56 protein-coding genes and 11 pseudogenes (1 of these 67 cut by a window edge) are annotated in these 55,155 nt (G+C 69.0%); 34 read left to right on the forward strand and 33 right to left on the reverse strand.

Annotation, left to right across the window (positions count from 1 at the left end):
* Positions 1-558, reverse strand: the 5' end (the start) of a protein-coding gene (locus OG542_RS00715) for an MFS transporter (RefSeq protein WP_328407231.1). It extends 735 nt beyond the left edge of the window; 558 of the gene's 1,293 nt are visible here — the first part of the coding sequence; the start codon lies at positions 556-558; its stop codon lies off the left edge, out of view.
* A gap of 71 nt (positions 559-629) precedes the next feature.
* Between OG542_RS00715 and OG542_RS00720 the strand changes: the two genes are divergently transcribed.
* The 4 genes from OG542_RS00720 to OG542_RS00735 all read left to right on the forward strand — a co-directional run bounded on the left by OG542_RS00720 (position 630) and on the right by OG542_RS00735 (position 3,282).
* Complete coding sequence (locus OG542_RS00720; RefSeq protein ID WP_328407233.1) at positions 630-1,679, forward strand: GlxA family transcriptional regulator; 1,050 nt, start codon at positions 630-632, stop codon at positions 1,677-1,679.
* A 384-nt stretch (positions 1,680-2,063) separates the two neighbouring features.
* The gene (locus tag OG542_RS00725) at positions 2,064-2,663 is read left to right on the forward strand and encodes a CPBP family intramembrane glutamic endopeptidase (protein WP_328407235.1); all 600 of its coding nucleotides are present in this window, start codon (positions 2,064-2,066) and stop codon (positions 2,661-2,663) included.
* A 133-nt stretch (positions 2,664-2,796) separates the two neighbouring features.
* Positions 2,797-2,934, forward strand: a complete 138-nt coding sequence (locus OG542_RS00730; protein WP_328407237.1) for a hypothetical protein — start codon at positions 2,797-2,799, stop codon at positions 2,932-2,934.
* Between the two features lie 189 nt (positions 2,935-3,123).
* A complete protein-coding gene (locus tag OG542_RS00735; RefSeq protein WP_328407239.1) occupies positions 3,124-3,282 on the forward strand; it encodes a hypothetical protein in 159 nt (52 codons plus the stop codon).
* 7 nt (positions 3,283-3,289) lie between these two features.
* On the opposite strand, the gene OG542_RS40605 is transcribed toward OG542_RS00735, so the two are convergent.
* The gene (locus OG542_RS40605; protein ID WP_408057842.1) at positions 3,290-3,520 is read right to left on the reverse strand and encodes a DUF6300 family protein; all 231 of its coding nucleotides are present in this window, start codon (positions 3,518-3,520) and stop codon (positions 3,290-3,292) included.
* Positions 3,521-3,821: 301 nt separating this feature from the next.
* Between OG542_RS40605 and OG542_RS00740 the strand changes: the two genes are divergently transcribed.
* A complete protein-coding gene (locus OG542_RS00740) occupies positions 3,822-4,460 on the forward strand; it encodes a DUF4253 domain-containing protein (protein WP_328407241.1) in 639 nt (212 codons plus the stop codon).
* Positions 4,461-5,276: 816 nt separating this feature from the next.
* On the opposite strand, the gene OG542_RS00745 is transcribed toward OG542_RS00740, so the two are convergent.
* Positions 5,277-6,620 (reverse strand): MFS transporter, encoded by a 1,344-nt coding sequence (locus OG542_RS00745; protein WP_328407243.1) that lies wholly within the window; start codon positions 6,618-6,620, stop codon positions 5,277-5,279.
* Positions 6,621-7,354: 734 nt separating this feature from the next.
* On the opposite strand from OG542_RS00745, the gene OG542_RS00750 reads away from it, so the two are divergent.
* Entirely contained in the window at positions 7,355-9,781 is a 2,427-nt protein-coding gene (locus OG542_RS00750; protein ID WP_328407245.1) for a molybdopterin oxidoreductase family protein, read from the forward strand.
* 118 nt (positions 9,782-9,899) lie between these two features.
* Here the strand turns inward: OG542_RS00750 and OG542_RS00755 are convergent, their stop codons facing one another.
* Entirely contained in the window at positions 9,900-10,259 is a 360-nt protein-coding gene (locus OG542_RS00755) for a hypothetical protein (RefSeq protein WP_328407247.1), read from the reverse strand.
* A 265-nt stretch (positions 10,260-10,524) separates the two neighbouring features.
* On the opposite strand from OG542_RS00755, the pseudogene OG542_RS00760 reads away from it, so the two are divergent.
* A pseudogene (locus OG542_RS00760) lies at positions 10,525-10,668 on the forward strand (ATP-binding protein); the annotation flags it as partial.
* On the opposite strand, the gene OG542_RS00765 reads toward OG542_RS00760, so the two are convergent.
* Positions 10,634-11,605 (reverse strand): cysteine peptidase family C39 domain-containing protein, encoded by a 972-nt coding sequence (locus OG542_RS00765; RefSeq protein WP_328407249.1) that lies wholly within the window; start codon positions 11,603-11,605, stop codon positions 10,634-10,636. The pseudogene OG542_RS00760 and the gene OG542_RS00765 sit on opposite strands and share 35 nt — an antisense overlap.
* Positions 11,606-12,002: 397 nt before the next feature.
* On the opposite strand from OG542_RS00765, the gene OG542_RS00770 reads away from it, so the two are divergent.
* From OG542_RS00770 to OG542_RS00780, 4 genes are all read left to right on the forward strand, one after another.
* On the forward strand, positions 12,003-12,410 hold the full coding sequence (locus tag OG542_RS00770) for an SDR family NAD(P)-dependent oxidoreductase (protein WP_408057703.1): 408 nt from the start codon (positions 12,003-12,005) through the stop codon (positions 12,408-12,410).
* Positions 12,355-12,675 carry an SDR family NAD(P)-dependent oxidoreductase gene (locus OG542_RS40610; protein ID WP_408057704.1) on the forward strand — a complete coding sequence of 107 codons (321 nt, stop codon included), beginning with the start codon at positions 12,355-12,357 and terminating at the stop codon, positions 12,673-12,675. The genes OG542_RS00770 and OG542_RS40610 overlap by 56 nt, the downstream gene beginning before the upstream one ends.
* A 69-nt stretch (positions 12,676-12,744) precedes the next feature.
* Complete coding sequence (locus OG542_RS00775) at positions 12,745-13,662, forward strand: alpha/beta hydrolase (RefSeq protein ID WP_328407251.1); 918 nt, start codon at positions 12,745-12,747, stop codon at positions 13,660-13,662.
* Between the two features lie 454 nt (positions 13,663-14,116).
* Positions 14,117-15,037 (forward strand): alpha/beta hydrolase, encoded by a 921-nt coding sequence (locus OG542_RS00780; protein ID WP_328407253.1) that lies wholly within the window; start codon positions 14,117-14,119, stop codon positions 15,035-15,037.
* A gap of 207 nt (positions 15,038-15,244) precedes the next feature.
* On the opposite strand, the gene OG542_RS00785 is transcribed toward OG542_RS00780, so the two are convergent.
* Positions 15,245-15,613: a hypothetical protein gene (locus OG542_RS00785; protein WP_328407255.1), complete on the reverse strand. Its 369-nt coding sequence runs from the start codon at positions 15,611-15,613 to the stop codon at positions 15,245-15,247.
* A gap of 243 nt (positions 15,614-15,856) precedes the next feature.
* On the opposite strand from OG542_RS00785, the pseudogene OG542_RS00790 reads away from it, so the two are divergent.
* Positions 15,857-16,651 (forward strand): annotated as a pseudogene (locus tag OG542_RS00790) (phytanoyl-CoA dioxygenase family protein).
* 46 nt (positions 16,652-16,697) lie between these two features.
* On the opposite strand, the pseudogene OG542_RS00795 reads toward OG542_RS00790, so the two are convergent.
* A pseudogene (locus tag OG542_RS00795) lies at positions 16,698-16,820 on the reverse strand (class I SAM-dependent methyltransferase); the annotation flags it as partial.
* Positions 16,793-16,918, reverse strand: a complete 126-nt coding sequence (locus OG542_RS00800; RefSeq protein WP_328418332.1) for a hypothetical protein — start codon at positions 16,916-16,918, stop codon at positions 16,793-16,795. The pseudogene OG542_RS00795 and the gene OG542_RS00800, both read right to left, overlap by 28 nt.
* Positions 16,919-17,628: 710 nt before the next feature.
* Between OG542_RS00800 and OG542_RS00805 the strand changes: the two genes are divergently transcribed.
* The 4 genes and pseudogenes from OG542_RS00805 to OG542_RS00820 all read left to right on the forward strand — a co-directional run.
* Positions 17,629-18,138, forward strand: a complete 510-nt coding sequence (locus OG542_RS00805) for an SRPBCC family protein (protein WP_328407257.1) — start codon at positions 17,629-17,631, stop codon at positions 18,136-18,138.
* Entirely contained in the window at positions 18,131-19,771 is a 1,641-nt protein-coding gene (locus OG542_RS00810) for a phytoene desaturase family protein (RefSeq protein WP_328407259.1), read from the forward strand. Before OG542_RS00805 ends, OG542_RS00810 begins: the two co-directional genes overlap by 8 nt.
* A gap of 12 nt (positions 19,772-19,783) precedes the next feature.
* Entirely contained in the window at positions 19,784-20,239 is a 456-nt protein-coding gene (locus OG542_RS00815; protein WP_328407261.1) for a hypothetical protein, read from the forward strand.
* Positions 20,240-20,265: 26 nt separating this feature from the next.
* Positions 20,266-20,709: pseudogene (locus OG542_RS00820) on the forward strand (SDR family NAD(P)-dependent oxidoreductase); the annotation flags it as partial.
* A gap of 126 nt (positions 20,710-20,835) precedes the next feature.
* On the opposite strand, the gene OG542_RS00825 reads toward OG542_RS00820, so the two are convergent.
* Complete coding sequence (locus OG542_RS00825; protein ID WP_328407263.1) at positions 20,836-21,639, reverse strand: maleylpyruvate isomerase N-terminal domain-containing protein; 804 nt, start codon at positions 21,637-21,639, stop codon at positions 20,836-20,838.
* Positions 21,640-21,680: 41 nt separating this feature from the next.
* On the reverse strand, positions 21,681-22,481 hold the full coding sequence (locus OG542_RS00830) for an SDR family NAD(P)-dependent oxidoreductase (protein ID WP_328407265.1): 801 nt from the start codon (positions 22,479-22,481) through the stop codon (positions 21,681-21,683).
* Between the two features lie 72 nt (positions 22,482-22,553).
* Between OG542_RS00830 and OG542_RS00835 the strand changes: the two genes are divergently transcribed.
* On the forward strand, positions 22,554-23,144 hold the full coding sequence (locus OG542_RS00835; RefSeq protein ID WP_328407267.1) for a TetR/AcrR family transcriptional regulator: 591 nt from the start codon (positions 22,554-22,556) through the stop codon (positions 23,142-23,144).
* Between the two features lie 28 nt (positions 23,145-23,172).
* On the opposite strand, the pseudogene OG542_RS40615 reads toward OG542_RS00835, so the two are convergent.
* The 9 genes and pseudogenes from OG542_RS40615 to OG542_RS00890 form a co-directional block, all read right to left on the reverse strand.
* A pseudogene (locus OG542_RS40615) lies at positions 23,173-23,942 on the reverse strand (MmyB family transcriptional regulator).
* A gap of 62 nt (positions 23,943-24,004) precedes the next feature.
* Positions 24,005-25,611, reverse strand: a pseudogene (locus OG542_RS40620) (ricin-type beta-trefoil lectin domain protein).
* Positions 25,612-25,837: 226 nt separating this feature from the next.
* On the reverse strand, positions 25,838-26,224 hold the full coding sequence (locus OG542_RS00860; RefSeq protein WP_328407275.1) for a protein kinase domain-containing protein: 387 nt from the start codon (positions 26,222-26,224) through the stop codon (positions 25,838-25,840).
* Positions 26,225-26,488: a hypothetical protein gene (locus OG542_RS00865; RefSeq protein WP_328407277.1), complete on the reverse strand. Its 264-nt coding sequence runs from the start codon at positions 26,486-26,488 to the stop codon at positions 26,225-26,227.
* 4 nt (positions 26,489-26,492) lie between these two features.
* On the reverse strand, positions 26,493-26,795 hold the full coding sequence (locus tag OG542_RS00870) for a hypothetical protein (RefSeq protein WP_328407278.1): 303 nt from the start codon (positions 26,793-26,795) through the stop codon (positions 26,493-26,495).
* A gap of 68 nt (positions 26,796-26,863) precedes the next feature.
* Positions 26,864-27,100, reverse strand: coding sequence for a hypothetical protein (locus OG542_RS00875; protein ID WP_328407280.1), 237 nt, complete (start codon positions 27,098-27,100; stop codon positions 26,864-26,866).
* 196 nt (positions 27,101-27,296) lie between these two features.
* Positions 27,297-27,476 carry a DUF6247 family protein gene (locus OG542_RS00880; RefSeq protein ID WP_408057843.1) on the reverse strand — a complete coding sequence of 60 codons (180 nt, stop codon included), beginning with the start codon at positions 27,474-27,476 and terminating at the stop codon, positions 27,297-27,299.
* A gap of 210 nt (positions 27,477-27,686) precedes the next feature.
* Positions 27,687-28,511: a cytochrome c oxidase assembly protein gene (locus OG542_RS00885; RefSeq protein ID WP_328407284.1), complete on the reverse strand. Its 825-nt coding sequence runs from the start codon at positions 28,509-28,511 to the stop codon at positions 27,687-27,689.
* A gap of 11 nt (positions 28,512-28,522) precedes the next feature.
* Positions 28,523-29,086, reverse strand: a complete 564-nt coding sequence (locus OG542_RS00890) for a DUF2243 domain-containing protein (RefSeq protein WP_328407286.1) — start codon at positions 29,084-29,086, stop codon at positions 28,523-28,525.
* A gap of 336 nt (positions 29,087-29,422) precedes the next feature.
* On the opposite strand from OG542_RS00890, the gene OG542_RS00895 reads away from it, so the two are divergent.
* A complete protein-coding gene (locus tag OG542_RS00895) occupies positions 29,423-29,860 on the forward strand; it encodes a DUF2690 domain-containing protein (protein WP_328407288.1) in 438 nt (145 codons plus the stop codon).
* Between the two features lie 201 nt (positions 29,861-30,061).
* Here OG542_RS00895 and OG542_RS00900 read toward each other — a convergent pair whose 3' ends face one another.
* The gene (locus OG542_RS00900) at positions 30,062-30,226 is read right to left on the reverse strand and encodes a hypothetical protein (RefSeq protein WP_328407291.1); all 165 of its coding nucleotides are present in this window, start codon (positions 30,224-30,226) and stop codon (positions 30,062-30,064) included.
* Between the two features lie 1,344 nt (positions 30,227-31,570).
* Positions 31,571-32,035, reverse strand: a complete 465-nt coding sequence (locus OG542_RS00905; RefSeq protein ID WP_328407293.1) for a substrate-binding domain-containing protein — start codon at positions 32,033-32,035, stop codon at positions 31,571-31,573.
* 163 nt (positions 32,036-32,198) lie between these two features.
* Here OG542_RS00905 and OG542_RS00910 point away from each other — a divergent pair, with 163 nt between their 5' ends.
* On the forward strand, positions 32,199-32,387 hold the full coding sequence (locus OG542_RS00910; RefSeq protein ID WP_328407295.1) for a hypothetical protein: 189 nt from the start codon (positions 32,199-32,201) through the stop codon (positions 32,385-32,387).
* A gap of 256 nt (positions 32,388-32,643) precedes the next feature.
* Positions 32,644-33,480 (forward strand): alpha/beta hydrolase, encoded by an 837-nt coding sequence (locus tag OG542_RS00915; protein ID WP_328417695.1) that lies wholly within the window; start codon positions 32,644-32,646, stop codon positions 33,478-33,480.
* Positions 33,481-33,612: 132 nt separating this feature from the next.
* Here OG542_RS00915 and OG542_RS00920 read toward each other — a convergent pair whose 3' ends face one another.
* Positions 33,613-34,389, reverse strand: a complete 777-nt coding sequence (locus OG542_RS00920; protein ID WP_328407297.1) for a class I SAM-dependent methyltransferase — start codon at positions 34,387-34,389, stop codon at positions 33,613-33,615.
* Here OG542_RS00920 and OG542_RS00925 point away from each other — a divergent pair.
* Positions 34,307-34,831 (forward strand): LysR family transcriptional regulator, encoded by a 525-nt coding sequence (locus OG542_RS00925; RefSeq protein ID WP_328407299.1) that lies wholly within the window; start codon positions 34,307-34,309, stop codon positions 34,829-34,831. The two genes, OG542_RS00920 and OG542_RS00925, sit on opposite strands and share 83 nt — an antisense overlap.
* A gap of 30 nt (positions 34,832-34,861) precedes the next feature.
* Here the strand turns inward: OG542_RS00925 and OG542_RS00930 are convergent, their stop codons facing one another.
* Complete coding sequence (locus tag OG542_RS00930) at positions 34,862-35,341, reverse strand: MmcQ/YjbR family DNA-binding protein (protein WP_328407301.1); 480 nt, start codon at positions 35,339-35,341, stop codon at positions 34,862-34,864.
* On the reverse strand, positions 35,338-35,733 hold the full coding sequence (locus tag OG542_RS00935; protein ID WP_328407303.1) for an MmcQ/YjbR family DNA-binding protein: 396 nt from the start codon (positions 35,731-35,733) through the stop codon (positions 35,338-35,340). Before OG542_RS00935 ends, OG542_RS00930 begins: the two co-directional genes overlap by 4 nt.
* A 111-nt stretch (positions 35,734-35,844) precedes the next feature.
* Here OG542_RS00935 and OG542_RS00940 point away from each other — a divergent pair.
* Positions 35,845-36,789: pseudogene (locus OG542_RS00940) on the forward strand (helix-turn-helix domain-containing protein).
* 135 nt (positions 36,790-36,924) lie between these two features.
* On the opposite strand, the gene OG542_RS00945 reads toward OG542_RS00940, so the two are convergent.
* On the reverse strand, positions 36,925-37,050 hold the full coding sequence (locus OG542_RS00945) for a hypothetical protein (RefSeq protein ID WP_328407305.1): 126 nt from the start codon (positions 37,048-37,050) through the stop codon (positions 36,925-36,927).
* 180 nt (positions 37,051-37,230) lie between these two features.
* Positions 37,231-37,392: pseudogene (locus OG542_RS40845) on the reverse strand (cupin domain-containing protein); the annotation flags it as partial.
* Positions 37,393-37,413: 21 nt separating this feature from the next.
* On the opposite strand from OG542_RS40845, the pseudogene OG542_RS00950 reads away from it, so the two are divergent.
* A pseudogene (locus OG542_RS00950) lies at positions 37,414-37,548 on the forward strand (aldo/keto reductase); the annotation flags it as partial.
* A 4-nt stretch (positions 37,549-37,552) separates the two neighbouring features.
* On the opposite strand, the gene OG542_RS00955 reads toward OG542_RS00950, so the two are convergent.
* Entirely contained in the window at positions 37,553-38,905 is a 1,353-nt protein-coding gene (locus OG542_RS00955; RefSeq protein ID WP_328407307.1) for a C40 family peptidase, read from the reverse strand.
* Positions 38,906-39,447: 542 nt separating this feature from the next.
* Between OG542_RS00955 and OG542_RS00960 the strand changes: the two genes are divergently transcribed.
* The 10 genes and pseudogenes from OG542_RS00960 (at position 39,448) to OG542_RS01005 (ending at position 45,929) form a co-directional block, all read left to right on the forward strand.
* The gene (locus OG542_RS00960; protein ID WP_328407309.1) at positions 39,448-39,834 is read left to right on the forward strand and encodes a hypothetical protein; all 387 of its coding nucleotides are present in this window, start codon (positions 39,448-39,450) and stop codon (positions 39,832-39,834) included.
* A gap of 174 nt (positions 39,835-40,008) precedes the next feature.
* Positions 40,009-40,137, forward strand: a pseudogene (locus OG542_RS00965) (TetR/AcrR family transcriptional regulator); the annotation flags it as partial.
* A 152-nt stretch (positions 40,138-40,289) separates the two neighbouring features.
* Entirely contained in the window at positions 40,290-40,604 is a 315-nt protein-coding gene (locus OG542_RS00970; RefSeq protein ID WP_328407311.1) for an SbtR family transcriptional regulator, read from the forward strand.
* Positions 40,605-40,739: 135 nt separating this feature from the next.
* The gene (locus OG542_RS00975) at positions 40,740-41,477 is read left to right on the forward strand and encodes an NADPH-dependent F420 reductase (RefSeq protein WP_328407313.1); all 738 of its coding nucleotides are present in this window, start codon (positions 40,740-40,742) and stop codon (positions 41,475-41,477) included.
* An 83-nt stretch (positions 41,478-41,560) separates the two neighbouring features.
* On the forward strand, positions 41,561-42,268 hold the full coding sequence (locus OG542_RS00980; RefSeq protein ID WP_261678296.1) for a nitroreductase: 708 nt from the start codon (positions 41,561-41,563) through the stop codon (positions 42,266-42,268).
* 227 nt (positions 42,269-42,495) lie between these two features.
* Entirely contained in the window at positions 42,496-42,687 is a 192-nt protein-coding gene (locus OG542_RS00985; RefSeq protein ID WP_261678297.1) for a hypothetical protein, read from the forward strand.
* Positions 42,684-43,493, forward strand: coding sequence for a hypothetical protein (locus OG542_RS00990; protein ID WP_328407316.1), 810 nt, complete (start codon positions 42,684-42,686; stop codon positions 43,491-43,493). The genes OG542_RS00985 and OG542_RS00990 overlap by 4 nt, the downstream gene beginning before the upstream one ends.
* A complete protein-coding gene (locus OG542_RS00995) occupies positions 43,490-44,422 on the forward strand; it encodes a DUF6895 family protein (protein WP_328407318.1) in 933 nt (310 codons plus the stop codon). The genes OG542_RS00990 and OG542_RS00995 overlap by 4 nt, the downstream gene beginning before the upstream one ends.
* Entirely contained in the window at positions 44,419-45,504 is a 1,086-nt protein-coding gene (locus tag OG542_RS01000) for a serine hydrolase domain-containing protein (protein WP_328407320.1), read from the forward strand. The genes OG542_RS00995 and OG542_RS01000 overlap by 4 nt, the downstream gene beginning before the upstream one ends.
* Positions 45,505-45,578: 74 nt before the next feature.
* Positions 45,579-45,929, forward strand: a complete 351-nt coding sequence (locus tag OG542_RS01005; RefSeq protein WP_328407322.1) for a hypothetical protein — start codon at positions 45,579-45,581, stop codon at positions 45,927-45,929.
* 97 nt (positions 45,930-46,026) lie between these two features.
* On the opposite strand, the gene OG542_RS01010 is transcribed toward OG542_RS01005, so the two are convergent.
* The 6 genes and pseudogenes from OG542_RS01010 to OG542_RS01035 all read right to left on the reverse strand — a co-directional run.
* Positions 46,027-46,362, reverse strand: coding sequence for an ANTAR domain-containing protein (locus tag OG542_RS01010; protein WP_193483735.1), 336 nt, complete (start codon positions 46,360-46,362; stop codon positions 46,027-46,029).
* Positions 46,363-46,587: 225 nt separating this feature from the next.
* Entirely contained in the window at positions 46,588-46,911 is a 324-nt protein-coding gene (locus OG542_RS01015) for a hypothetical protein (protein WP_328407326.1), read from the reverse strand.
* Between the two features lie 268 nt (positions 46,912-47,179).
* Positions 47,180-48,106 (reverse strand): helix-turn-helix domain-containing protein, encoded by a 927-nt coding sequence (locus OG542_RS01020; RefSeq protein ID WP_328407328.1) that lies wholly within the window; start codon positions 48,104-48,106, stop codon positions 47,180-47,182.
* Positions 48,107-48,229: 123 nt separating this feature from the next.
* Complete coding sequence (locus OG542_RS01025; RefSeq protein WP_328407330.1) at positions 48,230-49,390, reverse strand: hypothetical protein; 1,161 nt, start codon at positions 49,388-49,390, stop codon at positions 48,230-48,232.
* Between the two features lie 30 nt (positions 49,391-49,420).
* A complete protein-coding gene (locus OG542_RS01030) occupies positions 49,421-50,605 on the reverse strand; it encodes a CHAT domain-containing protein (RefSeq protein WP_328417697.1) in 1,185 nt (394 codons plus the stop codon).
* A gap of 363 nt (positions 50,606-50,968) precedes the next feature.
* A pseudogene (locus tag OG542_RS01035) lies at positions 50,969-52,297 on the reverse strand (VWA domain-containing protein); the annotation flags it as partial.
* 670 nt (positions 52,298-52,967) lie between these two features.
* On the opposite strand from OG542_RS01035, the gene OG542_RS01040 reads away from it, so the two are divergent.
* A complete protein-coding gene (locus OG542_RS01040) occupies positions 52,968-53,876 on the forward strand; it encodes a hypothetical protein (RefSeq protein WP_328407332.1) in 909 nt (302 codons plus the stop codon).
* Positions 53,877-55,155: the final 1,279 nt, after the last annotated feature.

Here is a 55,155-nt window from a genome sequence, read left to right on the forward strand (position 1 = left end):
GCTGACGACCGGTTCCGGTGCCGCCTGCGCCAGGAGACCCGCGACCAGCGGGCCCACCGCGAAGCCCATGGTCATGCCGATCGTCGCGCGGCGAGCGCCGGTGTGCTCGTCCTGGCCGGAACCGCTGACGGTGAGTTCCTTGATCCACGCGGTGCCCGAGCTGAACGCCGCTCCGCTCGCGGCACCGGCGACCAGCCGGCCGACGAACAGCCATCCGATCCCGGACCCGGCCAGCATGAGCAACCCGCTGGCGAGCGCGGAGATGACCAGCGCGGGCACCAGCACCCGACGGCGGCCGTACCGGTCGGAGAACGGGCCTCCGAGCAGCAGCCCGGGAATCAGCCCCACCGCGTACAGGGCGTAGGTCGCCCCCACCGTCGTCGTCGGGACGCCCAGCTCCGAGCGGTACATCAGCAACAGCGGCGCGAACTGGTTCGCGCCCCAGCCGACGGCAGCAACCCCCAGAGCGATCGCCAGCCAGGCCCGGCCGCCCACACCGGAGAACCGGGCCTCGCCCCGGAGGGCCTCTTGGGACGTATGCGATGTCGGGTAGCTCATGCATACGACACTGACGGCGGCCCGGGAGGTCCTCAAGCGGCCGAAACGACATTGAGCGTACAATTTGCGCCATGACGCGAGTCGCGCTGGCCGTCACGGACGGGATGCCGCTGTTCGAGCTCTCCATCCCCTGCACGATCTTCGGCCCCGGTAACCCCGGGGCCGCCGGGGCCGGCTACGAGCTGGTCGTCTGCGGGACCCCCGGAGCCAATGTCGGAGGCTGGCTGCGCTCGGAGACCCGGCACACGCTGGACGACCTGGTGAAGGCCGACACGGTGATCGTCCCCGCCTGCGACGAGGCCATGGAGCGGGCGCCTGCCGACCTGGTGGAGGCGGTGCGTGCGGCACACGAGCGGGGCGCGCGGGTCGCCTCCATCTGCACCGGAGCGTTCGTGCTGGCCGCCGCCGGGCTGCTCGACGGACGCCGCGCGACCACCCACTGGATGTACACCCGGCGACTGGCCGACGACTATCCGCGGGTCGACGTGGACCCCGGAGTGCTCTACATCGACGAGGGGGACGTACTCACCTCTGCAGGGCAGGCGGCGGGGATCGACCTCTGCCTGCACATGGTCCGCAGCGATCTCGGCGCCACCATGGCCAACACGCTGGCCCGGCGGCTCGTGGTCGCTCCGCACCGCGCGGGCGGACAGGCACAGTTCATCGCCAGCCCGCTGCCGGACGGTCACGGCTCGGGAACCGGAGGCGACCAGTACGGTCTGCCCGCCCTCCTGGACCAGACGAGGGAACGCCTCCACGAGCCTCTCACGGTCGCCGAGCTCGCCCGCCGGGCGAACATGAGCCTCCGCCACTTCAGCCGCCGCTTCATCGCGGTCACCGGCACCAGCCCACTGCAGTGGCTCCTCACCCAGCGCATCCGCCGCGCACAGGAACTACTGGAGACGACCGACAGCAGCATCGAGCAGATCGCCGAACAGGTCGGCATGGGGACGGCCACCACCCTGCGCCGGAACTTCCATCGCATCGTCGGCGTCTCTCCCAGCGCCTACCGGCGCACGTTCTCCGAGTCCCGTGGCGCGGCCGGAAGTGAGGGAAAACCTGACTGCGCGCCCGCGCCGAGTCAGCCTCGACTTCCCACTGCGACGAACTGGCACACGTAAAATGAGCTTCGGGGTGCCGCGCCGTCAGCTGGGCGCGCTAGGCCCCCACATGGAGTTCACCGCCCGCAGCTTGGACGAGACGTTGCCATGAAGTGGCGTTCAGGGCGTGGCCATGTTCTTTGACCAACTCGAAGGCCCGGCAGTGCGCCTTGATGTCTGCTTTGCCGGGGGGTGCGGGAGCGAAGTGGCCGGACGAGATCAGGTCGCCGGAGGAAATGCCGCCGCCAGTCGAGCTCAGCGACGAGGAGATCGACGGCGCGCTCGCGCTCATGGACAGCCTGACCCTCGAGGACCTCGAGGCAGCCGGTTAAGAAGACGTCCGGGCGCCGGCCGCGCAGCACTGGCTCTGTCGATGACTGCCTGCTGACTGCACAGGCGTGCCTGGTGGCCTTCGCCGTCCCCGCCGGCCTCACAGCGGCTGCTCTTGTCATCGGCACCATTTCCGGCCACTACCCCTTCGACGGGGTGCACTGGAACGGGCTCGGTGCGTGGGCGGCCGGAGCCGTGCTGAGCATGCTGGTGTCGCTTCCGCTGTTCTTCGGCGAGGAACTGGGCTGGCAGGGTTACCTATTCCCGCGCCTCGCACGGGAATCCGACCACCGGAGTCTGATACGGGCGTACGTCGTGACCGGCGTGGCGTTCGCCCTTTGGCACCTGCCCACGCTGCTGATGGGCGGCCAGTACCCGGGGCGGCCCTGGTATGTGTCGGTGCCTGCCATGTTGGTGAATTGCGTCCTCATCCTGCCGGTCTTCACGCGGCTGCGCCTGCGCTGCGGCTCGGTGGTACCCGCCGTCATCGGCCATGCGTTCGTGAGCTCGATGAGTGTCGATATGGTCAAGCAGTTCGCTGCCCCCAAGGCAGCACTTGATCCCCTCCATATGGGAATGGCCGGATGGCCCGGCTGGATCGTCACAGGCGCGTTCGTCGCCTTCCTGACCCTGACCGGCCGACTCCAGCCATCTTTCTACACGGGCTCGAAGTAACTCCCGCTTCCCACATGCGGCTCCCAGTCGATCGCCGCGTTGCGCAGGTGAAGTCATCGAAGGCAAGCGGGAGCACCGCGAACCGCCGAAGCCTCAGGAGCCGGAGTCGAAGCCGGGGCAGATCGTCGATCTGATGGCCGCCCTGAACGAGTCCGTCCAGCAGGCCAGGGCCTCGTGCGGCGAGGACGCCGACGTGCACGAGACCGAAGAAGAAGACCACGAAGAAGGCCGCGCCAAGAAGACGTCCGGGCGCCGGCCGCGCAGCGCCTAGACCTCAAAGCCGAGCGCCGTGTCCGACCTGCACTTCGTACGCACCGGCGTCTGATGGTGTAGCGCGTCGATGGCCTGCGCCCTGGTCGCGGGATTCACCCGCTTGCCCAACCCGTTGTCACCCGGCCAGGCAGTCCCAGGGCATCGGCTCCCGCCTACACGCCGAGTTGCTCAAGGCCATCGCCCCCGAGTGGTCCTCGCTCCTGGTCCGCCCGGACAACGCACCGCAAGGCGCGGCCTGCTCGAGCACCTCTGCTACAAGTACGCGGGCCTGTACCGCAACGAACCGGGCGGCCCGGTCTACGACCTGCTGCTCCTCCAAGTCGACAGCGAGCATTTCCCCCAGTGATTGGTAGTCAGCCTCGCCCGTGCGGTGTAAGCCCAGGCGCCGCCGGAGGGCAGGCTGGGGCTTTCTGTTGATCGGCGCGAGCCCAGCCGTGTGTAGGTGCATGGTCTCGGTCTCTCAGATGCCCTAGCAGAAGTTGTTGACCAAGTGACCGTGGGCTTGTCTGCTCATGGTCGGGGTCGCGGTGCCAGGCGATGACGGCACTGGCAGCGGGCCGGTCGGCGTCGCAGGCCGCGCAGATGCAGGAGTGGCAGGATCAGTGGCCGTGGCCGATGGAATGCGTCGTACCGCGCGAGATCCAGGGGCGGGTGGGGCCGGCGACGCTGCCCCCCACCGCATGTGAGCGCAAGGGGCGCGTGGGAAAGGGAAGAACGATGCGGGGCGACTCCATGGGCACGCTCGCAGCCGAGCTGGGCGTGCGTGCGGAACAGGTACGAAAAGCTCGAACCCCGAGAGGGGGTGTACTCCTCGGTTTCCGATGCGAGCCCGGGGCGTGTCTCGACGTGTGGAGGCGCGCTCGTGAGCGATACGGAACCACAGGGTTGTGGCCCTTCATCACCCACACGTCGCCGGCCGAATGGGAATGGGCGGACGTACCCAGCGACAGCCACGACGAGAAGCGCCGCCAGTCGATCATCGACAGGCTGATGGAGCTGCAGGCGAACGAACTCCTCACAGAGGCCGAATGGTTCAAACCGCCCCAAGGACACCCGAGCCCCGCCCTCGACCTCGAAGACCTGGCCCGGCGACTCACAGATGCCTCTCCGGAGGCCGAGACGCGGGCACCGAGGTCTGCGGAATCACTGCTCTCCACCTTTTTCGCAGAGCCCCCCGAGTGGATCTGCCTCGTCCCCACCGAGGGCCCGCCCGGCCTCCCGGAGCTCCTGGACGCACCGGACACGCCGAACCACATGCCGTTTCCCGGCAGGGAAGCCCTGTCCTACCGGGACCACGCGAACGTCCTGCGGGAGTGGCACGATCGGTACGGCGCGGAGATCTGCTACCTCGACACCCACGAGGTGCTGCTGTCGGTCGAGCACCCCCCGTCGGCCCCGTCCGAGACAGCACGGGTCACGATCGAGCACTACGCCTACTGCCCCGACCTCGACCAGGTCATCGGCGGACTGCCCGAGGTCGTCTTGCAGGTCCCGACACGGACCTGGTTCTTCTGGTGGGACTGAGCAGCCATCCGTCTACCGTTCAACAGGCGTGATCAGTCGAACGGGGTTCCTGTTCGAGTGATCCCTCGGTAGTCGGGGAGGGGCTCCTGCAGTCGTTCGCGCCCGCGCCCGCGCCCGCGCAGTCCAACGCACCGTCCTCTGGTGTGGCTGTCTCGCGCACAGGCTCGGAACGCGGCGGACGCGTAGCCGACTTGCCGTGCCCGCTTCCTGCCGCTGGGGCGGTGGATGCGGCCCGGGCTTCGTCGACGCCGTGCTGGAGCACATCGCAGGTGTGCTGGAACTCAGCTGTCAGCCGGGTGGCCTCGGCCATCAGGATGCCGTACGGCTGGGCGGGGTCGCTGAGCGGGAGGGAACCGGCGCGTGCTTCCTCCTCCAGCCGGTCGCGGCACTGCTGAGCCTGCGCGGCGGCTTCACACAACTGGCGGGACTGGTCTTGCAGACGGTGAGAGGCGCGCCGGCGTCAGTGCCGCGGGCCCGTGTTCTCCCCGCCGCCGGAAGCTTTCACAATGCATCCAAAGGTCCAGGCCGATGGCCTGGTCATAGGCATCCAGTGCGGCCTGGTACAGGGCTTCGAAGACTCCGGCGGCGATCCGCTCATCTCGCCGGGACCGCATCGTAGTCGCGGAGACCCGGTGGTCAGCGTGCTGTTGGTAGGTGCCACCCAGCACACGCCGGGCCAAGAGCCCATAAAGCGTCGGTGATGGAGGAAGGCAGGACGGGCACGTGGCCTTCTGCTTGGCCGATGATGATCGTGGACCTGTTGTTTCAAGGGCTGCGCCCGGCCGTACCGCCGGACGGGCGCAGCCCTGCCCAAGATCACCCGAGCGTTTCCTCCATTTCCGCGGCGGGTAGGGAGATCCGCCAGGCGACGAACCCGGCCGCGGCGAGCCCGGCGATTGCCAGGAAGCTACTGGCGAGGAACGGGTCGGTACCGTCCTTGGTGGGAGCGAACCCGATGCCGACGTAGAGCGTGACACCGGTGGAACCGCCCAGTTGATCAGCGGCTCGCTGAACGCCTGAGGCGATACCGGCGTCGACTTCGGTCACGCCCGTCACCGCGACATACTGCAGCCCGACGATCCCGAACCCCATCCCGGCAGCGATGAGCATCATGGCCGGAGCCATCGCCAGACCGGTGGCCCCGAGGTGGGAGACCAGAGCGATGGCTGCCATCGCCAGCATGGTGAAGCCGATGCCGGCCAGGACACAGGCCCGGGCGTTCCACCGTCCGAGCAGCCGGGGAACCAGCACCGAGGCCACGATCAGGGACACCGCCAGGGGCAGCATCGTCAGACCGGCCTGGAGTGGGCCGGCGCCCAACCGGTCCTGCAGGTAGTAGGTGAACAGCAGGAATGAGGTGGACAGCGCCGCACTCAGCAATGCGGTGGCAAGGTTGGCCAGCACGCGCGGCCGGTTACGGAAGAACCGCAGCGGCACGAGCGGCTTCAGCGAGCGGCGCTCGACCGCGACGAACAGGGCCCCGGCTGCCACCGCGCCGACCAGCGCCACTGGCGGCAGCCAGGGCAGCGTGCCGTCCGCCTCTCCTGCCTCGACGACGCCGAGGGTGAACAGCAGCGGGGCCGCGATCAGCAGGAGCGCACCGGGAAGATCCAGTGGTGTGGGCTCGGCAGGCCGTTCGCTCGGCACGAGGAAGATCACTGCAGCAAGCACGACCAGGATGAACGGCACGGACACCAGGAAGATCCACCGCCAGCCGAGCAGCTCGGTGATGATCCCGGAGACCACGAACCCCAGGACGAGGCCACAGCTCGCGACGGCCGCCCACACGCTCAGCGCCCGCGACCTGCGCGGCCCTTCGGGAAACATGAGCACGATCACCGCCATTGCTGCCGGAAGCGCGATCGCCTCCCCGGCACCCTGCATCAGCCGGGCTGTCACCAGCACGGAGAAGGACGGCGCGAGCCCGGCCAGCAAAGACGCGGCACCGAAGAGCGTTGTGCCGAGCAGGAGGATGCGACGCCTGCCGAGCACGTCGCCCAGCCTGCCGCCGAGCATCAGCAGCCCGCCGCCGGTGATCGTGTACCCGACCACGACCCAGGTCAGGGCGTGACCGTCGACGCCGAAATCGGCACCGATCGAGGGCAGGGCGACATTGACCACGGTCACATCAACCGCGATGAAGAACTGCAGCATGGCCATGCAGCACAGCACCAGCCACGCACGCACCGGGGACGATCCGTCCCGGAGCGAAAAGAGAATGCCTGAGAACACCGAGTACTCCGTTGCCCAGAAGAAGTTCCGAGCAGCACGAACGTGCCGCTCCGGTCCAACCACGGAGCGACAGAACGTTCAACAGAAGTGAGACGAACGCCCCGCCGCTAGCGGAGCGTCCTTGTCACCGCGGCACAAGCCGCGCACGAAGCACCAGACATGGCACCGATGTTATCGGAGCCGACGGCAGGTGATCGATAGATCACTCCGCCACCCAGCCAGCGGGATGTGGACGACAGCGACGCCGTTCGTATGGACGGCTTCAAACAGGCGCTTCACCGAGGCGTGCCCGGACGGGCTGCGCCGGCTGCGCGACGACCAAGGGCATCGGACCCGTCAGCTCGTGCAACGCCGAGGCCTGGGCCACGGTGAGGCCGACCCGGCGAGTGGCCCGGCACAGGGGTCACCGTCAGCCCCATCCTTGGACAGGGGCGCCGCGTGGGTCCCGCTGAGGACGCCCGGAGTTCCTGGGCATGACGCCACAGTCAGGACGCACGCCTGTGCGAGGCCCCGGCCGGAAGCGGACGGCCGACGTGGGTTTTCTCGGCCAGCTGGGCGGGGGCCCCTTTCTACGCGAGGCGTCTCGTCATGAAGTGTTACGGGCCCGGAGAAGGGGGTACCGCGGACAGACGTCGGGGGCTGGTGTGGGCTGGGAGATGGGCATGGACGCTTCTGCTGACCGGATCGCGCACCCGTGGGGCAGCCGCACCCCTTACAGCTCGCCTGAGATGTGGCCGGTGCGGGTGGACACCTATCTGGAGAACGATCTCGAACCCGGCCGGGTGGAGCGATGGGTGCAGACCGCGTCAATCCTCCATTCCGACGGGGACGCCATGGACGTCGCTGTCGTGGACGGGCGCATGGTGGGTGTGCGTGGGCGGGCCGTTGACCGCGTCAACCGTGGCCGGCTGGGGCCAAAGGACCTGTACGGGTGGCAGGCGAACGCCTCGCCGGACCGGTTGAGGCGGCCTCTGATCCGCGAGAACGGGCACCTCGTGGAGTGCGACTGGTCGACCGCGATGGGCCGGACCGTCGCCCGGTCGCAGGAACTGCTGGAGGAGTCCGGCCCGGAAGCCATCGGCTTCTACACCAGCGGGCAGCTGTTCCTGGAGGAGTACTACACGCTCGCGGTCCTGGCGCGGGCCGGCATCGGGACCAACCACCTGGACGGCAACACTCGTCTGTGCACCGCCACCGCCGCCGAGGCGCTGAAGGAGTCCTTCGGCTGCGACGGACAGCCGGGCAGCTACGACGACATCGACCACGCCGACGTGATCGCACTGTTCGGGCACAACATCGCCGAAACCCAGCCAGTGCAGTGGATGCGCATCCTGGACCGGCTGGAAAGCACCGGACCGCCGAACCTGGTGTGCGTGGACCCGCGCCCCACCCGGGTGGCCCGCAGGGCAGCCGTCCACCTGGCTCCGCGGATCGGCACCAATCTTGCCCTGCTCAACGCGCTGCTCCACGAGATCATCCGCACCGGCCGCGTCGACCATGACTACCTCGCGGCGCACACGGTCGGCTTCGACGCTCTGGCGTCGCAGGTTGCCAAGTGCACTCCCCAGTGGGCGGCCCGGATCTGCGACGTGCCGCCCGCGCGGATCGGCGAGGCGGCGGAGCTGCTGGGAACGGCCGACCGGCTGCTGTCCACCGTGCTCCAGGGGATCTACCAGTCCCACCAGGCCACTGCCGCAGCCGTACAGATCAACAACCTGCACCTGGTTCGCGGCATGCTCGGGCGGCCGGGCGCCGGTGTCCTTCAGATGAACGGTCAGCCCTCTGCTCAGAACACCCGCGAATGCGGGGCCAACGGCGACCTGCCAGGCTTTCGTAACTGGCAGAACGACAGCCATGTCGCCGACCTGGCGAAAGTGTGGAACGTCGAGCCGTCAGCCCTCTCCCACGACGGCCCGCCCACCCACGCGATGCAGATGTTCCGCTACGCCGAGCAGGGCTCGATCCGGATGCTGTGGATCAGCGGCACCAACCCGGCGGTGTCGCTGCCCGAACTATCCCGTATCCGCTCGATCCTGACGCAGGACCGCCTCTTCGTGATCGCTCAGGATCTGTTCCTCACCGAAACAGCCCAGCTGGCCGACGTGGTGCTGCCCGCCGCGACCTGGGGCGAGAAAACGGGAACACTGACCAACGCCGACCGCACCGTGCACCTGTCCGACAAGGCGGTCGAACCGCCCGGTGAGGCCAGGCCTGACCTGGACATCTTCCTGGACTACGCGGCCCGGATGGACTTCCGCGACAAGGACGACCGCCCTCTGATCACATGGCACGACCCGGAGTCCGCCTTCGAGGCGTGGAAGGCATGCAGCGCCGGCCGGCCGTGCGACTACACCGGCCTCACCTACGACCGGCTGCGCGGGGTGAGCGGCATCCAGTGGCCGTGCCACGCCGACGCCCCCCACGGCACGCCCCGCCTCTACACCGACGGCATCGCCTGGGCGGATCCCCAGGTCTGCGAGAGCTACGGCAAGGACCTGCTCACCGGAGAGCCCGACGATGAGGCCGCCTACCGCGCCCTCAATCCGGAAGGCAAAGCTGTCATCAGAGCCGCTGCCTACACCCCGCCGCCGGAGGAACCCGATGAGACATACCCGTACCAGCTGACCACGGGCCGCACCCTGTACCACTTCCACACCCGCACGAAGACCGCACGCGCACCTCAGCTCAACGCTGCCGCGCCGGACGTCTGGGTGGAGGCCTCCGCCGCCGACACAGCCGCGCTCGGCCTCGGCGAGGGCGACCTGGTGGAGGTCACCACACGCCGCGGCGCCCTGCGCGGCCGCCTACGGGTGACCGACATCCGTCCGGGGCTTCTGTTCATTCCCTTCCACTACGGATACTGGGACACCGCGGGCGGGACCGGCCCGGACAGCGACACCCCCGGGCGCGCAGCGAACGAGACGACGATCACCGCCTGGGACCCGGCCTCCAAGCAGCCCGTGTTCAAGACCGCCACAGCCGCGCTGCGCCTCGTGCAACGCGGAGACGGCCGCCCCGCACCCGCCCCGAACACCACCGCATCGGCGGCGTCAACCCGGACGATGCCGGGCCGAGGCCGCGGTCGGTGAGGGACCGGTCGACGGCTTGGACGTAGGGCCAGTGCGCAGCCCGCCTTGCCAGGACCGGTGCCAGCCGGGCGGATCGAGCAGCAGGAGCCCCACCTGCGTACGGCTCGTACGGAGCGGGTCACGACGCGCGCCGGAGGACGGCGGCGTGGCCGATGACGTCCGGTCCGTACTTGTCGCGGACGCTGTCGAGGGCGGCTTCGGCGACCAGCCGGGCTTCGCGGGCGGTATCGAGGCTGATCTGCTGGGCGACCTGGCCTGCGTCGACGAGGGCCTGCCCTTTGAATGCCGGCCCGGTCAGGCGGCCGTGCTGCAGGCCTGCGGCGTCCATCAGTTGACAGGCCAGGGTTCGCAGGTCGTCGTCGTGGTGGGACGGCTCGGCCAGGCGGCGGAGCTTGGCCCAGGTGCTGCCTCCGGCGAACTTCAGCGTCAGTGTCAGTGCGCGTACCGCGGCGTCTCGCCCAGGCGCCTGGTCGGCCACGGCGATGACCAGGCGCCGGCGCGCCTCGCGGTGGTGCCCGCCACCGTCGAGGGCCTGTGCGAGTTCCGCCCCGGCGCCGCCAAGGGTCTCGGTGCGGGGTGCCGATCGCGTCGAGGACGTCCCCGGCGGCCGTCGTGCTTCAGCCGTTCGGGCCCGCGAGGTCCGCGAGGTGGCACGCGCTCTCGATGGCCTGTTCGGCTGCCTTCTCCACTCCGGGCCGGCCTGCACCGAATGCCGTTCAGAACGGTGCATCAAGGCCGCCCAGTGCCTGGTCGGCGATTCCGGCACCGGCAAGTCCCACCTGCTGATCGCCCTCGGCACCGAGGCAGCCATGAAGGGCTTCCGGGTGCACCGCACACTGGCCATCAAGCTGGTCAACGAGTTGGTCGAGGCCGCCGAGGACAGTCAATTCCTGCAAAACGCGCCAAGCGCAGTGCGCAAAGCATCATAGGTGCCTGCGATTGCCGGAGCATGGCTGCGGCCGCTTGCGTCTCACCCGCGACAAGGCTGTATTGCACGCTTCCCAGCAGCAGGGCCTGGAGGTCGGCGACTTCAGCGGCCTGACGAGCACCCACCTCACCCAGCCACAGCGACGCATCAGAAAGGCGACGGGTGCCAACCCGGACGGCGAAGCCCGTCAGATGGCCCAGAGTACGGTCATCCAGCCCTGCCAGTATCTGGGCAGCGAGACGTTGCACCGCGGCGCCTCCGCCCAGGGCACCGTGCCGGGTCTGGCCTTCGTATTGCCGGCCACCAGCAAGCCATCGTTGCGCTGCGGGCAGCGAGTTCCGCAGCGCGGCAAGGACATCAACCTGACGCACGCGCCGGAAATCGCTGCGCATGGTGAAGGGGCCCGCGCACTCCACCTTCTGGCTGTTCCACGCGGAGGCGAAGGCACCGATGGGTAACGTGGCGAACGGAAAGCCGTCGGGATCGTGGAAGAGGACCTGCTCATCGTCCACGGCGAGCACCACGACCCAGTGGTCGTTGCCGTTGGCCTCACCCGCCGACCACGGCTGGTGCAGGAGCAACCCGATATCGACAGGGCCGACCAGTACTGGTCTCGACCTGCTGGCTCGCCGCAGGCGGTCGATGGCCTCTGTCACCTCGCCGCTACTGATGCGCTGACATGTCCAGCCGAGTAAATCGATAGCTCGGTCCAGCCCAAGGTCAGGATCCCACCCGAGCGGATCGAAATGAGGCAGCCCGCCCTCGACCAACTGAGCGCCGAACGGAGATCCGGTCAGTACCTCAATCGCCGAGGGCACAGGCGAGTCGGCACCCAAGACCATCGCGAGCGAGTTGGAGTAGCAGTAGGGGGACGAACCGCTGAATGCAGGTGTCATACACAGACCCTTGCATTTTCAATTTTTCATGACACGGAAACGCACCTGCAGCAAGCGGGCGTCCAGAGTGACGTCAAGACTCATCAATGTTGATCAAGGGGATGCCCCCCTGAATGACTCCCGAAGTCATCGCCCATCGGCTCCCGAAGAGACAGACACAGCCACGCGCGGCAAGCCGCCCCTTACTTCCTGGCGGTAGGGGCCCCTTGCGATGCACGCAGGCCGGAGCTCGCGTCCGCTCGTGACCTTCCCGGTGCCGCACCCCACCTTTCCCGGATCCTTCCCGAATCACCGGACGTGACCACTTGCCATCGACCGACGACCGGCATATGGTCGTACGAACGTAAGACATACGAACGTAAGACATACGGCTGTACTCCACACCAGGGAGCTCGTGATGGCGGCAACTCGGCCGGTGGCACTCGTGACAGGTGCCTCATCGGGGATCGGCAAACAGACGGCCCGCGCCTTCGCCGCGGCGGGCTTCGAGGTGATCGGAACCGCTCGCAACACCGCGCGAATCACCGCGCCCGCCGGGGTGACCTACCTCGACCTCGACGTGACCAGCGACGAATCCGTCGCCTCCGTGGTCAAGCAGGTGATCGACCGGGTCGGGCGCATCGACGTCCTGGTCAACAATGCCGGCGTCGGCGCCAACGGCGCCGCCGAGGAGTTCTCCGTCGCCCGGACGCAGGAGGTCTTCGACGTCAACGTCTCCTCTCTCAGCGGGTTCGTCCCCAGCCCGCTTCATGGCCATCTACACCTCGACCAAGCACGCGATCGAGGGCTACTCCGGGTCGCTTGACCACGAGGTCCGCGAGCACGGCGTCCGGATCCTGCTCGTCGAGCCCGGCCCGATCAACACCCCGTTCGGGGACCACAGCGTGCAGGGTGACACCCCATTGCCGCTCTACGCGTCGGGGCGGCGCACCTTCGACGAGGCGACAGCGGATGCAGTGGTCGAACAAGGTCGGCGGCTCCCTCGAAACCGCACCCGCTTCGCCGTCCAGGTCGCCACCGCCGTGCCAGACGAGATCGGCCACACCGACCACCCTACCCACACCGCCTGACAAACCCCGGCGATACCGGTCCTGGCGGGCCGGTATGCCACATGCCCACACGCCCCATGGAGGTACCAGATGTCCGAGCACGCTGCTGTCGAACTGAGCCCGGAAGCGATCCAATTCGCGGAATGGCTGGCCACAGGCCAGACTCCCCCGTCCGAGTTGGATGCGGCGCGTATCCAGGCGGAGCAGGTCCATCTCGCGGCCCGGGAGCCGGAGGGCGTCACCTATCGGGAGGTGGACGCGGGTGGCGTGCTGGGCATCTGGTGCGAACCGGTCGACGCCAACACCGACCAGGTCCTGCTGCACACGCACGCCGGGGGCTCCGTGCTGGCGTCCGCACACGTCGACCGAAAGCTCGCCGGCCATATCGCCAAGGCCGCCGGGGCTCCCGTACTGGTCCTGGACTTCCGGCGCGCACCGGAACACAAGTACCCGGCTCAGGTGGACGACGCGGAGGCGGCCTTCAACTGGCTGCTGTCCGAAGGGTATGCACCGGGGAACATCATCACGATCGGCCACTCGATCGGCGGATTCATCGCCGTCGCCCTGGCGCTTCGCCTCCGCGACCAGCAGCAGCCCCTGCCCGGCGCCATCGTGTCGATCTCCCCCTGGTGCGACCTCGAGATCGCCAACGAGACCATCGCGGCCAACGCCGAAACGGACAAGATACTCAGCAAGGAACTGCTGGAGTTCTTCCGGGATGCCTGGATCGGCGGCACGGGCATCGAGTTCACGGACACCCGGATCAACCTGAACCGGGCGGACCTGAGCGGCCTGCCCCCGACTCTCGTCTCCTGGGGAACGTACGAGGTCCTGGCCGGCGAGGACGAGGAGTTCGCCGCCCGCGTCAAGGACGCCGGAACCGACACGACGACCGTTGTCGTCCCCGGAGGCCAGCACTCCTACGTCTACGGTGCCGGCCGCGTTCCCGAGACCGACGCCGCCATCGCGCAGATCGGCACCTGGGTCCGCGAGAAGACCAAGATCTGACCGAGCGGTACAGGCGCGGCAGGCGCGCGGCCGGGATGGCTGACCACGACGGCGGCTTCAGCTACGCGCGAGACCGGCCGGCGAAGTCGTCGGGAGGTTCAGGGCCGGCCTCGCCGACGACATCGCGGTCGGAAGGCGACGCCAGAGTTCGGCACGTGACGCGGCAGCTCACCGAACCCGTCGCCAGGCGCACCGACGCCGAACGTGACACGGCTCCGCGTGTGATGGCCGACTTGGTCTCCGCCGGCTACGGACGCCCATCGAGAAGTGGGCAAGGGGTGATACCGAGTCTCACTGCCGATCCCGTCCGCGAAAGTCTCACGCAGCTGCGCGCCGGCCTTCCCATCGTCGGTGTAACACCGGCTTCACAACCGTCCCCACTCTCGACGCCGACCACCCGCCGGGTGGCCAGACGATCCGCACACCCTCGATGAGGGGAAAGAACGAGGACCCGATGAGTACCTTCCACCCCGATCTCAAACGAGGTCGCTTCATCCCCAATGTGTCCTACGGACGTCTGTCGTCGCGCATCGTGCGGAGCGTGAAGTGGCGCTCCACCGATCCAGGGCCGGACGTCACGGTCCAGGAGATCGTCGTGCCCGGGCCCAAGGGCGCGCCGCCCGTCTCGCTTCGCGTCTTCCAGCCGACCGGCCTGAAGTCAGCGGCTCCGGCGCTGCTCTGGATACACGGAGGCGGGCTGATCTTCGGCGCACCCGAGCAGGACGACCGTACGAACATCGCCTTCGCCCGCGAGCTCGGCATCACCGTCGCCGCGGTCCGTTATCGACTGGGGCCGCACCACCCCGCGCCCGCCGCAGTCGAGGACGCCTACGCCGCGCTGCGCGGACTGGCCGAGCGCGCGGGCGACCTGCACATCGACGTCGACCGCATCGCGATCGGCGGTGCCAGCGCGGGCGGCGGAATCGCCGCCGCCCTTGCCCTGCTCGCCCATGACCGGGCCGAGATCCGCCCGGTGTTCCAGTTGCTCCTCTATCCCATGCTGGACGACCGCACGACGACAAGAAGCGACCTGGACACCCTCAAGGTGCGCGTCTGGACGCCCAAGAGCAACCGGTACGGCTGGTCGTCTTACCTCGGCGACGCCGTCGCCGGCCCCAAAGTCTCCCCGTACGCGGCCGCCGCCCGCCGCGAGGATCTCACCGGTCTCCCTCCGGCCTGGATCGGCGTCGGCACCCTCGACCTCTTCCACGACGAAGACGTCGAGTACGCGCGCCGGCTCAGTGACAGCGGCGTCCCCTGCCACCTCGACGTCATCCCCGGCGCTTTCCACGGCTTCGACCTCGTGTTTCCCCGGGCTGAAATCTCGCGGGAGTTCTGGCACCGACAAGCACGGGCGCTGAAGGGCGCCCTGTGAGACCGACCGAAACTGAAGGCAGACCGACACGCAGATCGCGGAGAGGTTTGCCGTCGCCACCAAAGTCACCCCGTTCAAGCCGGGTGACGAGGTCTTCGGCATGCACTGAATCTCGACCAGGCGAACGCGGACTTGCGGTCAAGACCAGGCACGGCCGCGAGCGTCGTCGGCGCCTCCAGGCCACGTGGCGAAATCGCCGTAGAGCGGCTACGGAACAGCGCCTGCTGAGAGGTCGAGCAGCACAGGTCTGGCTGGAACACCGGAGGTGATCAACGCCCTCAAAGGAGTCGCAAGGTCGCGGGGGGGGAACAGGTCCGGACCGTCATAGCAGGCGACTTCCTGTGGGTGCCACCACTCGAGCCCAGTGATGTTCTCCGCAGCGAGGTGGCCGTCGTACAGCGCCCCGCGCGGGTTGAACCCTGCGGTGCGCACGAGGAATGAGTCATTGACGACGCCGTCGTAGCCCGCGCCACGTGCCCATGGGCCACCACCCACACAACCGTTGCCGCGGGCTGGGGCAAGAATGATGTGATTGAACGGGTGGGGCGAGCCCAGAAGCTCTCTGTCGCTGGCCACGGCGTTCTTCGTGGGCGATCCACCTACGGGTGCGGGCCAAGTCGCTCGTCTGCACGCGCTCCAGGGAGCGGAGCAGCGCGAGTCGCGACGACTCCGGATTCTTCATGCGTTCGATTCCGTGATCGTGACGTCACACCAGCCCCCAGCCTGTGTTGACCTCTCGCAGGGACTCGGTGAACACCCGACAAAGGCGGTGCGGGGAATGCCGGGTGATCGGGGCCGGTGGCGCCGCACGATGGGGGCATGGATGACACGACCTTGGTATCGCGCTTCCTCCACGACGGATTCGTGAAGTTGGAGGGCGCCGTCGCGCCGCGCGTGGCCGCGGACTGCGCGCGGCTGCTGTGGCGGGAGACGGGCTGCGACCCGGACGATCAAGCGACGTGGGCGCAGCCCGTGCACTGGGTGGCCGGCATGGCGCAGGGGCCATTTGCCGCCGCACCCAACTCTCCCCGTCCCTGCACCGCGCGTATGACCTGCTCGTCGGCGCGGGACGCTGGGAGCCGCGCTACTCGCTGGGCACGTTCCCGCTGCGCTTCCCGCACGAGGAGGAGCCGGACGACGCGGGCTGGCACATCGAGGGGAGCTATCTGCCGGAGGGCGAGAGCTGGTACTTCACAAATCTGAGCTCCCGGGGCCGGACGCTGCTGATGCTGTTCCTGTTCAGCTAGGACGGTGAGGAGGACGCCCCGACCCGGATCCGGGTCGGCTCACACCTCGACGCGCCGAAGGTGTTGGAGAAGTACGGGGAGGACGGAGCGAGCGGGCTGGCCCTTGCGCCCGATCTGGTGACGGGGTCCGACCACCGGCCACTCACTCTCGCCACCGGATCCCCGGGCGACGTCTTCCTGTGCCATCCGTTCCTGGTGCACGCGGCGCAACCGCACCATGGGGTGCGGCCGCGCTTCATGGCCCAGCCTTCGCTGATGCCGGCCGCGCCGTACGAACTGGAGCGGGGCCGACGGCGAGTACTCACCCGTGGAGATCGCGATCCGTCGGGGCCTGGGACAGGACAATCCGGTCACCAGCCTTCGCTGAGAACGCTCGATCCTCACTGCGAGAGAGCACCTCGAGCCGAGGAGTCTCAGCGCAGTCGGCGCACGCGCAGCACCACGTCGTCGGTATGGTGCGCGCCGGCGCCACCGTCTGGCGCCACGCGTGGCCGTTGTTCGTCCACCTCTACCTCCCAGTCGTCGTCGAGCAGTGATTGCCGAGGTCGCCGGTGTAGCGGCCGAGTTCGTAGCCGATGGCGACCACCTGGTGGTGCGGGCCCAAGATGTCGGCGTCCTGCTTGTACAGGCCCAAGGAGACCGGCCGACCGGCGTCGATGGACTCGCGCAGCTCCTGCAGACGGCCCCCGCCGATTCCTTGCAGGCCCCAGTGGAAGAACTCGCGGTTGCGCCAGCCGAACGGGTTGACGGTGAGCTCGCTCCACTTGTCAAGGTTCTCGGCGATGGAGGTCAGTTGCCGACCGTGCCCATCTGCTCGGGGATTGTCTGCCTGTAGCTCAGGGTCGTCTCCTCTGGTGTCCGGAAACGATGGGGCGGATCGGGCCCGGCGGGAAGAGGCCGTGGGCGGTGGGACGGGACCTCGACGCCCCGCCCTGCCCACTCCGGGCGACGGCGTCCGAGCCGTCGACACGGTGTGCGCACGCGCCGGAGCTTCGCTGTCCCCAGCCGCTTGGAACAGCTTCCTGAGCCGCTTGGCACAGCTTCCTGCCGAAGATCACTGGGAGGCTGCCGGATTCGTTGCCCTGTCCCGCCGCTGGGTTGTCGAGCGGAGCCTGGCGCATCCATTCGAACAGCCGCCGGCCTTCAACGGCCGGGCTCTGTGAAGCAGTGGAATCTGCGCATCCAGCCACTGGACTCAGCCGCGCCCCGACACCTCGCACGGCTGGCTTCGCTCAACCAGCAGCCTCTTGGACGGCCGGGGAGGCCGAGGCATGTGGTGTCTGGTTGGTCTGGTGTGGGCTGGGCACTTGGCTGTGAACCGACAGGGGGGCCTGGAGGTGTGGTGTGGCGGTGCGGCATCGACTGATCAAGGTGAGCCCGCAGACCGTCTGGGAGGTCCTCGCCGACGGCGGCCGGTATGCGGAGTGGGTGGTGGGAACCTCGGCCTCCGAGCCGGTGCGGGGGCAGTGGCCGCAGACGGGCTCGGCGATCGGCTACGAGGTTCGCCTCGGGCCCTGGCGGCTGACCGACGAGACGGTGGTCCGGCACTGCGAGGAGGGCTCCAAGCTGGGCCTGGAAGCCCGGGCAGGAGTCCTGGGGACGGCACGGATCGCCATCCAGCTCCTCCCCTGGGGCGAACACTGCCTGGTGATCGTGGACGAGCATCCCCTGCAGGGAGCCAGCGGGCGGCTCCACAACGTGGGAGTGGAGGCGCTGATCCAGCTGCGGCACCGCACGATGCTGGCGCGGCTCGCCCGGGTCTGCCAGAGGCAGGAAGCCGGGGCCGGCCGGCCCCAGAGCCTCCAGCAGCGGCGCAGCGCGGCAGCCCACGGTGGCGGTGGCGGCCATGCCTGACGCCGTGGTGATCGGGGCCGGACCCAACGGGCTGGTGGCAGCCAACCTGCTGGCCGATGCCGGGTGGAGCGTGGAGGTGCTCGAGGAGCAGCCCGACGCCGGTGGCGCGGTGCGCCACAACAGAGGTGTCGACCCCGAATTCGTCAGCGATCTCTTCAGCTCCTTCTATCCTCTGGCCGCCGCCTCACCCGTGCTGGACCGCCTGCGCCTAGAGGATCACGGGCTGCGCTGGAGCCATGCACCCCGTGTGCTGGCCCACCCCCTCAGCGACGGGAAGTGTGCCGTGCTGGCCCGCGGAGTCGATGCCACCGCCGACTCCCTCGACGTGTTCCACCCGGGTGACGGGGACGCCTGGAGGCGTCTGCACGGAACGTGGGAGCGTCTTGGTCCCGACCTTCTGGGCGCCCTGTTCACGCCCTTCCCGCCGGTGCGCGCCTCCGCCCGCCTCGCCCTGCGGCTCAAGGCAGCCGGAGGCTTGCGGATGGCCCGCACCCTGGTCCTGCCGGTGCGCCGGATGGGTGAAGAGGAGTTTTGCGGCGAGGGCGGCAAACTCCTGCTCGCCGGGAACGCACTGCACGCCGACCTCGCACCGGAAGCCGCGGGCAGCGGAGGCTTCGGCTGGCTGATGTCCATGCTCGGCCAGACCTACGGCTTCCCCGTGCCGGTCGGCGGCTCCGGAGCCCTCACCGACGCTCTCGTACGCCGACTGCGGGCGCATGGCGGCACCCTGCGCTGCGGACAGCGCGTCCGCCGGGTCATCGTGCGCGAGAGGCGAGCCGTGGGGGTCACCACCGCCGACGGCGAGACGGTGGCCGCACGTCGCGCCGTCCTGGCCGATGTGTCCGCGTCGGCCCTGTACGGCGAGCTCGTCGAGGCGGATCACCTCCCGTCCCAGCTGGCGACCGACCTGAAGCGTTTCCAGTGGGACTTCGCCACGTTCAAGGTCGACTGGGCGTGCGACGGTCCCGTGCCCTGGCAGGCCGAAGCGGCGGCGCAGGCCGGAACCGTTCATCTGGCCGACGGGATGGACGAGCTCACCCGCTTCGCGGCCCAGATCGCCATGGGCCAGGTGCCGGACCGCCCGTTCGCCCTCTTCGGACAGATGACGACGGCCGACCCCTCCCGCTCACCCCGGGGCACCGAAGCCGCATGGGCTTATACGCACGTGCCGCACGTCATCAAGTCCGATGCCGGTGATGAGGGCCTGACCGGCGCCTGGAGCAGCAGGGAGCAGGAAGTGATGGCCGACCGGATCGAGCGCCAGGTCGAGCGGTTCGCTCCCGGTTTCCGCTCCCGTATCCGTGCGCGGCGCGTTCTGGCCCCGCCCACGCTCCAGTCGCTCGACAGCAATCTGCACGGAGGCGCCATCAACGGCGGCACCGCGGCCATGCACCAGCAACTCGTGTTCCGCCCGGTCCCCGGCACCGGCCGTCCCGAGACACCGGTGGGCCATCTCTATCTCGCCTCCGCCTCCGCACATCCGGGTGGCGGGGTCCATGGAGCCCCAGGAGCCAACGCCGCCCAGGCGGCTCTGCACCGGTACCGGCTGGCCGGCCTCCACCGCGCCCAGCGCGTCTTCACCCACCGGGATCGCACCGGGCGAAAACCACCGTCGCCCGCTGACGGCCTCTGAACGGAAAAGATCATGGACAGTCATCGGGACGGACCGGACCGGGCCCACCAGCGCCCTGCAGGCGTCAGTGACGAGACGGTGGAAGCGCTCGGTGCGCTGTCCAAGGCGCTGGAGATCACCGAACGCGCCAGAGGCCACCTCTACAGCTTCCACCAGATGACCGGCAGCGCAGACCTCCAACTCGACCAAGCCGTCCAGTTGCTGCGCAAGTCCGGGCACCCCGAGTGGGCCGACAGGGTGGAGTCGGAGATCCTGGGCCGGAACGTCATCCCGGGGCACTGGACCTTCCAGATCGTCGAGGCGTACGACGCCACCTACCACCGACCGTTCACGCACCTGAACCGTGAAGCCGTGGACCAATTGGCTCAAGGGCGCGACCACCTCTACGAGGCGGAGATGAAAGAGGCACGCCGCACCGCCAACCGCCCCGACCACACCGCCCGCCCGGCCGGAGCACCCTTGGAATGAGCACGGCACACCAGGAGGGACCCGCCGTGAATGACAGCCCCGTCAAGGACCGCACCGTCGTGGTGACAGGCGCAGCACGCGGCGTAGAAGCAGCACTGGCGCACGCGCTCACCCGCAGAGGTGCGCGGCTGGCCCTGCTGGACCACGACGAAACCGCACTCGAGACAACAGCCGCCGCGCTGCCGGGCGCGCCGCTGGCCTTGCGAGTCGACGGCGCCGCCCTCTGCGATGCCGCCGACGTTCTCCGCAGGCGTCTGGGCCCGCCGTCCGTCGTGGTGGCCAACGCGGGCATCGCCGAAGGCGGCCCCTTCACCGAATGCGACCCCGCCACATGGCAACGCGTCATCGACGTCAACCTCACCGGCAGTGCCAAAACGGCCCGGGCGTTCCTCCCCGACCTGCTGCAGACCGAGGGTTACCACCTACAGATCGCCTCGCTGGCATCGATCGGTGCCGCCCCCATGATGAGCACCGGCGTGCGGGAGAGTGGCCGGCGGAGGACGTGGTGGCGTGCTGGACACTGGTGGACGGCGACTCCGCGCCCGACCCTGGCTCCCGCACCGTGACGTCGGGCCGGCGATTTCCGGACGAGGCGGTCAGATGACGTTGACGGCGTCGAGGAGTCGGGCGGCGACGTCGGTGTCCCCGGTGATGGTCACGTCGTGGTCGCACCATGATGAGCGCTGGGTGCCCCAGTCGGGGAAGGTCAGCGCGGGGGCGGTGACGTGCGCGGCGACCGGGCCGTTGGGCGGGGCCAGAACGCCTGCCGCGTCGATGTACCAGGTTCCACCACCGGGGCCGGTGAGGGTCAGGGCGACACGGGCGTCCAGCCCGGTGACCGGCGCCTGTGCGATCTGATTGCTCAGCACCGCGAGCATCCAGCACAGTACGGCTCGCATCCGGTCGGCGTCGGTGGCGGGCGCGGCTCGGCCGAGTGCTGGGGCCATGTCATGGCGCAGGTGGGTGTGGTGGTCGAAGACGAGGGCGCCGCCGATCAGCAACCCCAGGGGGTAGCGCCCGAGTTCGACGAGTGGGATGCGCAGCCGAGCGGCGGGGGTGCGTCGGACGAGGTCGAGGAGCGTGGTCGCTCGGCGGGTGGCGCGAGTGTACTCGGCCATGACCTGTGCCCGGCTCCAGCCGTGTCGCCGGTCGACAGGGCCTTCGTTGAGTCGTTCGAGGCTGGTGGCCCGCAGTGCCTCCCGAGAGGGGGGTGTGTAGAAGTTCCGTGCTGTCGCGCCGATGTGGGCGACGACGTCGGCGATGCGCCATCCCGCCGCGGCGCTGGGTGCCGCCCATTCGTCGTCGCTGAGGCCGACGGTGAAGTCGAGCATCTCGGTGCGCTCGGCGCGCAGGGCGTCGACGAGATTGTGCAGGTCCGCTGGGGGGAGGCGATCGGTCATGCCGTTCACTTCTCTCAAATGCGGTGCGGGGATGAGCGGAGCTACGCGTGCATGGCGCGTCGTGCCATCCAGCCCATCCCCCGGACGACCAGGCGCCGCGGCAGGAACCTCCCGGCGAGGGCGAGGCGGCGGCCGTTGGTGATGACCGACGGCGGTGCGGAGCGCCGGTCGAGGGTGTCGAGGGCCGTCCGTACGACGTGGTCGACGCTGGCCCGTTTCGATCCGTAGTCGGCCGACTGGCTGCCGGCAGCGTCGTAGAACTCGGTCTGAACCGCACCGGGGCACACGGTCAGGACCCGCAGACCCGTGCCGCGGGTCTCCTCCCACAGCGATTCGGTGAAGCTGAGCACGAACGCCTTGGTGGCGCCGTAGACGCTCAGGTACGGGGTCGGCTGGAAGCCCAACAGGCTCGCGACGTTGATCAGGAAGCCGTTGTCTGCAGAGGTCAGCGGGTCGATATAGGCGTGGCTGAGGTCGACGAGGGCGGCGACGTTCAGCGCGATCATGCTTTGCAGGCGTTCGGGGTCCTCGTCGCGGAAGGCGTCGTGGGTGCCGAAGCCCGCATTGTTGACCAGTCCGGTGGCGTGGATGCCCCGGGATTCGAGCTCGGCGCGCAGGCTGCGGCCTGCGTCGGGCAGGCCGAGGTCACGGGCGACGACGGTCACCGTGACGCCATGGGTGCGGGTGAGCTCGTCGGCCAGGCTCTGCAGTCGGTCCGCCCGGCGGGCGACGAGCACGAGGTTCGCGCCGCGGCGGGCCAGCTGCTGTGCGAACTCCGCCCCGAGGCCGGAACTGGCGCCGGTGACGACGACGGTGTGCTGGCGATAGTTGATCCTTCTCATGCATACACTTTAGGCACAGTTTTACACTCAGTGCAAAAGGTAGCGTCAGGTGAATGCTTGTACCATCAACGCATGGCTCAGAAACAGACGTCCATCCGTGAGCAGACCCGCTCCGTGATCCGCTCCCTGCTCGCCCGGACCGCGATCGAGCTGTTCGCTGCTCAGGGGTACGACAACACGACGCTGGGAGAGGTCGCCGCCGCGGCAGGGGTCTCCCGGCGGACCCTGTTCAACTACTTCTCCAGCAAGGAGGACCTCGCGCTCGGTGGCCTGTCCGAACAGGGCGAGCTGATCGCCGAGCGGTTCGCGCAGCGCCCGGCCGACGAGGACTGCTGGGCCTCGCTGCGCGCGGCGTTCCAAGCGATCGAGGAGATCGAGACCACCCCCGAGCACCGGCTCGAGATCGTCACCCTCCTGTTCGGCAACGAGTCGCTGCGCGCCGGCCACGCCGAGAAGCAGGCTCGCTGGCAAGACCTGCTCGCACCACTGATCGAGCCGCGCTTGCCCGACTCCGACCACCGCGCCCTCCAGGCACGCGCGATCGCGGCCGCGGCGATCACCTGCCTGCAGGCGGCGAACCAGGAATGGGCGCGCCTCGGCGGGCGGGCCGACCTGTTCGGCCTCTACGACACCGCCGTACAGGCCATCCGCCGGCCCGCCTGACGGAACTCGTGCCGACGCGCCTGGGCCATCAGGGCAAGTCCCTGTCGTCGGCGGGTTCCGCTTCCTTGAGCCGGGGAGCTGCCCAGCCGGCGAGGAGCTTGAGCCGGTCCTCGTCGGGAGTGCCCGGCGCGGCCCTGTAGATGGTCGACGAATGCACGTCACGAAGCGGGATGGGCAGGTCCAACGGCTGGTAGACGAGTTCAAGAGGTCCGGCATCAGGGTGCCGGAACTGTCTGACCCCACCGTGGTGGCAGCGCACGTCGTGGGCGGCCCAACGGGTGCGGACTCGGCGCTCACCGTGGACAGCTCACCGATCAGTTCACGCAGCGCCTTGTCGTACGGGTAGCGCCCCGCCTCGGAGCACAGCAGAGCGACGGTGGCGCCGAGGGCGCCGTCCCAGTCGGCGACGAAGTCGGGTGCCCCGCGGTCGAGGAACCAGTACCGGGCGTCTTCGCGGCCTGAGCCGACAGAGCCAGTCGATGGGTCGGCGGTTGCGGCCGTGCCCGCACGCAAGACCCAGGCGGGGCTCCTCATGCGGTCGGGTGTCTCGCTATGGCCGGCCGACTGCATCAGGTAGCCGGTGACGGCGTCGGGAATGGCGATCCGGGTGACGGGGGCGGGCAGGAGCAAGCTGGACGTCGGGGCTCGGGCGAGAGGCTGCGCGGGTTCAACCACAACGCCTTCGATCGCCCGGCACGCGGGATGGCGTACCGGTGTGCAGGCACCGGGGGCGTCACCGTCGCACCGTCCACCGACCGCAACCGCCAGCGTCGCGGCGGCTCTGCGCCGAGACGACATCGGCCGCCTCACACGACATGCCGGCCAGGCAGGTCCAGCAGCGCGACGTGCGCGAGGTCTGATCAGGCGGCCCCCGCCCGCCACCGCTGCTCGGTGCCTTCACCCGCCGACTCCAGCGACAGCCCGTCCCCAGCGCCGCCGTCCGGCGTGACGGCCGTACCGAAGGCGATGGCGGGGCGGATCAGCCCGTCCTCGTCCACCACGAACATCAGGTTCCGGCCGTTGCGGCCCTCCACCGAGTCGCAACCCCAGATCCCGACGCCCCGGTGCGTCGCTCCCCGGCTGTCCAGGCAGAAGGCGGGGTCGGCGGCCGACTGGAGCAGCCCGCGGTCGTCGTCGACGCGCCAGCGCTGGGTGCGTGATGACGAGCAGGGGGCGGTGATCACATCGGTCCCATTGGAGAAGGCGCCGCTCACGTCCAGGCACAGGCCCGACGCGACGTTCACAACCTGCGCGAACGAGCCGGAGAGCGGGCGCGTGGAGGAAGGCGGCGGCTTGGGGCTCGCCGTCTTCGTCGGTGACGGACTCCTCGTCGGGGAGGGCGACTTCGAGGTCCGCGACGGCGAGGGTGACGGCGAGGGCGAGGCCGATGACGGCGTCGCCGACGCAGTGGCCGTCACCGACACCGCCGCCAGCGGCGCACTCACCCGAGCGTTCACCGAGCCGGGTCATGCGACGGCGATCCGCCCTGCGCCATCAGGAACACCGCCACCGGCAGCAAGGCGACCCCCAGCACCGCCGACACCAGCACGGTGCGCCGGCGACCCGGTGCCCCTTCCCCCTCCTCCAGATCCCGCCCGGACCCGGCAGGGCCGCGCCCGCTCCGCCACACGGCGGTGCCACCGACCACCCGCTCACCCGGGTCACCCGCCGCGTACGCCGTGCCGCCCCACGGCAGCAGCCCCTCCGCCAGCACCGTGCGCGGTGCGTCTCTCAGGGCCGCCAGCTCCTCGTACGCCGTCGCGCAGTGCGGGCAACGCGTCATGTGGGCGTGCAGATCGGCGCTGTCGCGGGGGCTGTCTGGCCGTATGGACTCTTCGATGAGGCGGCCGAAGTCGGCGCAGTCCGGGTCCTCGGAGGCGGTGAGGCGGGTGCGCAGGCAGGCACGGGCCAGCTGCTGCAGCGCCGCGTCTGTGCCGTAGGTGACGTCCTCCCTGGTCAGGCCGAGGAGGGCGGCCGTGCTTTGCGTAGGCTCCCGCTCCACGATCCCGTACCAGATCAGGCCCTGAGTACGGGAAGGCAAGGACTGAAACGCCGTGAGCATGGAAGGCAGGGGGCCGGAGGGGCCGGCCGTGCTCAGGACGAGCAACAGCCCCGCGTTCAGGCCGGCCGCCCGCCCGTCACCTGCCCAGGACCCGGCCGACCGGGCGACCAGCAGGAGGAGTTGGTGGCGCCAGGGCAGTCCCGAATCCATTCCGCGGGCAGTCTGACGGGCCGCCAGCATGAACGCCTGGGCCGCCAGCTGCCGTGCCATGGACTCGTTGGGAGTGCACAGCCTGGCGTAGGCGAGGACGTGCGGATTATGACGGGCACGCAGTTCCTGGAGCGCCGGATACGCCGTGACCGTATCAGCGCGCAGCAGCTCGGTAAGCCGCGCGTCGGACCCGCCCTCGTGGATCCCGTGACCGGGCTCCGCACCGCCACGATCCTTGTCGTCGGCACGAGCCATCCCGCAGCCTCCTTGTACCTTGCGACCCGCGCGCGGACCTGACCTACCGGCCGGTATGACGGCTCATAGAGCGCGGTCGGCATCGAGGCCACCGGAGCGTCGGGCGGCGGGCTCAGCCGGTACGCGGCGAGCGCCGCCCCCGCGGCGGACCCCACTCCCCACGTCACCGCCCCGGTGAACATCTCCAGCACGCTGGCCGCGAAGCTCCACACATCGGTGCGACGGCTCAGGGGCGCGCCCCGCACCTGCTCGGGTGAGGCGTACGCGGGCGCAAACCGCCGTGTGTGACCAGAACCGTGGCCTGGTCGGCCGCTCGGCCGGAGGACGGCGGCCGGGTACCGAAGTGCCGGGCCCGCGCGAGCCCGAAGTCGGTGATCTTCGCGGTGCCCTGCCGGTCGAGCAGCACGTTGCCCGGCTTGACGTCCTGGTGCACCACCCCGCTGAGGTGGGCGTGGGCCAGTCCGCGCGCCATCTGGATCGCGGTGTCCAGAATCCGGCCCAGCACTTCGACGCGTGCTCCCCGGTAGAGCCGGCCCTCGTCGATGGACTCACGCAGGCTGCCGCCGTTCACGTACTCGGCGAAGACCCGCGGCACCCCGCCGATCGTGCGCACTTAGTGACATCCGCACAGGTGCGGGTGGAGTTCCAGCCCCACCCACGTCTCCGCCTCACGGACGAACCGTTCCCTGTCCGCCTCGTCCCGGAAGAGCTCCGGACGCGGGCTCTTGACGGCGAGATCGGTGCCCCACCCCAGGTGCCGCATCCGGTGAACGAGCCCCATGCCGCCCTCGCCGAGGGCACCGGTCACCTCATACACCCCGAGGACCAGGTCACCGACCCGCCAGTCCCGCGCCCCTGCCGCCGCCCCCTGCCGCATGGACTCAGGGTAGTGCGCGCGGCTCGGAGCTCACAGAACCCCGTTCGAGGTGCTGGGCGAATCGCTGGAGGCTGGGCAGGTCGGCAGCGGTGGCGGCTTCGATCCACGCCGGTAGCTGGTGGCCTTGCAGTTGGGTGAGCATGTGGGCGATGGAGCGCACGTGTCCGGCGAGTGTCCAGTTCGGGGCAGTTGGCCAGAGCTTCCCCCGGCCAGCGACTGAAACGATCTGAGTGCCGACGCTGAAGACGACGTTCTGCGGTTCGGTGGCCTGAATCCGCGGGCGGATCAGGTCGACCGCGCGGGCCATGCAGTTGGCGGTGACGTTGTTGGGTGAGACGGGTAACCGCGTTGTCATCGTCTTCCCCCTGGGTGAGGTCAGGTGTGTGAGGTGGCAGGTGGGGCGGAGAGCCGAGCGAGGATGAAGTCGACGCGCGCCGGGGCGGAGTCGACGGGCACGAAGATCGGCCGGTATCCGACGTCGTAGTAGCCCTGGATGATCAGCTGGTGGACCCGGGCGATCTCGCGTTCGCGGGCCCAGACCACGTCATCGACGGTGGTGAAGTCGTCCAGGGCGTCCAGGACGAACACGGTGTCGTAGCGGTAGGTACGCACGGCCTCCTCCAGCTCCGGGTAGGGCCCAGGCCGAAGAAGGCGTCCCAGCCGCAGCCGTCGGGGATGCCGCGGTTGTAGAACCGGTCGCCGGCCTTGTGGGCGCAGTACTCGGCAACGAAGCCCTCCATGACCTCGCGTGAGTACTCGCGGCGGTCGCTGACCTGCACCCACTTTCCAGCAGGATGGGCGCGCCCCCTCACGGCTCCGCAACGCACTGCGCGACGCGGGCCTGCCACACCTGGACCACCTCGTACAGCCCCGCGAGGGAGAAGGTCTTGCGGGATTCCTCCAGCGTCGTCGTCCACTCCTTCTGGAAGGCCGGCACCCACCGGTCCGCACGCCGGTCGGCGCCGTGGAGCCGTTCGGCCTTGAGCAGGGTGAACTCCCCGGCGCGCGCTCATTCGGTTGGTTTTGTTCACCCGTTTCGGCAGCAGTTGCGCACGACGTCGAGAGGCACCTCATCGCTGCGGTGTTCGACGTTCACGAGAAGCGACAGCACCTTCGGTGCGACTCGTAGACGCGTGATCGCGCGAAACGGAGGGCCGGGGCTGTCTGCCTCAGCGAAGCTGCTGTCTGCCGCTTGGTGTCAGCCGTGTGCCGTGACCTCACGAGGTGCGACAGCTTCACGGTGCGCCGCGCGCCGGTGTTCGGGGCGCCAGGTTGCGACCAGGGCAGCGGCCAGCAGCAGTTCGGCGATGTCGCCGCCGTAGTACATGATCTCCGCGCCGCCCTGGACCTGGTGGATGGGGGCGTGGATGTCGACCCAGAAGCCGCCGTACACCAGCTGGGAGATCACCGCGTGCGCCGCGATGGCGATACCGAGGTAGACCAGCCGGGCGCGCACGCCGGGACGGGCGGGAGCCGGGTCGGGACCGGCGATGACGTAGGCGAAGAGGCAGCCGGACAGCAGGAAGTGCGCCTGCAGCATCCAGTGCGCGGCCGGGCTGTCTGCGGTCGCGTTGTAGAGGGGGGTGAAGTAGAGCACCGCGAGGCTGCCCGTGGACAGGGCCAGCGCGAGCGCCGGGTGGGCGATCACCCGGGCGGGCGGGCTGTGCAGTACGGCGGTCAGCTGCCGCCCCCGGGCTGCCGGCAGGGTGCGCAGCAGGAGGGTGACGGGGGCTGCGAGGACGAGCGCGAGGGGCGCGTACATGCCGATGAGCATGTGCTGGGCCATGTGGCCGCGGAAGTCCTCATGCGCGAACGAAGCCACGGGCGGCAGGAGGGCCACTCCGAGCAGGGCGGTACCGGTCAGGAAGCCGGTGGTCCGCCACTGGCTCCAGCCCTGGGCCGGGTTGCGGCGGCGGGCCCGGCGGGCGAGCAGCAGGTAAGTGCCGGCGGCGGTCAGCAGGACGAGGGCGGGCAGCAGCCACCCGAGGAGGCTGCTGCCCGCAGTGTGCCCGTGTGCGGGCATGTCGTGGTCCATCACGCGGGCCGGCTCTCGTGCCCCTCGGCGGGGGCATCCGGGTCGAAGGGCCGGCCGCTGCGCTGGAGGAGGTAGCCGCCGGCGACCAGCAGGGCGCCCAGGACGAGGAAGCCGATGTCCCACCAGACCTGGCCGTCTCCGGCGTAGACGTGGTGGATGCCGAGGATGTGGTGGTCCAGTACGCCTTCGATGAGGTTGAACAGGCCCCAGCCGACGAGCATCCATCCCCATAGCACCCGGGAGGTCCAAACCCGCCGCCGGTTGTGGGTGACCCGCGAGTACAGGATGGCGAGGCCGAGGAGGACCGCGATCCAGCACACGGTGTGGAAGATGCCGTCCCACAGGGTGTTCATCTCCAAGCCCGAGACCGTGTGGGGGTTGTAGTACTTCACCCCGATGTGGTCCTCGTTGGTGCTGGAGAGCATGTGGTGCCACTGCAGGAGCTGGTGGAGCAGGATGCCGTCGACGAAGCCGCCCATTCCCACCCCGAGCACGATGCCCGGCAACTGGATACTCGCCGGCCGTGCAATGCCGTTCCGGGTCTCGCCCATCGTGGCGGCCATCCTCGTCTCCGCTTCTGGTCCTGGGCTCTGCTGGAAGCCACTTCAATCGCAGGTTCCACTCTCCACGGCACTCACGCGTGCGCATGTCCTCCACCCGGACCAGGCAGCGCGCGGTCAGAACTCGTGAACACTTCGCATAGCTCCTTGGGGTCAGGTGCCTCCCGAACCGGTGAGCAAGTGCTGACCAATCTCGTGAACAAAGCCACTCGGTGGAGTGATGTGTCGGCGGAAGAAGATTCCGGGTGCGCTGACCCGATCAGCATCCAGAGTGAGCACCGGTGCGCTGGGGATCATGCTCCACGTGCACCTCTCCTGGTTGCGCTGAAGGAGAGCCCCATGATCGTTCGCCGTTCGGTCCTCTCGTCCATCGGAACCGCCGTAGTGACCTCGGCGTTGCTGCTGACACCCGCGCTGTCAGCCGAGGCCGCTGCACCGACCGCGTGCAGGGGTTCTTCATGCACAGGGAAGAACCCCCAACGTGAAGGATGCGGTTCCGGCGCAAAGGTCATCGCCAAGGTGAGCCCCGCCGGCGGCGGGCCACGCGTGGAACTGCGCAACTCAGCCCGGTGCAGCGCCGCCTGGGCACGGATCCAGAAGGCGAACGAATCCTGGCGGTTCAAGATCGAGATCCGGGGCGGGCACTCGTACCCCGCGAACGCGTCGCCCTCCTATGAGGCGTACACGCAGATGGTCGGGTCGAGCAACGCCTACCGCGCCTGCGTGGAACAGTACGACGGTCGAGGGGGCAGCTGGTCCTGCACCGACTGGCATTGACGTTCTGACCGCACAGCGGGGCCCCGCGAAGGCAATGACGGCCCTCTGGGCAACGGCGTCCGCGCTCCCCTTACTCGGGGTCGGCGGATTGGCTGACCGCCCGGACCCGCGGTGACGGTCACCATATACAGTCCTGGCTACGATGCCGAACTCCCTGACCCCGGCAGTTGCGATGCCGGGTCAGGGCGTTGCCACGGGTGACTATCCGAGCCGGACGATGTTCCGGACCGTCAAGCGGCGCAGGGGCCGGTTCACCCAGTAGGTGAGGGACAGTTGGCCGACGGACGCGTAGCGCACGTCCTCGCCCGCGGAGTCGTCGGCGTTCCACTGCCGAAAGCCCCACGGGTCGCCGGCGGCGGCGTCCATGACGTCCCACACGGTGTCTTCGGCGTGCTCGGGCAGGGTGTCGAGTGCTCGACGCCACGGGCGACTCCGTCGCTGCTGGGTGGACTGGCTGGAGAGACGATCCGCACTCGATCCCTGGGCTGTAACCGCGGCGACTGCACGGTCTGATGACTGTCGCAGGTGTCCATATCGGGATCTTCCTACACCCGCCGAGCCGAAGGTGGGCCGTCTACATCAATCACTCACCGTCAGTGCAGCCAGGCCGCCGTCAGCGAATACGCGACACCTGAACATGCGAGCTCACCAGTCTCAACCCCCGGTACGCACGATCGGATTCCGTACGGTACGGAAAGGTCGGCGGACAGATAGCGGTGAGTGACGCACCCCCGCGCTCCCCTGCACAGGCACTGCAGGCCGCCCGCCTCGGCCCAACAGAGGCCTGGGCAGGAAGCGTTGAACCCGGCCAGCTGGATCGCCGGCAGGACTAACTCTGGGGGAATATCGCAGCCTGAGGCTGCGACAAGCGCAAACGTCGCGAGAAAATCAGATCACCCTGCCTCACCGACCGCACGGGGCACCCTTTTTCTTGGCGTGGCCGCCCCAATGACGGTATGCACCGCAGTCGCGACCACCTATGTAGCGGTGGCGACCTACCAGGATCAACAGGCAGAAAGAGACAAGAAGGACGCGAAGTCTCAGACTGATTTTGCCCAGCGGGTTGAGTTCACTGAGCAGATGCATGGTGTCGTAACGATAGACAATCCGAACAATTTTCCGCTAAATGAAGCGCGGATACTCTTCAATGCATTTAACCTAAAATACAAGCATGAGGCCACTCTGATCACAACCCCCACTTTGATTCCAGCCTGCAGCCGCGTGAGTATCAGATTCTCCGACGCAGTCAAGAACGAAGGGAAGGGGAACGGCGCTTGGAGCGAAAAGTCAAGTAAGGATCTCCGACGCCAGGGAGTTGCCGCTACCTTTCAGGATCGCGAAGGGCAGACGTGGGGATCGTCGGGTGCAGGGGCTTTCACATTGGGAAAGACACTGAATTCACTCTACCCTTACAGCCGCCCAGATGATCGAGACATTCATAACGTCACAAACCCAGTCGAATCAGGAATGAAGCTCACCAAGTCGTCTCGCTGTCTCGACAAGCAGGCCTGGCGGCGCACCTGTCGCAAGGTGATCCCGGGGCCCATACCGTCAAGCACGCTATGGAACAAAAACGCGTGCGCACGAAGAACGTCATGCCGGCAGAAGATCCGCCCCTCCGGGTGGACCTGAGCCGGCACGGTGCGCATTCGCCGCACTGGACACGACGGGCAAGAGGCGGCATCACGCGAGAACGACAGAGACTGACGTTCACCCGGACCATCGCCACCCGGCTACCACCAAAGGCTTGGCACGAACTCTCTCTTTAGGAGGACTTCCGGACGACCAGTCGGGGCGCAGGACCAGCTTGATTTCCGCCTCGGGCTCTTCGTTGAGTCGGGCGATCAGCAGGCGGTCCATCTTCCGGCCCATCTCCTCCCGAGGCCGCCGTACGGACGTCAGAGGCGGGTCGGTTTCGGCGGCGACGGGCGAGTCATCGAAGCCAACCACGGCGACGTCCTCGGACACCTGACGCCCTGCCTGCCGCAGCGCGTGTAGCGCTCCGGCGGCCATACTGTCGGACGCGGCGAATACGGCATCCACCTTGGGGGCCTGATCCAGCAGTTGCTGCATTGCGGCGACACCAGAAGCTTGCGTGGAGTTGCCGTTTGCCACTGCCGAGGGGGCCAGTCCGCTCTCCCGGAGCACGTCGTGGAAACCGGTAAGGCGGTCCACCCCGGCCTGGATGTCCAGGGGCCGGTGATGGTCGCGATACGGCGCCGGCCTCGCTCGACGAGGTGCCGGACCGCCAGCCGGGCGCCTTCAGTGTTGCGACGTCGACGGACCAGCCAGGGATGTAGCTGGTGGGGCGGCCCACCAGCACGGTGGGCGTCCCAGATTGTTCGATGTCAGCGGGCAGCGGGTCGTCGCCCTGGAACGAACTGAGCAGGACCCCGTCGACGTGGCGAGCCTTGAGAAACGCAGTCAGCCGGTCGCGGTCGTGCTGGGGCACGGCGATAGCCAGCAGCAGCTGGATCCCTCCGTCGGCGAGACCTGCGGTGGCCCTCGCACGATGGCCGAGAAGTAGGGCTCCTCCCAGAAGACCCGCTCCTGCTCGACGGCGACGACGAAGTGACAGTGTCGGTGCGTCACATCGCCGCCGTCGAGACCGCACCCCCGCCGTCTGGTTTCGCCCGACTCCCTACCTGCCTATTGCGCGAAGAAGCGTGAGCACCCACTATCAGGAAACCTGTTATTTTAAAGTTGTAACGAAGGGTGGCCGAGGCATGCCATTGAGTCCGCGAGTCCAGGCCAGAGGGATCCAACTGCTGCTCGGTCGGATGATGTCGCGGGTCCACAAGGACCTGCGCTTCGCGGACATCCCGAAGCGCACCGAAGCCCTCCTCGTGGAGACCGGCGTCGGCCCGGTGCCGTGCACGGTCTACCGCCCGCCGTCCGACACCGGAACCCCTGCCCCCGTGTACGTCAACTTCCACGGCGGTGGCTTCGTGGTCGGCCGCCCGGAGCAGGACGACCACATCTGCCGTTACATAGCCGCCGCGGCCGGCTGTGTCGTGATCAACGTGGACTATGCCGTCGCCCCGCAGCGGCAGTTTCCGGTGCCCGTCACCCAGGCGTACGACGTCACCGCGTGGGTCGCCGAGAACGGTCCCACGGGCGGGTGGGACGGCTCGCGCCTTGCCGTGGGCGGACACAGCGCCGGGGCCAACCTGACTGCCGCGGTCTGCCGCATGGCCCGGGACCGCGGAACCTTCTCGCCCCGGCTCCAGATCATCGACTCCGCACCGCTCGATCAGATCGCCGACCCGGCCACCAAACAGTCCCTCATCGCCAAGCCGCTGCTCAGCCCTCAGCTCATGCGGGTCTTCACGGCCGCCTACGTCCCCGACCCCGCCCACCGTGCCGATCCCCTTGTCTCACCCGCACTGGCCGATGACCTCGCCGGGCTCCCTCCCGCCCTCGTCATCACCGCGGAGAACGACCGCTTGCGCGAGGAGGGCGACGCCTACGCCAAGGCTCTGGAGGCCGCCGGCGTTCCGGTCGTCCACCGTGTCTTCCAGGGAGTCGATCACTACTTCACCCACACCGGTCCGGTACCTGCGGGGAAGGCCGCCATCGACATGATGGCAACCACCTTGCGCACCGCACTCAGCGTCTGATGCCAGCCGGTCGGGGCAGGCGAATCCGGCTGCGGTGCGACGGGGCCACGGAGCAGGAGGGTGTCCGGGCGGCCGGCCGTCGCACCACCACCCGCGGCACCTGGCCAGCCGACCGAAGCCTGGTGTGAGCGGCTATCGGCGGCGGCAGCAGAACTCTGCATGAGTGGGACGGGGAAAGGAGCGGGAGGCGATGTCGAACCCGGCTCGGTGCAGCATGCCCTCGACGATCCAGGTGTAGGTGGAGAACTCCTCTCGGAGGTGGGCTTCGAAGTCGGCCTTGGTGAAGCCCTCGCCGTCCGGGCGGCCTGCTGTGTTGATCCACTGCTGCAGGTGTGTCTGTGCGCTGGAGGGCTCGAAACTGAAGATCACGTCCCACAAGTGGAAGTACCCGCCGGGACGGAGCATCCCGGCCGCGTTGAGCAGGGCCTGCTGCTTCCAGAAGTCCGGGAGCTGGTGCAGGGCTGCCTTCGTGGTGACCACGTCGGCGAGAGGGCCCTGGTGGGTGTAGTCGAGAAAACCGGCGTGGTGCCATTGCGGCGTGACACCGAACCGATCGGCCCTCGCTTTGGCGAAGGCCAGCATTTCCTCGGAGACGTCCACACCGTGTGCGGCGGCTCCGCGTCGTGCGGCCTGGACGGGCAGTGAGCCGGTGCCGCACGCGAGATCGACCAGTTGGGTGCCTTCGGTGACGCCCAAGAGTTCCAGCAGCGCGTCGTCAGCTTGAGGGTCAGTGCCCTGGTTGCGGTGGTAGGCAGCGACTGCGGCTTTTGCTGCCCAAGTCGATGCCGGCCGGCGCATATTCAGAGAAGTACCAGACGGGACGGGGATGTGTGGTGTCGCTTCGTGGCATGCCCCGTTTGTAGGCTCCCCACAGAACTTACGGCAACGGCAACTTACGTACCGCGGCATTGCGAAGGGTGAAAGGTGCAGGACACACGACCAGTACCGGCTCTTGCTCCACCTCGCGGAGACGCTCAGCTTCACCCGCACCGCGGCTGACTGCCACGTCAGCCCTGCCACGCTGTCCCGGACCGTGCAGCGGCTTGCGGCCGCCACCGGACATCGCCTCCTCGACCGCGGGCCTCATGGGGTATGCCTGACCACGCACGGCCGCGCCTTCCGCCAATACGCAGCCGAAGCCTGGACCTCTGGGCCCGCTACCGCAGCGACGGTGCAGCGGACGACGACCTCAGCGGACACCTGCGGGTGTTCGGTGCGTTCCACGCCCCAGCGCCGGGCGCCCAAGCCGGAACCGTGCCCGGCGCCCCGGCGGGGAGCGGCTTCACGCCGAGGTCCCAGACCGGTCGGCGGTACTTGGCAGAGGACGTTGCCGGTGGCGTGGGTGAGGTAGTCGTAGGACTTCCCCCCGTCGTCATGGAGTTCAAGGTGCCCGCGGATTCACGGATGAATCCGGTGTCGACGCCGTTCGTCGTCGTGGACGCCAGACCGAGCGCGGTGTGGTGGAACCAGGTCGAACCGAGCTTGGTCCGCTCGGAGGACCCATACGGGGCTCGCTTTGTGACAGACCGTCGACGACCAGGTCGTAGGAGTGCTCGACCGCATCGTTGATCAGCTGCTTCGTGATGCCCCGCCCGGGCCCCAGCGAGATCCAGTGCCTCTTGTCGAGATAGCGGCCCGGGGTGATCGAGGTGTAGCCGTGCTCCAGTGCACGCGCGTGCTCGGGCTCGCACTTGACCGTGATGATCTGTTCGTCCGGGTCGTCGGTGACGATCAGGAACACCTTGTCCGCGACCTTGTACACGTCGAGTCCGGGGGTGAAGGGTCGGCCGTGGCTGACGTCGGGCAGGGCGAGGGCCGCCTTGCGGGCGGTGTTCTGGAGGTGGTCACCGGCCGCGCTCACCGGGCCGCCCGCGTGCTGGTGCCGTAGGTGTGCGGGTCGACGGGCTGCTGGGCCTTGGGCAGGTGAGCGACGACGAGCAGGTAGGAGTCGGTGACGAGTTCCCTGACGAGCTTCTTGTCGACGCCTGCCCCGCCCTCCAGTGTGATCCAGTGCTTCTTGTTCATGTGGTAGCCGGGGGTGATGTGGCTGTTGCTTTCCCGGAGGGCGTGGGCCTCGCCGGGGTCCGCCTTGAGGATCACGACGGGGCGCCCGGGGACCTCGGTCATCAGCATGAACACCTTGCCTCGTACCTTGAAGACCTCCCAGTCCGGGCCGAAGGGATGCTCCAGCTGCGCTCCAGGAAGTTCCTCCGCGCACTCGGCGGCGAACGTCTGCAGGGTCGATCCGTTCATGAGTGTTTCCTTCCTCGGGTGGTGGCGGGCAGGGGCGTCGGCCAATGACGCGGACGGCACGCCCCATCCTTTCCAGCGATGCGGGCAGAACGGGCGGTAGACTGCGGACACGTGATGGTCGACAAGCGACACCTCAGGGGTGCTCCACGCGGCGGGCGCAGCGGGCAGGCCGCGGTTCCGCTGTACGGCTTCCAACCCCCGGTCGGCACTCCGTACGGCCTCGAGGTGAGCACCGTCGAGGACTTCTTCGCCGAGCACGACGACTGGCCGTGGAACCCGCCCCGTCCCGGCCGCGCCACCTTCCACTACCTGATTCTCGTCACCGAGGGTGAGCTGCTCCACGACGTCGACCACGTCACGCGGACCGTCGCCCGCGGCCAATGGCTGTGGGTACGTCCCGGGCACGCGCAATGCTGGCATCCACCGGGCGCCGCCCGCGGCTTGTTCATCCTGTTCGAGCCGGACGTGCTGACGTCCGACGCCGCCCCCCTGTTGGCCCCCTGTCACCGCGCACGAAGCCCCTGCCGTACTGAGCCCGCACCCCGATGACGCGGCCTGGCTGCGGCAGACGGCGCTCCAACTCCTGGACGAGCACCGTGCACTGGGGCGGCGCCTGCTCGATGTCCACCACGCCCTGCGGCGCAGCCTGCTCGAATCGCTGCTGCTGCGCCCCGCCAACTCCCCGGACGTCACCTCCGACGGCGCGTTGGCGGGCGGCACGGGCCGCAGGGACACGTACGCACGGTTCATGGACGCCCTGAGCTGCACTTCCGGGAACTGCACCGGGCTGCGGACTAGGCCGGGCTGCTCGGCTGTTCGGTTCGCACCCTCAGCCGCGCGGCCCGGGACACCACCGGCAAGGGGGTGCGTGAGGTCATCGACGAGCGGCGGCTGCTCGAAGCCCGGCGCCAGCTGAGAGGTGGCGGTTGGGACGCCCGGGCTGTGGCCGTCCATCTCGGATTCACAGATCCCGCGAACTTCGGCCGCTGCTTCCGTGGCCACACCGGTCTCACCCCGGCCGCCTTCAGGGCCCGCGAAACCAGGACCGGCATGTGAGGCGGGCGCGGCACAAGCACGCGTCCCCACGGCCGCCACGGCCTTGATCGCGTCCGGAGCGGGGGGCAAGCCGAGGCCGACCGCCTCCTTCGATCGCTTGCTCACTGGCCGGGGGTGCGTCACCTGGATCCCCGGTCAGGACGCGATCGCCCCTGTCGCGGTCTGGGCGAACGCCCAGTTGGAGTGCACGATGCGCCACTCGCCGTCGATCAGCCGGTACGCCTCGGTGGCGTTCCAGGCGCGCAGCTGGCATGAGTCCACGGTGCTGAGTCCGTTACCGATGAGGCCTATCTCGTACCCGGCGGCCGAGCGCCTGACGCCCCTGTGCCGCGGAGGCTGTCGACCGCCAGAAGAGCTCCGGTCCCACTTGCGTGAGACCGGGGCTTCCAGTGGCCTGCCGGGGGCCGGGCGGCCATACGGCCCGGCCATCCGTCGGCCCGGATTGACGGCGGCGGTGGCGCCGATCTGAGGCTGTGCGAGCTCCGCCGTGAGAAGTTCGACGGTCCTGTTGAGCTGTGCGTCCTCCCAGGCTGCGATGTGCATCGGCCGAGTAAGGGAGCTGAGCACCGGTGTGCTCACCTCCGGGTCCTGCTCATAGTGCAGGGGCTCTTCTCCACCCTGGACGAACTCGGCATCGGCTTCGTCGCCCACTCACCCCTCGGCCGCGGGTTCATCACCGGCACCGCCGAGCCCGCCGGCCAGTACGAAGCCACCGACATGCGCGACGTCGACCCGCGCTGGCAGCCGGGCAACTTCGAGGACGTCAGGCCGGGCGGACCGCGCCCTTGATCGCCGACTGGCCGGCGAAGAACACCGGCTCCTCGCGGATGAGCGCTCCCGGACCCGGGGCGTGAATCATCATGCCGTCCCCGCTCCAGATGCCGACGTGGCCGAGGTCGTCGTGGAAGAAGACCAGGTCTCCGACTTGGACGTCAGCGAGTGAGACTTCCACTCCCGCTCCCCACTGGGCCTGGGTGGTCCGGGGAAGCGTGACGCCGGCAACCTTCCACGCGGCCTGGGTGAGACCGGGGGCGTCGTATGATCCCGGCCCTACCGCGCCCCATACGCAGGGCCGACCGATCTGCGCTCGGGCGAAGGCGACCACTCGCTCGGCCTGGGTGCTGTGGCCGGTGTCCGGCGACAGCCAGGATCCACCGTAGACACCGGGTGTGAGGGCGGTTGAGGGAATTTCGCCTGCCGTGAAGGTAACCGGTTCCGCCGGGGCGGCAGTCGCTGTCGGTGCGGCGGGGACGGGTGCGGTGGCCGACTCGGCGGGCACTGCCGGAACAGGAGCCGCCAGGGCAGATGCAGGGATGCTCGGCAGACCGGCGCCGTAGGTCGGGGTGGTGACGTCGACCGGTGGACCGGAGGTGTAGTAAGCGGTGGGATCGGCTGGCAGAGCCGTGGCATACGGCGCGGGCGCGCCGCTCGCCGGACCGGCACCGTACGTCTCCACTCCGCTTGTTGGAAGGTCCGCATGGTGAGTACCCCCGGTGGGGCGCGGGACGGTGGGCAGCGCCGCGGCGGACTGCGGGCCGGGCAGTGGGCTGGACTCCAGGGCGGGCGCTGGTGCGAGCTCGTACAGCGGCCGCGCCGCCACGTCGCCGAGGACCGGCTGTGCACCGGCACGCCAGGCGCTCTCGTCCCGCCGGGACTCGCCTGCCGCAGCCGGTGCGACACGCTGGTCGGAGAGGTCTGGGAGGAATGCAGTGCTCGATGCCTGAAGTGATCCGCCGGTCAGCTCCCGCGCAACACTGGTGGGCGCCTGGGGCGCTTCGGGAGCGCGGGGTTCCGCGGGAAGTGCCGCCGGGCGCACGGGACGTGCTGCCTGCGGCGCGCGGTCGGGACGGACCGGCAACCTCCTGTCCGGCTGCGATGCCGGCACGGTCGGGCCCAGCTTGGCGCGGGCGGCGTCGAACCACTGCCGGACAAGGGTTCCGGCCGCGGGCTCCGTGTTCTTCTGGGGCCGGCTGGGGGCGGCCGCGCCCCGCTGGCGCGGGATCGCAGCGGCGCGGGTCGCGTTGAACCTGCCCGTGTCGCTCTCGGCCCGGTCGTAGAGGCTGTCGATCCGCCGCCGGACCTCGTCAGGGCTCGGCCCTTCGCTCTCATTCGCCAACGTGGGAACCAGCAGAGTGCGAGAGCCGGGCCTCAACGGTGGAGGCCTCCGGGGCAAGGGAGTTGGCCTTGCCCGCGAAGCTGGTCACTTCTGGGCGCGAGGTTCGTTTCGACGCCATGGAAAAGGGCGCTCCTTCCGTCCGAGAGTGCACGAAACCACCGGCCTATCAGTGGAAGTCGTGCACGTAGTGACCAACTTAGCTAACTTGTGAGCCTTCCGTGAAGATCGAAGCCTGAAAACGCCCGATATGCTTCCGTGACCTTTCCCTCTCCAATCGGAGTCCTACGCAATCCATCTCATAGGTGCAGATCTTGGACCGCATTGGGACATAGCGGGCTACTGAGTAAGTGCTGAGAGGGGCGTGACGGTCGCGCCGCTGCCGGATGACGTGTGCGCCCGCCTGCCCGAGGGCCTCGACCCTTCCGTGCGGGCGGCCTTGCTGGTCGATCACCACACTCCGGGCATGCATGAATACGGAGTGTTCCAGCTCGCTGGCCTCTCATCGTGGGCCTCGACGAAAGGCCACAGCCATGTCCTCGGCCATGCGTAAGACGACGAAAACTTCGGTGGTACGGCGGCTGGCCGCCGCGGCCGTCGCACTGGGCAGCTGCCTGGCGCTCGTCGGCCCGGCGGAAAGCGCCGGCGCGGCGCCCGCCGACCCCGGACCGACCGTCTTCTTCGGCGACTCCTACACCGCCAACTTCGGCATCGCACCCTTCAACCAGGACGGCGACAGAACCTTCTGCTTCCAGGCGGAGGAGATGAAGAAGGCCGTCGCGGACGCGGGTGCCGGCTTCGTCGACCTCCACGACGACACTGGCAGCAACACGGCGTGCGACGGCCTCAAGGCCGAGCAAGTGGCCGACCAGGCCGAACAGGTCTTCAACGGAAGGTCCCGCCTCGATGGCGTTTACCCTCTCCCCGCCTGACGTGGCCTTTCTTCGGTGTCGTGTGACCAGGTGTGCCGGTCCTCATGCTGTCCCGGCATGGACGGAGCAGCCGTCACGAGTTGACCGGACGCTGCCTCCGTTTTACTCTCGAACCCATACGGAGTCAGCCTCCGTTTTTCGTGGACCGACAGAACGTAGGAGACAGGCGGGCGTATGAGCGACAAGGGACAGCAGGGGCGTAAGCCCCGTGCGGACGTCCAGCGCAATCGTGCGGCTCTCCTGGAAGCGGCGCAGCGTCACTTCCTGAACGAAGGCGTCGGTGCCTCGCTGGAGGCGGTGGCCAAGGAGGCGGGTGTCGGGCCCGCCACGCTGTACCGGCACTTCCCCGCCCGGGAGGCGCCGCTGGCGGCCGTGCTGCAGACGCGCTCCGAGGAGCTGGTCGCCCGCCGGGCGGAGATCGCGCAACTCGGTGATGCCTCCAAGGCGCTGCGGCAGTGGCTGCGGGCGATGAGGAGTACTTCAGCGCCTTCAGCCGGCTGCCGGAACCGCTCATGGCCGCAGCCAGGGAGCGGAAGCCGGACAACCCGCTCACCCCTCCCTGCGATGACCTCATCGCGACCACCGACGAGTGCCTGCGGGCCGCACAACGTGCGGGCTACGCACGGCAGTCCGTGAAGGGGTACGACCTGTTCCTCGCGGCTGTGTCTGTTGCCTGGATCAGCGGCACCGGCGCCACCGACGAAGAATCACTCGGCCGTCTGCGCGCTCTCAGCGAGAGCGGATACCGCGAACAGAACGACGAAGAGTAGGCCACCGGCCGCTCTCCTTACAGCCGGACATCGGCGCCGCCGGTCATTCCTGCGGTGTCGCATGCCCGCGCGCAGTCATCCATCACACCCGGCCACCCCTTCAAGGGGGTGGCGCAACCTCGAGAGGGACGAATCATGAAAATTGGCGTTATCGGCACAGGGCCGATCGGGACGACGCTGACGCGCAGGCTCAGCGCCGGCGGACACGACGTTGCGGTGGCCAACTCCCGGGGACCCGAGACGATCGGTGCCGAGGCGCTGGAATTCGGGGCGCACGCGATGACCGCGGCCGACGCCGTCCAGGGCAAGGACGTCATCGTTCTGTCCATCCCGTTCGGGCGAATCCCGGCGATGGCGCCGTTGTTCGCCTCCGTACCCGGCCAGACCGTAGTCATCGACACCTCCAACTACATGCCCCACCGGGACGGCGCCATCGAAGCGGTGGACAACGGCCAAGTGGAGAGTCTGTGGGTCACCGAGCAGCTGGGGCGGCCCGTGGTCAAGGCGTGGAACGCCGTGCTGTCACAAACGTTCCAGGCCAAGGACGCTCCGGCGGGCACCCCGGACCGCATCGCGCTGCCGGTCGCGGCTGATTCCGAGGAGGCGCGGCGTGTGGGCATGCGCCTGGTGGACGAAACGGGCTTCGACCCCTTCGACGCCGGCACTCTGGCCGACTCCTGGCGCCAGCAGCCGATGACGCCCGCCTACTGCACCGAACTGGGCCTGCAGGACCTGGAGAAGGCCCTTGACTCGGCCGACCGGGACGAGGCCCCGCGCAACCGGGACCGCATGATGGAGCGCTACTTCGAGTACGCCTCCACGCCCACGCTGGAGCAGCTCGTCGAGCTCAACCGCTCCCTCCACCGTTGTTGACACGCCGTGCGCTGCCGCCGCGTCCAACCCCGTGAGACGCAACCGTGGCCTCCGCCACGGACCCACCCTTGAAAGGAATCGTTTTGCCCGCCACGGCTTCGCCCATCACCGACATCGTGCGCTCCCGGTACTCCGTCCGGAAGTTCCACCCCACCCCGCTGTCCCCGTCGGACATCCGCGGCGTGCTGGAAGATGCTCAAGCCGCCCCGTCGAACTGCAACACCCAGCCCTGGACAGTGCATGTCGTCTCCGGTGCGGCGCGCGACGCCCTGAGCAAGGAACTCCTAAAGGCCGATGAGGAGGAGCGATTCTCCTCCGACTTCTCCTTCAGCTACGCCGACTTCGGCGAGGGCGCCTATCTCGACCGGGCGCACGACCACGCCGCGACCGTGTACGGAGCTCTGGGGATACCCCGCTCGGACCGGGCAGCAAGGAACGCGCATGCCCGGGAGAACCTGGACTTCCACGGAGCTCCCCACGCCGCGTTTCTCTTCATGCCGAAGTTCGGCGACGGAGTGCGGGTGGCCGGTGACATCGGCATGTACGCACAGAATTTCCTGCTCTCGTTGACGGCCCGGGGACTCGGCGGCATTCCGCAGACCATGCTCGGGATGTACGCCGACACCGTCCGCGAGTTCCTGGACGTTCCCGAGGATCTCAAGCTGCTGTTCGGCATCTCCTTCGGTACCGCCGACTTGGCGGCACCGGCGAACAGCTTCCACGTGGGACGCATCGCGCTGGAACAGAGCGTTGTCCTGCACGACACCCCTGGAATCCTCGACGCGCAGTAGTGCGTGCGCAGCCGAACTGAATCTTCATGGCTCACATCCGTATCGCTGGGGACTGAAAGAGCTGGTTCAGGGCGATGTCATGCTCGAAGACCGGCGAGATGAGGCAGAGGGCGCCACGCGTGCACCCTATTGATTCCTTCGAGTGGTTTACCCGCCGACACGGCCATTTGACGCACGTTCATGGAGACGCTCCGTGTAGTGAACGCGTACTTCTTCCAGGAGGAACGATGACGATCGAAGTGCTGCGGAAAGACTGCGTCACGCTGGACGCGGAGCTGTTGGAGGAGCTGGTGACCTCCAACGAGACGCCGGTCAGTGACGCTCCGCCGCCCACCCCCGAGGGATTGGGCAGCGACCGCCCGACCTTGCTCACCCTGCTCCTCTCGCCGAAGGAGCCGAAGGAGCCCCGCCGCCGGTGATCACCGAGAGGTCACGTGCTGCCCACTGCGCCTCCGCCGAACTCCTGGCGAGCAGAGCCCTGGAGGCCCTGAAGGGCGCAGGGGGCAGCACGATCGTGGCGTCGCTTCTCCAGGAAGCGGCAGGGGCCGACGGGACCACCGGGGCGACCGGCCTGGTGACCGCGACGGGCGCCGTGCGCCAGTTGGGGGCGGACGCGCTCGCTCCCTACGTGCTGACCGGTCAGACTCCTGCACCGGAGGAGTCGGCCGCCGTACGCCTCACCCTGGCGGCGCTGCCTCCCGCGCCACGGCCGCCCACCGCGCCCCCGCGCGGGCCGGAGCCGCCGTGGATCCGGGCTTGGATCGACTGGGGCCTGGTCACACTGCTGACCCGCCTCGCTCCCGGCACCCCGCAAGCTTCGCCCCCGATGCCGTCAGGGCCACCCCACTGCGACAGCACCGTGCCCCGCCACCACCCCGCGACCCGCACTCCCCAGGGCGGAAGCGGGGAGGGCTGGGTGCCGTGGGCGCTGCGGATGGGACAACTGGCGTCACTGGCCCTGCCCGGCCTGGACACTCCCGTCCACGAGGCCGCACGCTCCGGTGCCGAGGCGCTGGCCCGGGGCGCCACCCGCAGCCTGCTGCGGCGGGACTTCGTCACCGCGGCGCGCGTGACCCGCTGGCTGGCCTGGCTGGCAGCCGACAACGTCGCCCTCCCCCTGGACGCGGCCCTGCTCGTCGAGGACATCGCCCTGCGCGGCGGCGGAAACCGCTGCCTCCTGGACGTGGAGATCTGCCACCACATGCTCGGCTTGGAGGGCGTATGAGCACGGCGTTGGCCCAGACAGCCCATGACGTTGGTTCCCGCGCCCTGCACTGGCTGCACGCACATAGACAAGCGGGCGCGCTGGACGGCCGGGACCTCGCCGGAGACATGGAGGCTTACAAGGCCCTGCTGGAGACCGCAATGGCCGCCTCGTTGGTCCTGCGCGACGGTGCCGCGGGGAGCGAACGGTGCGCACTGGCCCACGAGTTGCTGGACTTCGCCTGGGCACAGCTGAAGGACGGCACACTGCTCTACGAGCGTCTCCTGCGCCAGCCTCTCGCCACCGATGCCGTTGAGGGGTACGCCCACTTCGCGCGAGTCGGCTACCGCCACACCGGCATGGAGCGGCTCATCACGCACTTCGCCGCGACGGGCACCGCCCGGACCGTCGAATACGTGCCCAACCGTCGGCTCGCCATCGCCAACGCCCTCCGCGTCACCGGCCACGACCAAGGCGCGGACGACTGGGAGAAGCTGACGCGGGCAACCTGGCTCGGCAGCACCCCGCAGCCCTGGCACCTCGACTGGATGACCGGCTACGCCATCACCCACACCGTCTTCCACCTCACCGACTGGGGCCGCGACCCCCGCGGACTGCCCGACGACCTGGCCGCCTACCTGGCCCTCTGGCTGCCGGTATGGACCGATGTCTGGGCAGAGACCGGCCAGTGGGACCTGGTGGGCGAACTGCTGATCATCGGCAGCTGCCTGCCCGAGCCGTACGGCGAGCTCGGCGACTGGCAGCGCCTGGCCGAGGTCCAGCACGCGGACGGCCTGGTGCCCCGTGATGACCACCCCGTCGGCGACGACCCTGTCACCCGGTTCCAGGATCACCAGCACCCCACCATCGTGGCCGCCGTCGCCGGCACCATCGCCCTCACTCGGGCCCTGGACACCCCTCCCACCCGCGCACCCGACAGTCACGCATGACCTGCCACAGCGACAGCCCGGCGGACGCCGCGGACCGCCTGCACGCCCCCGCACCGGTGCGCGACGCCCTGCACGCTCTGCTGTCCGCAGCACCACAGGCCAGCACCACCGCGATCGGCCTGCACCGCAAGGGCCGCCGCGGGCTGCTTGTCCGCGGCCGCACCGCGCACCACGGCGGGGTACCGGCCGACGCCGGCACCCGCTTCGAAGTCGGATCCCTCACCAAGACGTTCACCGCCCTGCTACTGGCCGAACAGGCCGCCCGCGGCGAGCTGGATCTCCACGACCCCCTCGCCCGCCACCTGCCGGCCGGCACCGCCCTGCCCCCGAACAGCACCGTTCTCACCCTCACCCACCTGGCCACCCACACCTCCGGGCTGCCTCGCCTCCCGCCCGGCCTGCTGCGCTCCGCCGCGCCACGGCTGCTCACCAACCCCTATGCCCGCTTCACCACAGACGACGTGTTGCACACACTGGCCCGCACCCGCCTGCGGGCCGCGCCCGGCACCCGCGTGCGCTACTCCAATTTCGGGGTCGGTCTGCTCGGCTACGCCCTGACCGGCGCGGCCGGCCTCGGCCACACCTCGTACCCCGCCCTGCTAGACGACCGCGTACTCATGCCCTTCTACCTGCGAGACACCGGCTGCACCACCAGCGCACCCACGGGAGGCACGCAAGTCACCGGCCACTGGCGCCGCCGGGTGCGGCCCCCGTTCCACATCCCCGGTCTCGCCGCAGCTGGAGCCCTCCGATCCAGCGCCCGTGACCTGCTCACGTTCGTCGAGAACCTTCTCGACCCGGCCTCCGCCGAGGTCCCGACCGCGCTCCGGGCCGCCCTCTTCGATGTACAGCGCCCGCGGCTCCGCCTGCCGCGTGGCAGCGGCCTGGCGCTGATCTGGAACATCCGTCCCCGCCGCGACGGCTCGCACCTCTACCACCACTCCGGCGGCACCCGCGGCTGCACCGCCTTCGCCGGTTTCAACCCCCACCACGGCACGGCCCTGGTGGCCCTGGCGAACACCGCACCCGGCGCGGGCAACACCCTCATCCAAGACGCGTACACCACCCTCCTCGCCCTGTAACAGCCGGTCGGCTCCCAGCGGTTCATCCGGCCTGCGGCCCACAGAGCACGGCTCGTGACAGGAGACTCGCCCGTATGACCGGTTCGGAGCTGGTCGCAGATCGCAGTCCAGGGATCGGGGTCTGGCCACTGATCCATACTGAGCGAGCGGCGCTGGTAGCCGATCTTGTCGAGCTCAGCGACGACGAGATCGACCGTGCTCCGGCGCTCATGGACAGCATGACCCGCGAGAACCTCGAAGGCGATGAGTTCCAGGACGCGTCCACCGAAGCGATCGCGCAGATCGTCGAGGCCAAGCGGGAACACCGAGGAACCGCCGCGGATGCCGAAGCCGGAGCCGGAGGACAAGCGCGGCAAGGTCGTCGACCTGATGGCGGCCCTGCGCGCGGGCGGTGCTACGTGGTCAACGAGGCGCGGCGCCGGTAGCCGTCATGACGGGCTAGGGAGCGGCGCTCGACCTCCCCAGGCGTTGCGCCGCTCCCGACCAGCCCACGTCATTTACCCGCCGGCTTCCGTCCTACGCTCACTCAGTGCGGCGGGCACGCCACTGCGCCACCGCTGTGGTCAGGTGTTCCTGAAGATGTGCCGGCATCGGCTCCTGCTGGGTCGTCGCGACCACAGCCTCCGCTACGTCGTGCAATTTGGTGTTGGAATGCTGGGACACCCAGACCAGCATCTGCCATGCCTCCTCCGCAGTGCATGACCACACGGTCATCAGCGCTCCGCGGGCCAGGTCGATGACCGGTCGCCGCTCCAGTGCCTCCTTGAGCTGCTCAGTCTCATCAAACAGCAGCTCGGCCCGCTCATCACTGGGCAGCCGGGCATCATCACGGACGTCATCACGAGTCACGTCGCGCATGCCGGACACCGGCCTGCCGGTGCGGCCACGCCGGGGACCAGGGCTCTGGGGAGGTCGCATGTCTGACGCCTTCCCGCCGGCCCCGTGCCAACACACCCGCTCGCTGGGTTCAGCGCCCGCCCCGGCCTCTCCCCCGCCAACGTCCACCGTCGGCCGCCGCGCTGACGGTGATCTGGCGCGGCGGCCGTCTCTGCAGTTCTGATCGATGTCGAGGCCGCGCGGCCGTCAGTCCAGGTGTCGTCGTACCAGGAGTACCAGCGGCCCGGACACGGTGCACCGGCCGGTCTTCGCCGGCGGCACCACCGCTTCGGCGAGCAGCACCTCCATGCGGGTGTTGCAGCCGTCGCGGTCGGCGACGATCCAGCCGGCTCCGAACTCGCGGACGCGGTCGTAGCCGGTGCGGTCCTCCACCACCACCGGCAGCCGGGCGATCGCCGCACGCAGCGGCAGCGTCTCGTCTGCGGCCTGAGCGGCACCGTGCGCGGGGACGGTGCCTGCCCAGACGGACGCAGTCAGCGCGGCCGCGGCCAGGCAGCCAGCCGTAACCAAGTCTGCGCCTCACGACTGGTAGGTCTCTGCACTGCGCCGGCGACCCCCGCGACCGGGTGGGACCTTCGTGCAGCGAGATAACGGCAAACAGCTGAGCGCACGCGTCGACCGACTCTTGCCGCGCAACCCGGCACGGTTGTTTCTCGACCCGCTGGATCCCGGTGGGTTCAGGAAACCCAAGCTCCGTCAGCTCGAACCCACGGATCCACCGGTGCGCGGCAGGCCGATGCCTCGGTAGGCTCGGGTGAAACACAGGGATGCTGAGCGATCACCGTACGGCCGGTCTGGCCTGATCTGCGGCGCGCAGGGCCCGCGCAAGCCACTCCAGCTCCTCGGTCGCGTCGGACGACGAGTCCTGCCCGCGCAGACGGGCGACGAGTCTGCGGTAGCGCTCCGCCCCTGCCTCGATGCCGGCCTCCAGGCTGCGCAGCACGGCGGCCCGATCGACGTCGCCGAACAGCTCGGCCAGCACCTCGGCCGCTACCGGCCCCTCGGGAGCGACCCCACGTCTTCTGACCTCCGCGACGGTTTGCACGACGTGCCTGGCCCACCAGATGGACGCCCCGGGAGGATGCCCCTGCCCCGGTGCGGGCGTGTTGAGCTCCATCCACGTGCGCAACCGGGCGCGAAACCCTGGGTCCCGCACCAGTTCGGCCAGTTCGATCCAGGCGTCTACCTGCTCGGGGGTCGCATCGTCAGGCAATTCGATGCTGAAACTGCGTAGGCGGTCACGCACGCGCGGCTCGACATCGAGACCGCCGAACACCTCTTCCTTGAACTCGTCGATGATCTGCTTGCGTTCGGCGGCGGAAAGCCGCGCCAACCGGTTCATCAATGCTGTCTCCTCAGCGGTCGAATCCCGTTTCGCCACGGTGGACAGGACGGCCCGGCTCACCTTGAGCGAGCGGATCTGCGCGTCGAGCGCGGCCACATGCGCGTCGGCGACCTCAGCGACCGTGGTCCGACCGCTCAGCACCCGGCACACTTCGTCGAGCCCGAGGCCCAGCTCCCGAAGAGTGCGGACCAGCTCGACGCGGGCCACGGACCCCGCGTCGTACAGCCGGTAGCCGCTCGCGGAACGAGCCACAGGCGGCACCGCCCCCTCGTCCGACCAGAAACGCAAGGTTCGCACCGGAAGTCCGGTGCGGTGCGCGAGCTGGCCGATCGTGAGCACAGCGGGGCGTTCGTCGTCCATGGGTGAGATTCTGGACCTTACAGCCGCTGGAGACTCAAGCGCCTTAAGGCCACAGTGGACACCAGCGGAATCTGACGCATTCCCTTGCCGCTCGAAGCAGTTCACGGCCAGATCATCCCGGGGTCATGATGCCGGTGGCTGCATTGCTTCGCTGATCGCGGAGGCGAGTTCCGGCAGGCCCCAATACGCGGCATGGGTCCATAGGCCTGCGGTGGCGGCGTGAGGCAGCGCCAGGTCGACCGGTGATGTTCCGTCGGCAAGACGGAAGACACGGGAGGCGGCGAAGGCGAGTACGTCGAGTGGTTGCCAGAGGTTGGTCCAGCGGGCCAGCGAGTTCGGCAGACTGACCGGTTCGTGGCCGACGTAGGGGGAAAGTTGGCCTCCACGGGGGTCACACAGGTGGAAGTACGCGGATTGAGAGCCGAAGGTGAGCAGCGACGAAGTCCACAGCGGCTCCTGCGCCGTGGCCATGTCGACAGCGATCACTCCGCCGAGACTGTGTGCGACCAGCCGTACGGGGCGGCCCGGGGTACGACCCAGTTCGGGGTCGACGGCGGCTACTTGTTCCCATACCCGGGCGTGGATCTGCTCGCGATGGCGTTGATAGACGAGTACGTCGCCCAGGAACCTTGTGGCGCCTGGTCCGAAGTGGTGTCGCAAGCTGTGGTTCATCCTGCCGGCGACCGCCTTCATTGCCGCGCCTGCGACGCGGTCCAGGTCCGCGAGCCGACGCCGGATCAGCGAGCGGAGGGTGCCGTCAGCGGGCGCTGCGCCACGAAGCCCGGCCCAGGAATCATCCGTCTCCTGCGTGTAGGTGACCGCGCGGGCGATGGCCCTTCCGGTCTCGCTGAGAAGTGACGGGTCATCGGAACGTGACAGCCACTGGGTCGTCGGCCATTCCTCGGCGAGCGCTGCAAGCACCTGGTCCGCGTCCGGACTGTCGCGGCCATCACGCAGTCCGCTGTTCTGCGATGGGTCCAAGCTTTGGCGGATCGCGTCCCGCAGGGGCATCGGCAGGTCTCCTGGCGCGGGCTCTACCGCTTCGCCTAGCAGGGTGGCCAGCAGCAGCCCGGACGGTGCGTCAGCAGTCTCGGGAGTATCACGCAGCCCGGCGGAGCGGGAAGGCAGTGCAAGGTCGATGAAACGGTCATCCGCGCCGAGGTCACCCCAGTAGACCGGTACCAGGGTTGTCCCCGCGGCAGCCTGCAGGGCCGCCACGGTAGTGATGAATGCCTGCGGGTCACGGTTGCCGACGCCGTGGATGACGAAGACCGGCTCGTCCATGCCACTCCTGTCCGGGTCTACCAGTGGGCTCTAACGTATGGCGGCACACGCCGCGGGGCTGCCGTACACGGCGTACGCCAGCCAGGTGGGATCCCCGCTTTGGTCGCGGATCGCTCGCCGTGCGTTCAGGGAAGCCTGCCCCAGACTCTGGCCCTCGGCGACCAGACACTCGTAGAACGATTCGGCGAAGAGCAGCGCGGAGTCGGACCGTACCGGCCACAACGTGCCGACGAACGCCCCTGCGCCCGCCTGCAGAAACTGCGGCGCCCAGCCCAGGCCGGTCGAAAACCAGTCGATCTGGCCGGCGCTGCGACAGGCGTTGAAGAAGACCAGCGGGTGGGTGGTACGCAGGGCTCCGGAGTGGGTGGCGTAGGCGAGATCGATCGGATCGAACGGGCCATCCGCCATCGTGACGTGAGAGCCGGCACTCGTGAACGAGTTGTGGCAGGCGAAGTGCAGCAACCCGTCGAGTCCCTCGTCGATGAGATCGCTCACGGCGGCGCCATGGGTCAGGGTACCGCCGTCGGTCACCACGTCACCCAGTCTCGCCCGAAGCGCGACCACTTCACGCTCTGCTTCGGGCGGCGAGCCAGGCGGCACCACAAAAGCGGCGCGAGACAGGGACAGTTCGCGTACCCGGTCCTGCCCGAAGACCCGGCGCACCACGGGCAGCCACTCAGCGAGGAATCCGTCGCCCTCCCTCTGGCCGTCCAGGGGATACAGCAGCTCCCAGGGCACGACGTCGTGCTCACCGAGCACGGTCAGAGCGGTGACGTGCCCGATCTCCTCCCAGAACTGCTGACGCACGGCGTCGGGCACCGCCGTGGCCCACAGCTGTACGCCGAGGTTGATCAGCCGCCGCCGGGCCTGACGATGATCTCTGCCTCCACCCTGCCCGGCCGCGGCCGCCGTACGCCGAAGCTCGTCGTAGATCCGTTCCCTCGCACCGTGGGAACCGCCTGCCACTAGGCGGAAGGACTCGGGGGCGTAGGTGGTTTCGCTGAGGAGCTGGAAACTGTAGGCACCGTCCGGGCCTTTGAGGACCTGCAAGGTCACCTCGCCCGGATCGAACGCGAGCGTGGTGAGCGGTGCGGTGCGCGGTGGGCCGTCCCTGGCCGGTGTGTCGGGCTGTACGGAGACCTGGGAGCGCAGTTCGCCGAGGAAGGTGCCTTTGTGGAAGGCCCGCACGGTAACGGTGTGCAGTCCGGGTGTCATGGTCCGCAGGCCGAATTGCAGCCAGTGCGAGTCCTGGCCGGGAGGAACGGTCAGCTCTTGCTGCAGGTCTCCCAGGGCCAGCAGGCCGGGCGCGTGCACGGTGATCAGAAGTCGCGCTCCCCCAGCCGGGATGCGAAAGCTCCGAAGTGCCACGCCAGGGCCACCAGTTCCCCGGGTGACCCGCACGTGCAGGGGCACCTCCCGCCCGGGAGGCGCCTGCTCAACCAACTCCGCTTCCAGTAGCCTCGGCTCTCGGCCGTGCGCGCCACCGCCACTGTGCTGCGGCCGGTGCGGGCCGTTGCCCCCAGGGCGAAGCGCTCTCGTGGTGCCCTCGGTCCCCACCACACCCGGGCGCCCGACCGCACGGACCGTCTTGGTCGACCGTGTCGCCAGGGTCATCTCGTCAGCGTCGGCGACCTCTGTCTTCAGTCGCACACGGCCGGTGGGGGCATCTACGACGTCCACCACCCTGGCGAGCAGTCTCGTGGTCTCGTCGTTCCCCAAAGCGCCGGCGAGCCGAACCGCGCGGCCCAGTTTGACCGCTGCCCCCTCGTCGTCACCCGCCCTGCGGGCGTCGAGGCCCTCCTGAATGGCCTCAGCCAGTTCCACCTGTCCCGTGTAGTGGGCGACCAGCGGATTGATCGAGGTGACCGCCGCCATGTCATCGGTCCACACCGCGCGGACCAGGCCTTGGCCGAGCGTGTGAGCCCTGCCGTCGTCCTGCTGTGCGACCAGTGAGATGCGGGCAGCGAGCATCTCCTGGCCGATGCCCGCCTCTGGGACGCGGACGGAGATGTGGTAGTCGCGGGACTCATCACCCCAGGAGCCCGTCGGATAGTCATCGGCGCGCGGTCCCGCCGATACACCCCGGTTGGTCAACTCCTCGACGGTGGGGGCGACCTGCCTCACGAACGAGGTCTCGACGCCTACGGGGGTCCACAGCCGCAGCGCGACGTCGGCGACCTTCTTGCCCATCGCCTTCTTCATCAACCGCGTGAAGTCGTCCACCAGACCGGCCGGGTCGGCGACGATGTCCGCGCTGCCCAGCAGCGCCGAGGCGATGCCCGTGACCTCCTTCACCTCCCAGTCCGTACCCACCCCGCGCGCGTCGCAGGTGAACCGGCCTGAGCAGGCATCCAGCGCGGCCTGCAGGTCCTCGGGCGACTCGTGCTCGTTCCGTCCGTCGGTGAGCAGGATCGCGTGCCGGATCCCCACGTCTGCGGAGTGCAGCAGCCGGTCGGCGAGCCGTAACCAGGTACTGATCGCGGTGCCACCGCCAACGGAGATCTTGCGCAGCGCCTGTTTGGCCTCTGCCCGGGAGCGGGCGTCGGCGAAGGCGAGGTTGCCACCAGCCGGATAGATCTCCGTGGCCTGGTGCGTACCGCCCACGACCGCGAAGTGCACGCCGTCGCGCAACGCGTCGATCGCGGCGGCCGTCGCCTCCATGACTTCACGCATTTTGGTCGGCGGATAATCCATGGACCCGGAACAGTCGACCAGGACCACCACCGCCGCGCCTTGGTCCGACGCGGTGCCGTCCAGGTGCGGTTCGGTCACGAAACCGCCGATGCCGCCGCCGGTCGCCGTGACCGTGACGATGGCATTGACCTCCCGGCCGCCCGGCGGCAGATGCTCATTCTGGTAGACCTCGACTCTGAACTGCGGCGCAAAGGATTTCAAGAAGTTGGCCATGGATTCCACTCCCCTAGGACTTCGAGCGGCAGTTGGGCGACATCTCCTGGCAGTATCTTCGGGAGTCGGCGCGTCGCGGCAACGCGCACGCCCAGACCCTTCAAACCCGCCGGGACGGTCGACACCAACCTGCACCCGGCGGCCGGCGCCTACTACTGGCATACAGGAAAGGCTCCCCTCCCACCCCGGCAGCCCGAGGCTGGACTTCCTCGTCACCTGAGCGGAGGTCGGCTCCGGAAAAGAGTGCGCGCAGCTCTACACCAAGCCGATGGCCGACGGAACATGGGGCCTGCTTGGTACGTGCTTGCGGGCGCGTACTCGTCACACGATCCGTCGGGAGTGGCTCGACCGCGAAGGCGCCGAAAACCTTGGCGAAGGCGGCCGGGTCGCGGAACTCCACGCCGAACGCTCGGCCGTCCCGCAGCGGCACCCACACCACCCGGTCGAAGCGTGCACGCTGGCACGGAGGCCACGCCTGTCCGCCTTACGACGCTGACACCTGGTGTTGGCTGAAACATCAACTCATCACACCTGAAACACAGTTGTCGCACATCCTTCTGGTTGACAGACTCGCCGCGCCGACGGAAACACGCGGACAAGGGTGCGAACATACACGCGGAAGCATCACGTCGGCGGACGGGCTTACGTCATCTCACCAGGGGGAACATCCATGAACCTCAGCCTGCCCAGACGCGTCCTCGCCCGGGCCACCGCCACCCTCGCGATGGCGCTGGCCATGGCCACCGGCACCACCGGGCTGCTCTCCGCCGAAGCACACGCCCTGCCGGTCACCGAGGGCTCCTTCAGCTTTAGCGGCGACGAGGACGACTACATCAGCGGCGGCCAGTCCTACGCCTACGCGACGGGGTCCCAGGACCGCATGAACGTCTCCGGCAACACCAACAACAGGGTGGTCACCGTCTCCGTCGACGGAGCGAACGGCGACTGGTGGACCCTGAACCTGGCGGCGCCGTCGGGCAAAACCCTGACGCCCGGGACCTACACGGGGGCCACCCGCTACCCGTTCAACGACGGGACCGAACCGGGCCTGTCGCTCAGCGGCAACGGCCGCGGCTGCAACAAGCTCACCGGCACCTTCACCATCTCCGCAGTGGAGTTCGGCCCCCAGGGCTACGTGAAAAAGCTCGACGCCACCTTCGTGCAGCACTGCGAGGGAGGCACCCCGGCCGCGCGCGGCGAGGTCCACATCGAGAACCCGGCCCCGCCGGCCGAACTCGGCCTGGGCCTCGACATCGCCCTGGACGGCACCGCGAGCTCCCTCAACGGCAAGGCCACCTTCCACGGCACGGTGAGCTGCAACAAGCCGGTGCAGGTGACCGTGGCGGGCGACGTCACGCAGGTGAAGAAGCGGGACCTCATTCGCGGTTCCTACTCCACGTCGGTGTCCTGCACGCCGGGCGCCCCGGTCGCCTGGACCGGTACAGCCGTACCCACCGGCTCGGTCCCCTTCCAGAAGGGGGACGTCGAGGTCGAGGGTCGCGCGACGGCGACGGACCCGGACTACGACCAGCCGGTAACGGTCAGCGAGACGGTGGCGGTCCGCCTCACCCGGGTCTGACGCCCACGTCCTGACGCACAGCCACACCGCCCGGCCCGGGCCTGGTCCTCTCGAGGAGCGGGGCCCGGGCCGGGTCGCGTTGTGCGGCACCTGAACCACGGGTCCTCTAGGAGGTGCCCTCCGCAACCGGGGGGGGCGGAGATGGCGACGACGGCTTCGCTGGTTCTGCGAGGGAAGAGCGGCACGGTGCTCCGCCCAGAGGACGGGACGGTGGCCCTGCGCGGGGCCGCGCGGTGACACCTCCGATCGACAACCGGTGTCAGGGCTCACCAGTAGATGCCCGGTCCGGGCTACTCGACCTGTGCAGGGCCGTTGTCTCGGACTGCCCGAATGGTCCTCTAGTCCAGTCCCGGAGGGGGCTTCGAGGACGAGGTTGTCTCCCCGGGCCACAGTCTGGAGCAGCTGGGCGCGCACGGTCGCTTCGGCGGCGAGGCCGGCCGGGCTGCCCAGGACGGGGAAAGCGTGCCTGACGCCGGGCGGCGACGTTCGGCTGGCGCAGAGTGTAGGCGTAGAGCGTGGCGGCGTCGAACCCCAGGGGGCGGGCCCAGCCCTCCCAGTCCAGGATCCGCAGGGGCGATCGCCTGACTGGCGGTGAGGTTCGCCCCGTGCAAGTTCGCCGTGTGCGGTGGTCCAGCAAGGCGCGGCCCGGGGCCGGGATGCCGACGAACTCGGGGATCGCCCGGTCCGTGTACTGCGGTCGTACGGCGACGCGGTCGGTGCCGGCCGCCGACTACCTTCTCCAGCACCTCGGCGAGGTCGGCCCACCATGAGTCAGGCAGTAAAGGGTCGTGCTGGAGGATCGGATCGTCGGACAGGACGCGCCGGTCGACGCGGAACGACAGCTGGGCGCGGTAGGCGACGGCGTTGTGCCGCACAGAAGCGCGGGCCGATGTCCGCCGAGGTCGCCGAAGGCGTGCTGAGCGTCCAGGCCTTCGCAGCGGAGGAGTTGTGGGCGCGCAGGCGCTGTTCGGTGGCCGGGGCAGGAGAGGCGAGTACATCAGTGATCTCCCACAACTGGGCGGCGGCCAGGACAGGTTGGGCGACGACGCCGACCGCCTCCTTCCAGCGTGGCGTACTGGAGGGCGGCGAGAAAAGCCTTGGCACTCCTGGGCATGACGCGACGGTGAGGATGCACGCTTGTGCGGGGGTGATGCCCTGCCGGATGAGGTCGGCGAGCTCTTGGTCGACCATGCTGGGGAGCTCTCGGCCGTGCAGGGGTGTGAGGCGATCACCCGCTGGCCCAAGCCGGCGGCGGCCGGGAGTGGACCGGCGCCGTGCA

Source organism: Streptomyces violaceus, assembly GCF_036014075.1.
GTDB classification, from domain to species: Bacteria; Actinomycetota; Actinomycetes; order Streptomycetales; family Streptomycetaceae; genus Streptomyces; species Streptomyces violaceus.

Coding starts and splice junctions, on each gene's coding strand:
- OG542_RS00720 (WP_328407233.1), top strand. CDS start 630: ATGACGCGAGTCGCGCTGGCCGTCACGGACGGGATGCCGCTGTTCGAG.
- OG542_RS00730 (WP_328407237.1), top strand. CDS start 2,797: ATGGCCGCCCTGAACGAGTCCGTCCAGCAGGCCAGGGCCTCGTGCGGC.
- OG542_RS00745 (WP_328407243.1), bottom strand. CDS start 6,620: ATGGCCATGCTGCAGTTCTTCATCGCGGTTGATGTGACCGTGGTCAAT.
- OG542_RS00750 (WP_328407245.1), top strand. CDS start 7,355: ATGGACGCTTCTGCTGACCGGATCGCGCACCCGTGGGGCAGCCGCACC.
- OG542_RS00765 (WP_328407249.1), bottom strand. CDS start 11,605: ATGACACCTGCATTCAGCGGTTCGTCCCCCTACTGCTACTCCAACTCG.
- OG542_RS00770 (WP_408057703.1), top strand. CDS start 12,003: ATGGCGGCAACTCGGCCGGTGGCACTCGTGACAGGTGCCTCATCGGGG.
- OG542_RS40610 (WP_408057704.1), top strand. CDS start 12,355: ATGGCCATCTACACCTCGACCAAGCACGCGATCGAGGGCTACTCCGGG.
- OG542_RS00775 (WP_328407251.1), top strand. CDS start 12,745: ATGTCCGAGCACGCTGCTGTCGAACTGAGCCCGGAAGCGATCCAATTC.
- OG542_RS00780 (WP_328407253.1), top strand. CDS start 14,117: ATGAGTACCTTCCACCCCGATCTCAAACGAGGTCGCTTCATCCCCAAT.
- OG542_RS00810 (WP_328407259.1), top strand. CDS start 18,131: ATGCCTGACGCCGTGGTGATCGGGGCCGGACCCAACGGGCTGGTGGCA.
- OG542_RS00815 (WP_328407261.1), top strand. CDS start 19,784: ATGGACAGTCATCGGGACGGACCGGACCGGGCCCACCAGCGCCCTGCA.
- OG542_RS00825 (WP_328407263.1), bottom strand. CDS start 21,639: ATGACCGATCGCCTCCCCCCAGCGGACCTGCACAATCTCGTCGACGCC.
- OG542_RS00830 (WP_328407265.1), bottom strand. CDS start 22,481: ATGAGAAGGATCAACTATCGCCAGCACACCGTCGTCGTCACCGGCGCC.
- OG542_RS00835 (WP_328407267.1), top strand. CDS start 22,554: ATGGCTCAGAAACAGACGTCCATCCGTGAGCAGACCCGCTCCGTGATC.
- OG542_RS00865 (WP_328407277.1), bottom strand. CDS start 26,488: ATGCGGCAGGGGGCGGCGGCAGGGGCGCGGGACTGGCGGGTCGGTGAC.
- OG542_RS00870 (WP_328407278.1), bottom strand. CDS start 26,795: ATGGCCCGCGCGGTCGACCTGATCCGCCCGCGGATTCAGGCCACCGAA.
- OG542_RS00885 (WP_328407284.1), bottom strand. CDS start 28,511: ATGCCCGCACACGGGCACACTGCGGGCAGCAGCCTCCTCGGGTGGCTG.
- OG542_RS00890 (WP_328407286.1), bottom strand. CDS start 29,086: ATGGCCGCCACGATGGGCGAGACCCGGAACGGCATTGCACGGCCGGCG.
- OG542_RS00895 (WP_328407288.1), top strand. CDS start 29,423: ATGATCGTTCGCCGTTCGGTCCTCTCGTCCATCGGAACCGCCGTAGTG.
- OG542_RS00900 (WP_328407291.1), bottom strand. CDS start 30,226: ATGGACGCCGCCGCCGGCGACCCGTGGGGCTTTCGGCAGTGGAACGCC.
- OG542_RS00915 (WP_328417695.1), top strand. CDS start 32,644: ATGTCGCGGGTCCACAAGGACCTGCGCTTCGCGGACATCCCGAAGCGC.
- OG542_RS00925 (WP_328407299.1), top strand. CDS start 34,307: ATGTGTGGTGTCGCTTCGTGGCATGCCCCGTTTGTAGGCTCCCCACAG.
- OG542_RS00920 (WP_328407297.1), bottom strand. CDS start 34,389: ATGCCGCGGTACGTAAGTTGCCGTTGCCGTAAGTTCTGTGGGGAGCCT.
- OG542_RS00935 (WP_328407303.1), bottom strand. CDS start 35,733: ATGAACGGATCGACCCTGCAGACGTTCGCCGCCGAGTGCGCGGAGGAA.
- OG542_RS00960 (WP_328407309.1), top strand. CDS start 39,448: ATGCGTAAGACGACGAAAACTTCGGTGGTACGGCGGCTGGCCGCCGCG.
- OG542_RS00975 (WP_328407313.1), top strand. CDS start 40,740: ATGAAAATTGGCGTTATCGGCACAGGGCCGATCGGGACGACGCTGACG.
- OG542_RS00985 (WP_261678297.1), top strand. CDS start 42,496: ATGACGATCGAAGTGCTGCGGAAAGACTGCGTCACGCTGGACGCGGAG.
- OG542_RS00995 (WP_328407318.1), top strand. CDS start 43,490: ATGAGCACGGCGTTGGCCCAGACAGCCCATGACGTTGGTTCCCGCGCC.
- OG542_RS01000 (WP_328407320.1), top strand. CDS start 44,419: ATGACCTGCCACAGCGACAGCCCGGCGGACGCCGCGGACCGCCTGCAC.
- OG542_RS01005 (WP_328407322.1), top strand. CDS start 45,579: ATGACCGGTTCGGAGCTGGTCGCAGATCGCAGTCCAGGGATCGGGGTC.
- OG542_RS01010 (WP_193483735.1), bottom strand. CDS start 46,362: ATGCGCGACGTGACTCGTGATGACGTCCGTGATGATGCCCGGCTGCCC.
- OG542_RS01020 (WP_328407328.1), bottom strand. CDS start 48,106: ATGGACGACGAACGCCCCGCTGTGCTCACGATCGGCCAGCTCGCGCAC.
- OG542_RS01025 (WP_328407330.1), bottom strand. CDS start 49,390: ATGGACGAGCCGGTCTTCGTCATCCACGGCGTCGGCAACCGTGACCCG.
- OG542_RS01030 (WP_328417697.1), bottom strand. CDS start 50,605: ATGACACCCGGACTGCACACCGTTACCGTGCGGGCCTTCCACAAAGGC.
- OG542_RS01040 (WP_328407332.1), top strand. CDS start 52,968: ATGAACCTCAGCCTGCCCAGACGCGTCCTCGCCCGGGCCACCGCCACC.